Genomic DNA, 57,671 nt, shown 5'->3' with positions numbered 1-57,671 from the left:
CCGTCGCGGTGGCGATTAGTTTATTTGGTTTAAATTCAGGCGCGGCTTTAGCCACCGTGGTGGGCGTATTGGTGGAAGTGCCAGTGATGCTATTATTAGTCGCCGTGGTGAATCGCAGTCGGCAACGATTGGCGTGGCCACCGATGTCTTCTGCGACTTCGTCTTGAGTGGTTGAATCTGCTGAATCTGAATGTCCTCAACATTCAGATTCACATTGACTTATTATTTCGCCAAAGCAAATAACAGCAAGGTAAAAATAATAATTAACCAACTCACGCGATCCTGAATCACGAATTGCACCGGATCATCATGAATATTTTGGCGATGCGCTAAGAACCAGAAACGAGTCAAACCATATAACCATAACGGACACAATAACCATAACCAAAACGGGTCTTGATAATGCGCCATTTTATCTTGGCTATAAATATATAAAGCAAAAACTAAAACCGATAAGTAAGCACTCACCGTTCCAAAATTCATTACCATCGGTAAATCATCGGCTTGATAACCGCGCCGACTGACTTTTGATTTTTTTGGTAATTGCGCTAATTCAATATAACGTTTTAAAAACGCCAAACTCATAAATAAAAATAAAGAAAAAGCCAATAACCACGATGTAGTGGCAATTCCCACAGCCACCCCGCCTGCAAATAAGCGATGCGTATATAATCCTGCCAAGACAATCACATCTAAGACTAAACGCCGTTTTAAATAAAACGAATAAAACAACGTTAAACTTAAATAAAGCCACAAAATCCCTAAAAATTCCCAAGCAAGAAAAACAGCAGAAATGCCACTGCTAATAAGCACTAATCCCAGAAAAATAGGCAAACCATATTGAATCGGTAATGCACCCGACGCAAAAGGACGATATTTTTTAGTGGTATGTTGTCGATCTGCGGTTAAATCTAACAAATCATTCACCACATAACCCGCTGAAGCCATAAGAGAAAAACAAAACGCCGCTAATAACACGATCAACCATTTTTCTAATGATCCATTATGATCGGACAATAATAATGGCACAAAGACCAATACATTTTTTAGCCATTGATGCGGGCGTAATAGCTTAATGATTTGCATTTTTTCTAAAGGAATTGCGGCAAATTCTCCCGCTACCGTGCCTTGACAACGTTGGCGCAATGCAGGAGAAGGCGCAACAAGAAAACAGCGTGTTGCCGCCGCCAAGACCGGTAAATCAGACAGGGAATCGCCCATATAATCAAATTCCCCGTATAATAATTGCAAGCGATCTCGTTTTATTATTCCTTTCAAATTAGTATTTTTATCGCTGCCTAATACCTCATCAAATAAGCCCAAATGCTTGGCCACCGTTTCAGCAATGCGAATGTCGGCCGCTGTCGCTAAAACAAGGTAACGCCCCTGCGCTTTTTGCTGGCGTAAAAAGGCCAAAACATCCGGCCGATAAGGCAAGGTTTCTACCGCTAATTTAACATGATGCGTCACTTTACTTTTAAGAAAAGATCGCCCGCGCATTAACCAAATCGGTAATAAAAAACACAGCCAAGGAGAACGACGCAACAAAACTAAAACACTTTCCCATAAAGTATCACTGGCAATTAACGTTCCGTCTAAATCAACACATAACGGGGGAATTCTCTTGTTCATTTAACGCGATAAACCTCATGTAATGTTTCAGCAATTCTATCAATTCCTGCCTCAACAACTGCCGTTTCTTGAGTGTAACTTAAACGGATACATTGCTGGCGATGCGGCATTAATTCATCCGCAGCAAGGCCAGGGAAAAAATAATGTCCCGGTACAATTAACACGCCTTTATTTTTTAAACGCCAATATAATTCTTGACTGGAAATCGGTAACTCTTGAAACCAAATCCAAAGAAAAAACGCACCTTCAGGTTTATGCACCCAATAATTAAGTCCTTGAAAAACTTGACGTAAATAATTCAAAGTCCGTTCTGCTTTGGCGTGATAAAAAGGACGAATCACATCTTGACTTAATGTCATTATATCATCGTGTTTTACCATATCCAAAGCCAACACTGCACCTAAATTATTAGGCGCAAGATTAAGAATGGCATTAATACTGGACATGGCTTTAATGACCGTTTCATGCGCCACCACAATTCCCGTTCTTACCCCAGGCAAACCTAATTTGGATAAACTCAAAGATAAGATAATATTCTCATTCCATATTAAATGCGCAGGCGTAAAAATAATGTGCGGAAATGGCATTCCATACGCGCCATCAATCATCAAAGGAATCTGATGTTTTTGCGCCAATTGATCCAATTGCATTAATTCTTCATCACTCAACACATTTCCCGTTGGATTCGTGGGGCGAGACACACAAATAGCACCAATTTCCTCAAAATCAATGTCCCGATTCAATCGTTCAAAATCCAAGTGATATTTAAACAATTGATCAGGCAGCCATTCAATTTTCGGCGCGCAGGCTATAAAAAAATCATCGTTTAATCCCGAATCACCATAACCAATATATTCAGGAGACAAAGGCAATAAAATTTTTTTACGCTTGCCATTCTCCATCTCGCCTGCAAATAAATTAAATAAAGAAAAAAATGCGGCTTGACTGCCATTGGTAATGGCAATATTTTTAGCAGTTATTGGCCAACCAAATTGTCGCGTGAAAAATTCCGCTAAGGCCTCAATAAAAATATGATGGCCTTGTGGATTACCATAATGACCAATTAAACGCTCAAATTGATCACCGTCGCGTAAAATATGTTCCATTCGCGCTCGAAAACGGTGATCAATTTCTGGAATTTGGCTGGGATTGCCGCCGCCTAAACTTAACATCGGAATTGCACCTGATAAGGCTGAACCTAAATCGTCCATTAAGTGCAAAATTCCAGAAGAAATCGTGGTAAATTTATGTCCGAATTTAGAAAATTGCATCGTTACTTCCTACAGTTTATTCAACAAAGCGGCTATTGTAGCTTAAACAGAAAACACCATCACCATAAAAAAAAACTAGCCTGTCACTACAGCGACGTTTAAAATAAAATCTACCAGCAACCCATTCAAAGGAGTTTAGAAAAATGACGCAAACCGCTTTTTACAACGATCACGCCCATGATATTACCACCATTGACACGGGTTTTATGCGCCCGCGATTGGCGGCCAGCCATTTATTGTTAGCACAACGGCACGCGGCTTTTATCGACGTGGGGACAACGTGGTCAGTGCCACGTTTACTGCAAGTTTTACAAGAAAAACAGATCGCACCCGAACAAGTCGATTACGTTATTGTCACACATGTGCATTTGGATCACGCGGGAGGTGCAGGCGCATTGATGCAGCAATTGCCGAATGCCCGCTGTGTAGTGCATCCGCGAGGGGCGCGGCATTTAATCGATCCCACCCAATTAATTAACGCGGCCATTGCTGTTTATGGAGAAGAAGCCATTCGCAAAAACTATGGCGATATTATTCCTATTCCTAGCGAGCGAATTTTAATGGCTGAAGATAATTTTACGTTAGATTTTCGTCAACGAACATTACGCTTTTTAGATACGGCTGGTCATGCGCGCCATCATTTCTGCATTTTTGATGAAATGTCACAAAGTTTCTTTACAGGCGATACTTTTGGCATTTCTTATCGGGAATTTGATACGCCTCGCGGTGCGTTTATTTTCGCCACGACTACGCCCACGCAATTCGATCCCAAAGCCTTGCATGAAAGCATTGATCGGCTGCTTAGTTATCAGCCGCAAAAAATCTATTTAACCCATTATGGTGAAGTGCAAAATATTGCGGCATTAGCCGAAAACTTACACGCTTCTATAGACACTTTAATTTCACTCACAGAAATAGCCGTGACAAAAACCACGAATCCCACTGAGCAATTGCAAATTCTAACCCATTTAATTTTAGAACATTTCCATTTTCAATTGCAGCAACAGTGTTGTCATGTAGAAAAATCTTACGCAGATGATTTATTGACAATGGACGCGGAGTTAAATGCACAAGGTTTATTATACTGGCAATCGCGTCGTTAATAGACCAAAATGACGTGATTTATAAAGTCTTTATTTTGTCTGAATCAGAATTTACAGAATTTCAGGATTTTCAGAATTAAAGAATAAAAAATCTGCTGAAAATAAACCACTGACAAGAATCAATTTTGCAAATTCTTTTGTCTGTAAATTCTGATTCTGACAAAATTCATAAAATCTTATCTTCTTGATCTAAATCAATGGGTATTTTATCCCCAAAAAATCGCGGTTGCGTGTCTAATACGTACAAATCCAATACCGCTTTTACACGCGCTAAATATTCCCGTAATAGTGTTTTAAAGTGGATTTGATGGGTCACTCCCTGCGCATTAAATGCAATCGCATTTAAGCCGTAAAATTGGCTGATAAATAAAGCGCGACGATTATGAAAATCTTGAGAAATAATCATAAAATCAGCTTGAGAAAAAACCGCCTCAGCACGCACAATTGAATCCAACGTGCGAAATCCCGCATAATCTAAAGTAATCGCATGACGCGGAACACCTCTGGCCATCAGGGCTTCCAACATGTCTAATGGCTCATTATAATTACGTCGGCGATTATCACCGCTGGCAATAATATGTTGAATTTTTCCCGCTTGATACAAAGTCACCGCCGCTTCAATGCGATATAAAAAATATAAATTAATGCGTCCATTCGCCACCCATTTACTCGTGCCTAATAATAAACCCACTGAACGCACTGGCACCGTTTCTACCGACGAATAAATGCGATCTTCATGTGCATATTCAATCCACACATAAGCCGCAATCACTAATAATAAACTCAGAATAATCAGAAAAGTCATTAATGCAAACAAACGCATCCCCCAACGCCAAAAGACAATAAACCCCGCTTGGCAACGCGCTAAACTTCTTTGTCGCATCATTTGCCATTGTTGGTAATAACGGACAATCATTGACCCTATTCGTTGCCAAAAGGGTTTTAAATTACACCGTGGCCACCGAGTTTTTTTGTTCATGCAATAACTGTTTAATGGCTTGTGCCAATCGTTTAATACCTTCTTCGATTTTTGCCTCACTGGCATTGGAAAAATTGAGCCGCAAGGTATTGTGGCCGCCGCCATCGACGTAAAACGCCTGCCCCGGTACAAACGCCACTTGATGCTTCGTCGCCAATTCAAATAAATCCATCGCCGATAAATGACTCGGCAATGTCACCCATAAAAACATTCCACCCTCTGGACGAGTATATTCCACTTCGGGCGGAAAATACTGTTCGATCAACGACACCATCAAGCGACGTTGTTGACCATAGGCGGCACGAATTTTTTGCAAATGCGCTTCTAAATCATAGTGTTGTAAATAACGATGTACCACCCGCTGCGCCAGATAATTGGAATGTAAATCAGCCGCTTGTTTGGCAATGATCAATTTTTCCAAGATCGGTTTCGCCGCACACAACCAACCTAAACGTAAACCCGGTGCCACCATTTTAGAAAAAGAACCCAATAAAATTGTATTATTAGGACGATAATAACGCAAAGGCAGCAAATCTTCACCCATAAATCGTAATTCATTATAAGGATCATCCTCAACTAAAATCGTCGGATGATCGCCCAATAACTCAGCCACACGATGGCGTTTTTCGGCACTGTAAGTAATTCCCGAAGGATTTTGAAAGGTGGGGACAGTATAAAATAACTTAGGATTGTGCGCTAAACCCGCTTTTAATGCAGCGATATCAACGCCATCCTGCTCCAACGGTACACCCACAAACCGCGGTTGATAAAAAGAAAATGCCTGAATCGCGCCCAAATAACCCGGCCGCTCCACCAACGCCACATCTTGCGGGTTAAGAAAAACTTTACCAATTAAGTCTAAACCTTGCTGAGAACCATTTAAAATCAAGATGTCATCGGCATGAATGTCCAGACCATCGCGTTGTTGATAATGCTGCGCAATCCACTCGCGCAAAGGCAAATAACCTTCTGAGGTGCTGTATTGTAAGACTTGTGCGCCTTCGCGTTGCAACAGTTCATGCGTCACTTCAGCCATTTCCGCCGCAGGGAAAAAATCAGGATTGGGCAAACCCCCTGCAAAAGAAATCACGTGTTGATTTTCCGTGACTTTTAAAATTTCACGAATAAACGATTTTTGTAAGCTATTCATGCGTTGCGCAAAGGGCGCGTGCGTTGTACTCATTATAAAAAACTCCTCCCAATAACGGGCAACAAAGGCGATTCGCTTAAACCAAGCCCATTCCAAAAGCAAAAATTAAACCGAATGACCACCCTGATGATTCTTAACTATTTTTCTATTCCATTCCTACTCAACGCGGTGAGAAACAAGAAAAAACCAGTAGGCTATTGTATCTATCTCGCTACAATGCGCTATAATAGCGCGTGACAGGATTAAACGAACAATTGGCCATGTAAATGCCACTGTCAATATCTCTCACGCTTTTTATTTCAAACAATTTAGAGTAACTCGTTGATCGTAAAAGTTATTTTGACGCATAACGAGCTTTCTCTAACAGACACAGAAGTGCGCCATAATGACTATGAACATTCAAGACTTGATGAAATTTTCGCGGTATGACGATGGTAAAAACCGCAGTAAGCAACCCATTCCTGTCCGTTTGCCGGAAGATATTTTACGCAATATTGAAGATATTACGGCAACCACAGAGAAAAAAAATCGCTCTGACGTGATTATTGCCTTGTTGTGCTTCGCTTTAGAACGTTACAAAGAAGCTGAAGATGCTAAAATGGAAGAAATTTTTGTCATGATGCGGCAAATCGTCGAATTGTACAAAGACATCGCCAAGCATGATGAACTCGAAATTCGCCGCAATCTGGAGCGGTTGAATCACCTTATTTTGGAAAAATACGTGACGCACTAAGTCATTATTTTTCTTAATCTGACTGAATCCTCTCACGAGACAGGTCATGTTTTCCACAAGGAACATTCCTGTCGCGTGCTGGGGCGCACAAAGACCACTCTTCCCGTCGCCTTTTTTTCTCTCCTTCTCAACAAAACTGACACCGTTCTGTAGCCATTTGGCGCGGCAAGCGCAAACCGAAGTGTAGCAATTGCTGTCGGCTGCGCATCAGTTGCTGCATGGGATAGCCCTTATGGCCGTAACGCCCCCAGTAGGCATGATCGTTGTCGAATCGATGAATTCGCTTTAACAAACGATTGCGACCTTGACGCACACCAATTGACGCATCTCGAAACGATCCCGCTGTCACCGTGGGTAAAATAGGTTTTAATTCGCCTTTTCTCATGGAGTGAACACCCTGCCGAGCTGTTGAATTTATAGGAACTTTGCAGTGTACGGAGGCAAATCAGCCATTGCCTTAAAAAATGTTAAAATCTCCATCAGAATTAATTCTATGTCGCTGGCTATTTTCTTTTAGCGCGCTTTCAGATAACCTCATAGCAGAGCGTAAAACTATCAGGAAACTCAATATGAAATATCGCGTCATTCACAAAACCCACTATGGCTATAGCGATGCGGTTTCTTTGTGTCAAAACGAAGCGCATTTATTGCCACGCCACTGTGTTTACCAGCAGTGTTTACAAGCGACGTTTACCGTTGATCCCACGCCCGCCATTCAACAACAACACACTGATTTTTTCGGGAATCAGGTCAATTATTTTGCCATTCAATCCCCTCACGAAACCCTGACCATTACCGCTGACAGTGAAGTTGAAATTCAATATCCCGGCTTTAGTAAATTGCCCATTGATTCTCCCGCCTGGGAAAAAGTCCGCGAGACTTTAGAAACCAGTTTAGATAATGACGTGTTAGAAGCCAAAGAATTTGTGTTAGATTCGCCTTTTGTGGGGGTGGATGCGGCTTTGACCCACTATGCCTTGCCTTCTTTTACGCCCAATCGGCCAATTTTGGATGCGGTGCGTGATTTAATGAAACGCATTTTTACTGAATTCAGTTATGATCCGCATTTCACCACGATTGTGACACCACTGTCTGAGGTGTTGGCGCATAAACGCGGCGTATGTCAGGATTTTGCGCATTTAATGATTGCTTGTATTCGCTCTCAAGGATTAGCGGCGCGTTATGTCAGCGGTTATTTGGAAACGTTACCGCCACCGGGACAAGAAAAATTACAAGGCAGTGATGCGTCTCATGCGTGGATCGCGGTATTTGTTCCCGAACAAGGTTGGGTGGATTTTGATCCGACCAATTATCAAATTCCTACTTATCAACATATTACGACTGCATGGGGACGTGATTACAGTGATGTCACGCCCTTAAAAGGCGTTATTTTTGGCGGTGGAACGCATACCCTCATGGTTTCCGTCGATGTCAATCGCTTGGATTAATCGCCACGGATTTTTTATCAAGGATTTTTTTTAAAAAGGAGATAGGTTATGCTTGTCGATTGGAAGAATTACGACGCACAAAAAACGTATGATGAATTATTGGCGCAGGTTGATACCCCGCGTCCTGCGGCCGCAGAATTATGTCATTATCTCGGCGCATTAAATGACGAGGAATTAAAAGCCCGTAAAGATGCGGCTGAATTGGCCATTATGGTGATGGGCATTACTTTTACGGTTTATTTTGAAGGCAGTACCATTGATCGGGCATGGCCGATGGATATTATTCCGCGCATTATTCCCAAAAAAGAATGGGATCATACTGAAGCGGGTTTGACTCAACGTGTGACTGCATTAAACTTGTTTATTAACGATTTATATCATGAGCAAAAAATCGTTAAAGATGGCCAATTCCCCAGAGAATTATTAAAAAGTTCTAAAAATTTTCGTGAACAATGTATTGGGATTAAACCCCCTTTGGATGTTTGGGCGCATATTTGTGGCAGTGATTTAGTGCGTGATAAAGATGGGACTCTTTATGTATTAGAAGATAATTTGCGTGTGCCTTCTGGCGTTTCTTATATGTTAGAAAATCGTTCGGTAATGAAACGGGTTTGGCCAGAGTTATTTGAAAATCAATATATTCAGCCCGTCGATGAATATCCTTCACGTTTATACGACATGTTGGCTTCGATTTCACCGCGACCATTGGATTATCCGCAAGTGGTGGTTTTAACGCCCGGTATTTATAATTCGGCTTATTTTGAACATTCTTATTTGGCGCAAAATATGGGCGCGGAATTGGTCGAAGGATCGGATTTAGTCGTGGGAGATGATGATTGTGTTTATATGCGCAATATTGACGGCTTAAAACGAGTGGATGTGATTTATCGTCGCATTGATGATTCTTTCTTAGACCCAGAAGCCTTTAATCCTGATTCCATGTTAGGGGTAAAAGGGTTAATGCGGGCATGGCGTAAAGGCAATGTGGCATTAGCCAATGCACCGGGAGCAGGGGTGGCTGATGATAAAGTGGTTTATTCTTTTGTGCCGGATATTATTAAATATTATTTGGGCGAAGACCCGATTATTCCCAATGTAGAAACCTATCGTTGTATGGATGAGAAACAATGCAATTATGTGTTAGCGAATTTGGATAAATTGGTGGTGAAACCGGCCAACGAATCGGGTGGATATGGCATGTTGGTTGGCCCGCATTCTAGCAGTCAAGAACGCGAACAATTTGCCGAATTCATTAAAAAAGACCCCCGCAATTATATTGCACAACCCACCTTATCCCTTTCTACCACGCCCACGTTATGCAGTGATTCGCGTGTTGAGCCGCGCCACGTCGATTTACGTCCTTTTATTTTGCAAAGCGACACCACGTATGTCACTAATGGTGGCTTAACGCGGGTGGCCATGCGTAAAGGATCGTTGGTGGTGAATTCGTCTCAAGGCGGCGGCAGTAAAGACACCTGGATTATCGACACAGAAGGAAAATAAGAATGTTATCGAGAGTCGCTAGTAATATTTATTGGATGGCGCGTTATATTGAACGTGCTGAAAATACGGCGCGTTTGATTAATGTCAATACGCATTTATTATTAGATTTGCCTAAACAAATGACATTTGGTTGGCAGCCATTGATTGCCATTACTGGCGGGGAAGACCTATTCTATCGCACGTCTCAAGAAGCCAATGAATATAACATTACGCGCTTTTTATTGGTGGATATAGAAAATCCCAGTTCTGTTCTCAGTGCATTGTCGATGGCGCGAGAAAATATGCGTACTACTCGTGACATTGTGCCATCCGGTGCTTGGGAACAATTGAACGATCTTTATTTGTACGTAAAAAGTAATGTGAATAATGCGTTAAATAAACGCACTCGTTACGATTTTTTAAAACATGTCATTGAAAGTAGCCAACTAATCACAGGCTTAATTGCCGGCACCATGAGCCGTGGCGATGGGTATAATTTTATGCGCATGGGCAGTTATTTGGAACGAGCGGATATGACCACGCGCATTTTAGACGTGCGTTCTGCCAATTTATTGCCAAAATTAGAGCAAGGCGAAGAGGCAAGTATTAATTTAACGCCTTTTGATAATATTCAATGGATGAGTGTTTTAAAATCATTGAGTGCCTATCAAATGTATCGCCATCATGTGCGTTCGCGGGTGCGAGGGCCAGATGTCTTGCATTTTCTGTTGCAAAATCAACAATTTCCGCGGGCATTTAGTTTTTGTTTGGGGACGGTGGAGCATTGTTTGAACAGTTTGCCAAAAAATGATTTACCTTTGCGACAATTGGCGCGTTTGCGGCGACAAGTTCAGGGGGCGGATATGCAGAAATTGGCTTATACGGGATTGCATGAATTTATGGATGAATTGCAATTGGGTTTAATTAACGTTCACAGTCAAATTGAGAGTGTTTATTTCAGCAGTAGTCAAACAAGCCCAAGTCAAACGCAAACACAAACACAAGGACAAGTCGCATAAGGGCAGGTATGGGAATAAACGATTATGCCATTAAGCCAACGTCAAAAGTTATCCGCCCGTCGTACTGCAATACAGCAGGCACGGGAAATATTGGCACAACAGCCCATTTTCTTGGATACCGAAACGACAGGCATCGATCAGCACGCAGAAGTGATTGAAATTGCAGTGTTAGATCGAGAAGGCACGCCTTTATTAGACACCTTAATTCGTCCGCAATCGCCAATCCCATGGCAAGCAGAATCAGTACACGGCATTGCCAATGAAATGGTACGCGACGCGCCCACTTTTGCCGAAGTGTGGCCGTCGCTGAATGCGCTATTACAACAACATCCGGTGGTGATTTATAACCGTGCTTTTGATTTGCGTTTGATCGCGCAGACGGCGCGTCGTTATCAAATTGTGGCGATGCAACCGTTGGTGGTGCATTGTGCGATGGTGATGTATGCGGCGTTTTATGGGCAGTGGGATGAGGATTATGAGGCGTTTATTTGGCAACGATTGGGCGAGGCGGCGGCGCAAATTGGTTTAAAATTCCCTGATACGCTTACCCCTCACCGTGCCTATGCCGATGCTGACATGTGTCGTCAAGTGGTGTTGTATTTGGCTAAAAAGTATCATCGACGAGTCAAGCGGTGAGAGAATTTTGCGTGTTTTTTGTAGAACATAAAAGAACGACCAATGGGTCTACTTTTCATTTGAATTATTCTGCGGCGATTTGTATTGACTATGAAAATTATAATTTTAGGTGCGGGACAAGTGGGCAGTTCGTTGGCGAGTAACTTATCCGTCGAAGCCAATGACATCACCGTGATTGATCAAAATTCCCTGCTATTACAAACCCTACAAGATCACCTCGACTTGCGTACCGTCGTCGGCCACGCCGCACATCCTAATGTTCTACGTAAAGCAGGGGCTGAAGATGCCGACATGATCATCGCCGTCACCAACAGCGATGAAACCAACATGATCGCCTGTCAAATCGCCCATACCCTGTATCAAACCCCCACCAAAATTGCCAGAGTACGCGAAGCCAACTACTTGTTGCATCGAGAAATATTTGCCCCAGGTTCGCTGGCGATTGACATGATCATCAGCCCCGAACAATTGGTGACACACCATATTCAACGCCTAATCAATTATCCTGATGCCTTACAAGTGCTTGATTTTGCAGAAGGAAAAGTGCAATTGGTGGCGGTCAAAGCATTTTATGGCGGGCCGTTGATTGGTCACGCTTTGCGTACCCTAGAGGATTACATTCCCAATGTGAAAACACGGATTGCGGCTTTATTTCGGCGGGGTCGGGCGATCATTCCCGAAGGCGACACCGTGATCGAAGCGGATGACGAAGTATTTTTCATTGCCGCCACGAAAGACATTTTAACGGTCATGTCAGCATTGCGAGAGTTGGATCGTCCGATAAAACGCATCATGATTGCGGGGGGCGGTAACATTGGGATGCGGTTAGCGGAGGCTTTGGAAAAAAATAAATACCTGATCAAGTTAATCGAATCGCGGCGCAGTCGCACTGAAGAAATCTCCGAAGTGCTGCATAAAACCATTATTTTACAAGGCAGTGCCGCCGATGAAGATTTATTGCGCGAAGAAAATATTGAAGAAACAGACATTTTTTGTGCCGTGACCAATGACGACCAAGTCAATATTCTCTCCGCCATGCTGGCCAAACGCATGGGCGCACGCAAAGTCATGGCCTTGATCAATCGTGCCGCTTACGTTGACTTAGTGCAAAGTAGCACCATCGATGTGGCCATTTCTCCCCAACAAGCCACCATTGGCACACTGCTGGCGCACGTAAGACGTGGGGACGTGGTCGTCGTGCATTCCTTGCGGCGCGGCGCGGCTGAAGCCATCGAAGCCATCGCACACGGCGACAAACGCTCTTCTAAAGTCGTCGGCCGTCGTATTGATCAAATTCGCCTCCCCCCCGGCACCACCATCAGTGCCATTGTGCGCGGTGATCACGTCTTAATGGCACACCATGATACCGTGATCGAAGCCGAAGACCACGTGATTTTATTTCTAGTCGATAAACGCCGCATAAACGCCGTCGAGCGATTATTCCAAGTGGGCGTGACTTTTCTTTAATTCAGGTTATTTTTGAACTTATGTTAGTCAAGAAAATATTTTTATTGAGTGCGTTTATTTTCCTCTTCATTTCGCAAAAAATAGTCTGGGCGCAATTAGAACAACAAATTCATTTCGCCACTCCCACTCCTTATGAGAATAATAGCCAATTAAGCCGAGTGCTGCACATTGATGGTGCGGAAGAATTAACGGTAAAAATCAGTGGAGAAACTGAGGAATGTTGTGATTATTTGCGCATTTTTGACAGTGCAGGAAGACGAGTGAAAGAATTTCGCGGAAACTTTGAAGAACAATTGACGGTTTCAGGCAGTTCTATACGGGTTTTTTTCTTTTCTGACGGCCGTACGGTGGGCAAAGGCGCGACGGTTAGCATTGAGCAACGCGGCTTACCCAATATTTTTCAAGAGATTAAAGACGATTTACTTAATGCCATTCGCGTGGTTATGGAACATGGGACACAACCCGCATTGACAGATGTGCAAACCCGCTTATTTGAATTGAAAAAATTGCACACCGAAACCACCGCATCCAGCGCACACCGCATTGAACCGCAAACACTGACCATGCGCACGTTAAGCCAATTAAAGTTAATTGCTTTGGCGTATCAAAACATGGCCAGTTACCGTCTCAGCCTGTTACAAAAACATCAAGAACAATGGGAAAAATTGCAAAATCTACAAGCAAATACTCAACGACAAGTCGATAAATTAGAACAAAATCGACAACGCCATTTAAGTCTATTAGACCAATCCCAATCCCAATTAGAAACGGATGTGGAAGCGGTAGAGAAACAGAAATTGCAATTCGCCATTGACGGCTATCGCAATATTGCGCGCTCGATTGAAGCGCAAATTCGCATTTGGAAAAATTTCCACAACCACCAAATCGAGATAGAAAAACAGTTAAAACACCATTCTAATCAAATTAATATTTTACTTTATCTCATCGAAATGAACGGTAAAGTCTATGAACAAGTGGCTAATACGGCATCTTTGCGACAAAGCAGCATGATTGAATTAAATCAGATGATTAATGTCAGCGAATTGCAAAAAATGATGACCGCCATTGAACACAGTGAGCAGCAGTTGCAACAATGGATCACGCGCATCGAACAGACGAATTTTCAGTAGTGGGACAAAACATGGGCTTATTTACCCGACCTTTGATGATTGGCGTGATTTTAGTGGCGTTGGCGATGAGTTTGGCGGTGGCTTTTTTTCTCAAAAGAGACCCCCCCGAATCCACCGAACCCACTGGCGTATCGCCAGAAGTTTTACCGACTCCGCCCGTTGCGCCGCTGCCACCTTTGACAGTGACCACAATGGAGACATCGTCTAATCCAATGCCTGTGGATAAATACACTACACCAAAGCCTGTGCCTGAAACACCACCGCCTGCTGAGGTGTCTTGGAGCCAATTAAATGAGCAGATTCGCTTGTTAGAAGCATCCAGAGTGGCCTTAATGCAGGCCATTATGCCGCATTTGCCCGAAACGCCCCCCACAGATGCAGAAGAAGAAACGGAAAATATGCCCCACAGTGCGTCTGAAAATCAACCGATCACCCCATTGGATTCGCCAACCCGCACCGAATTAACCCCAGAAAAACCAACATGGTTAGACTTGGCAAAACAAATGGTGTCATTAGAACAACAACGTCAAGCATTAATTCAACTCACGCAATCTCATTTAGTTCAACCATCAAATGACACGTTTCCGCCTCCCGTCCCTTCAAATGCCTCTGCGGGACAATTGACTTTACATGCCCTGACAGACAATGAGATAAGCTTTATCTTAGATGAATTTAAATTAAACCCAATGGACACCGCAGAATCGTTAAACAGTCATGTGGCTGAAATGGGATATGTTTTTATTTTAAAAGATGTGGTTTTCTCCAGCGGCAGCGCGGAATTAAAACGCGGACATTTAAAAGTATTAAAACGTCTGGCCAGAGCATTTAATCATTACGCGAATTATCCCATTTTAATCGAAGGCCACACCGATAACCGCGGCCAAGCCGATTATAATCAAGATTTATCACAACGACGGGCTTTAGCGGTGCGAGAAGCCTTGTTAAATGAAGGTGTGGATGGGTCTCGCATTCAAGTAAAAGCCCACGGCGATCTGTTTCCCATTGATGATAACAGTACAGAAATCGGCCGCGCTAATAATCGTCGGGTTGAAATAACACTATTAACCCATGTCTCTATGTCAGAATTAAAAACAATGGAATAATTAGCGATACAATTGATATTGTTCAATCAAATCTAATACGCTAGAAGGTAATAAATAACGGGGATTTTTTCCCTCAGCCAATAAGGCGCGAATTTGGGTAGAAGAAATCATTAAGCCGGGTATATCTATGGATAAAATAGTCCCTGTCGCACAATGGGCTTTGGCTTCGTCGGGGTGGGCTTGATGGGCGCGAAACCATTCTTGTAGCTCATGTGAAAGCGGTTGCAAAGCCCCCGGCCGTCGCACCACCAATAAGTGCGCAAAATCTAACAATTCTCGCCAACGATGCCATGTGTTAAGATTCATGAACGCATCCATTCCCATCATCAAATACAAGGCTTGTTCGGTGCCGATTTCGTTTCGCACATCGATCAAGGTGTCAATGGTGTAGGAACGCCCTGTGCGCTTCAGTTCTCGCCCATCGGCCACCAAACCTGTCACACCTGCCACCGCCGCTTGTACCATTGCTAAACGCAATTGACCATCGGCCATGGGTTGATTTTTATGCGGCGGGCTGGCTGCTGGCAATAAACGCACTTCCGCCAATTCCAATCGTTCGTACAGTTCCAACGCCAGCCGCAAATGCCCATGATGAATGGGGTCAAATGTGCCTCCTAATAAGCCAATCGGTTTAACGTTTGAAGGGTTGTTTTGCATGATGGATGGTTTTACGTAGAAGCTGGTGGATACAAGAATGGGCAATGATGTCCCTGTCAAGGGTTGAGTCTGTGAAATCTGTGAAAGAAGGCCAATTTTGCCGTATTTGACCATGAAGAATCAATAAACACCGTTTTCTTTCCGCTGTATACATTTCGTGCGGATACGGTTAGGATTTCCTGTCACTTTTTCGCGGTCATTTTGTTATCATTCCCTACCCGTAGCAAAAAACGCCCTATGAAAATCAACGTGACGTAACCATAAAACCCCATGAGCCAAGAAAAATAACGCGCCCCACCACGCATTCATTCCATTCATTTTTGACCAATACGCAAAATTCTCATGACTGAAATATATCCTATTTTAACGCCCGCACAACATGCCTTATTGTCAGCACGTCATCACAATCCATTTGAAGTGCTTGGACGGCAGCTTGAAAATGGAGAAAATCTGTTGCGAGTGCATTTACCTCATGCGGTGGCGGTGTGGTTGTCGCCCGATGCGCCTTTGCAACGGCTTGGTGACACGGCTTTGTTTGAATGGCGCGGAGAGATGCCGTCGTTGCCTTATCAGCTTCAGTGGCAAGCGCAAGATGGCACGCTGCATACCACTTATGATCCGTATAGTTTTCCGTCGCCGTTACTGACTGATTTTGATCTGCATTTATTTGCGCAAGGACAACATTTTTATGCGCAACGTTTCCTTGGTGCGCACCCGTGCGAAGTGGCAGGGATTGAAGGCGTGCGTTTTGCGGTGTGGGCTCCGAATGCGCAGCGGGTCAGTGTTGTTGGGGATTTTAACCAATGGGATGGACGAATACATCAAATGCGGGTGCGCGAAGGTGTGGGAATTTGGGAATTGTTTATTCCCCAATTGCCGACTGGCACGGTGTATAAATACGAAATTTCTCATCGGGAAACGCAGTCTGTCTTTTTAAAAGCAGACCCTTATGCACAAGGTGCGGAAAAACGTCCCAATACCGCCAGTTATGTCGTCCCCATAACCCAACATCAGTGGGACGATCAAGCATGGCTAGAACAACGCGCCCAGCCTAACGCTTGGTTACGTCAACCCATGAGCATTTATGAAGTCCATCTCGGCTCATGGCAACGTCATGCCGATGGTGAATTTCTCAGCTATCGAGAATTGGCTGAACAACTGATTCCTTATGTGAAAAAATTAGGTTTTACGCATTTGGAATTACTTCCCGTATCGGAACATCCCTTAGATGCGTCTTGGGGTTATCAGACGGTGGGATTTTTCGCGCCGACCAGTCGCTATGGTTCGCCGGATGATTTGCGTTATTTTATCGATCAGTGTCATCAGAATGATTTAGGCGTTTTACTCGATTGGGTGCCGGGACATTTTCCCAAAGATGCCCATGGTTTGGCTTGGTTTGATGGAACGGCTTTATACGAATACGCTGACCCGCGTCAAGGAGAGCATCGAGATTGGGGAACATTGATTTTTAATTATGGCCGCAATGAAGTGCGTAGTTTTCTGATTTCTAACGCTTTATATTGGTTAAGCGAATTTCATATTGATGGTTTGCGCGTGGATGCGGTGGCTTCTATTTTATACTTGGATTACTCCCGCCAAGCGGGCGAGTGGATTCCTAACCAGTACGGTGGTAATGAAAATTTAGAAGCCATTGATTTTCTAAGACAATTAAATACCATCGTGCATCAAGAATGTCCGGGCGTATTGATGATTGCCGAGGAATCGACCAGTTGGCCGCAAGTGACACGTCCTACATGGGTAGGTGGCTTGGGCTTTAATATGAAGTGGAATATGGGTTGGATGCACGACACCTTGACTTACATGTCACAAGACCCTATTTTTCGCGCCTATCACCATCAACATTTGACCTTTGGCATGTTGTATGCGTTTAGTGAAAATTTCGTGTTGCCGTTTTCGCACGACGAAGTGGTGCATGGTAAACGTTCGCTGTTGGATAAAATGCCCGGTGACTCATGGCAACGTTTTGCGAATTTGCGTTTATTATTCACTTATCAGTGGACTTATCCGGGTAAAAAATTGTTGTTTATGGGGGGAGAATTCGCGCATGGTTTAGAATGGAATGAGGCGCGGGCTTTGGAATGGTCATTGTTAGACTATCCCCATCACAGCGGAATGCAATTGTTAGTCTCTGATTTAAATCAACTTTATCGTCAATACGATGCTTTACATCGTTATGATTTTGAGGGAGCTGGATTTAGTTGGGTGGATTGTCACGATGCGGGGCAATCGGTGATTGCGTATATGCGTCGTTGTGAGGATGACGAATTGGTGGTGATCTTGAATTTTACTCCTGTGCCACGTCATGGTTATCGTATTGGTGTGTATCATCCGGGGTTATATCGAGAAATTTTTAACTCCGACGCGCAACAATACGGCGGCAGTCATGTCACCAATTCAGAATTGTTAAGCGAAGAATTGCCTTGGATGAATCAACGCCATTCGATAACGGTCACTTTACCGCCCTTAGCGGGGATTGTGTTGCAGCGGGTTATTTAACTGGGTGTAGTAAAATGGAGTGATTTATTATGCTGATCAAAATATCGACATTTTTATCCCTATTTTTTCCTGTAAAAAGAGAAGATAGAAATGTTCATATTCTGAATCGCTATATAAATCACGTCATTTTCCCACCACTTTTACAAACACAAATAGATGATTTCAACGAGAATCAGACCTCACTAAAAATAAGGAAAGTAATATGAATATTCAACCTGTTAGACAATATGCCACCGTTGAAAATGGTTTTATCCATATTCAATTACCCAAAGATTTCGTTGCCAAACGTGTCGAGTTGATTATTGTCCCTTTGGAAGATGAACCTAATCAGTTATCTAGTTTTCAGCAGTTTTTACTGGATAGTCCAGAAATGTCAGATGAAGAATTTGAGACCATTCAAGAAAAAAGATCGCATTTAAACCAATGGAAATAATTTGTCTTGATAGCAATGTATTGATTGCTCATAAACGCGCTAAAAAAGCAGATAAAGACAAAACTTTTTTATATCGTTTAACTAAAAAATCTTACCAATTTGCAATTTCTAGCATTACGGTGTATGAGTTATTGCGTGGTGATAATAACGATGAAGATGTATATTGGAAAACCATGTTTAATAATATGATTCTGTTGAGTTTCAATACTGATTGTGCTGAACAAGCCGCATTAATTTATCAAAATTTAAAACAGCGCGGTATGTTAATTGAAACAGAAGATTTGCTCATTGCTGCAACTGCTTTAGCTCATCAAATGAAACTGGCAACAGGTAATGTGAGACATTTTAATCGAATTGCACAATTGGAATTAATAACAGATACAGAACCCATTTGAAGTCTAAAACGGTATTAAATTTATTGTTGTAATAGCGAATAGTTAGCTTTAGCATTACTTTGGCTTTAATCCTATTTTATGAATGACATCATTTTGCTGAGGAAATGATATTGAAAATCCCCGGCGTTCGCCTGTTACCAATCGATGGGGCTTTGTCTTTGCACTCCTCGGTGCGGGTTTTATTATCGGCTTATCAATGCGCACCGAACAGTGAGTCTGTCTCACAAATTGGTTGGCAGTGGTACAGTCGTTTGGCAGTGCAAGTTCCTTTGACCTTAGTCACCCATATTCGCAATCGCCCTGCGCTGATTGCGGCGGGTGCGCCGTTGGGTCATTCTGAAATTATTTATATTGATACGGAATGGTTTGCAGGCCCGTTGTATCGTTTGGCAACGCGCTTGTTTCCCCAAAGTGAACATGCCACGTTTATGCTATCGTCGATGGATGCGTATCTTTATGACAGTTATGCGGTGCGTTTGCTGCGTCAACGGCAACAGCAAGGGCAGCAATGGGATGTTTTACATGTAGTGACTCCAGTTACCCCTAAACTAGCCACCCGTTTGTATCATTTACACGCGCCCTTAGTTTTAGGGCCGTTAAATGGTAACGTCCCCAATCCCAGCCAATTCCCAGAAATTATGCGTAAAGATTCGGCGTGGCTTTATCCTTTGCGCAGTGTGGCGCGTTTGCCGCAATGGTGGTGGAATACTTTAGAGCATACACAAGCGATTTTAGTGGCCACACGAGCGACTTTGGCGGGTATTCCAGAAAAATATCATACACGCTGTTTTGCGCTGTTAGAAAATGGGGTGGACATTCACCGTTTTCATCCTGCGCCTTATCCGCCGCCGCCGAGTGGGGATTATCCGTTGCGAATTGTTTACATTGGGCGATTGATTCCGTTAAAAGCGGTGAATTTGTTGTTAGACGCGGTGGCGCGTATTGCCTCACACGTGCCATTACATCTGGATATTATCGGAGTCGGGGCGCAAAAAGACACATGGATGGATATGGCCGCACAACTGGGTATTGCAGAAAAAATCGCGTGGCATGGTATTTGTACTCCAGAACAGATGGTGGCGTATTTGCACCAAGCTCATGTTTTATGTTTGCCTTCGGTGCGGGAATCGGGGGGCGGGGTATTATTGGAAGCAATGGCTTGTGCGCGGCCGGTGATTGCCTTGAATGCAGGTGGCCCTGCGGAATTGGTCGATGATCATGTCGGGCAATTGCTGCCGACCGATAACGCCGAAACGGTAATTACCCATTTGGCAGTGGCGTTAAAAGACATTGTCGCACATCCCGAAGCGTGGGCGCAACGCGGCCGTGTGGGACGAGAGCGCGTTGAAAAAGAGTACAGTTGGGAGGCGAAAGTAAAACAAGGCATCACACTTTATGGTCAACTTATTTCATCATGGCAGAAATCATCATTATGAATTTTCCCTCTTCCGTTCGTTTGGCCTATCTGGTCAGTCGTTATCCGTCGATTTCGCACACTTTTATTTTGCGAGAAGTGCAGTTTTTGCGGGCGCAAGGTTTTGAAATTCAAGTGATTTCGGTCAATGCACCCGACCGCTCCGCCGCACAATTAACCGCGGATGAACAAGATGAAATGGCGCAAACTTTATACATTAAGCCTGCGGGATTACGTGGGGCATTGGCTGCGCATTGGCATACATTGCGTACTCGTCCGCGCCATTATTTTCGGGGTCTGTGGTGTGGATTGCGCACGGGAAAAACCGATTTAAAACGAATTGCTTATGGTTTTTTTTATTTTGTCGAAGCGGTCATGTTAGGTTATTGGATGCAACAGCGGCAATTGACGCATGTACACGTTCATTTTGCCAATGCGGCCGCGACGGTGGCCTTGATTGCGGCGCGAATTTTTCCTGTTAATTACTCGATCACCGTGCATGGGCCAGATGAGTTTTACAATACGCATGAATTTTTATTAACAGAAAAAATTAAAAACGCCACATTTATTTGTTGCATTAGCCAATTTGCCCGCAGCCAATTAATGGCGGTGTCTTCACCTGATCATTGGGATAAATTTGAAATTTCGCCATTAGGCGTTCATTCAGCGCATTTTATTCCTTTTAATCCTAGAGAAAAAAATGCGGTATTTACGGCGTTATGTGTGGGGCGATTAGTTCCCGTAAAAGGGCAGGCGATTTTAATTCAAGCCGTGTCCCATTTACATCAAATGGGCGAATCGATTCGTTTATATATTGTGGGCGATGGTCCTGATAAAGATGACTTAAAACAACTCGTTGCTGCGCAGCAATTAACCGAATCTGTTTTTTTTACGGGGGCGGTGAATCAAGATAAAATCTTAGATTACTACCGTCAAGCGGATGTCTTTGTATTAGCCAGTTTTGCAGAGGGTGTTCCCGTCGTACTTATGGAGGCCATGTCTATGGCGATTCCTTGCGTCACCACGCATATCACGGGCATTCCCGAATTAATCGGCGCAGGACAAGGGTTACTGGTCGCGCCTTCGGACAGCGTGGCTTTAGCCAATGCCATTAAATTCCTCATGCACAATCCCGAATTGGCACAAAACATGGGCATTGCTGCACGAGAAAAAGTTAAGCAACACTATGAATTAGCGACCAATACGGCTTATTTAGGTGAGATTTTTACGCGACGTTTGGGACATGACGTAGAATTGAATTAAAAATCAATACATCGCCCCGCCTTCTCCCAATCGCCATAACGAACAGGATTTAAACCCACAGGGCCACCGAATTCTGGAGCTAATTCAAGGGCTTGCTGGGTTATTTTAGCGCGCATTTCTTGGCGCAATTGAATCATCACCGGTTCAGTTTGAGGGCGTACTCCGCGCCAGAGATAAAACGACTCCGCAGCCTGTTCCACCAACATGCCCAAACCATCCAAAGCCCGCGCCGCGCCCTGTTGCAAGGCCCATTGCATAAAAGCAGTGGGAAGCGCACCATACATCATGTCATAAGCCCAACCGTTCGCAGAAAATAAATGAGGCGGTAATGGCGGCAATTCTCCTTGCAAACTGGCTGAAGTTCCATTAATAATTAAATCGAATTTCTGCCCTGTTAAATCTTCATAACGCATCGCTTCTACGGTGCCATAATTTTTAAATAAATCGGCTAATAACTGGGCTTTTTCTACAGTGCGATTCGCAATAACACAACGCCCTAATTGTTGCGCTAATAAAATGCCTAATACGCCGCGCACCGCGCCTCCCGCACCTAAAATGAGTAGCGATTTATCGGCCAGCGTGCGCTGATAATTGACCGTGATGTCCCGTAATAAACCGACACCATCCGTATTATCACCCACCCATTGCCCTTGCGAATCAAACCATAAGGTATTGACTGCGCCTGCATTTTCTGCGCGAGAACTGCGTTGTTGTGCCAATTGCCATGCGTCTGTTTTAAAAGGTAAAGTGATATTTAAACCGCGCCCACCTTCTTCTTGAAAATGCTTAATGGCTTGAAACAACCCTCTTTCCGCCACCCAATGCGCTTCATACGTCATAATTTGTTGCGTTTGCTGGGCAAATAAAGTATGAATGTGTGGTGATTTACTGTGCGCAATAGGGTTGCCCATTACCACATAACGATCTGGAATTAAAGTCATGAAATAGCCACTCTTTTAAACTAAGAAAAAATCTGATTAACTATATTTTTATGATGCGGTGGATTAATGACGGATTGAAAAACAGTTTCTTCCACATTTGCAAAATCCAAACACACATCTGTTAAATCCGTGCGGCATAAAATCGCTTGCGACAAATTCGCATGACTTAAATTCGCGCCCGTTAAATCCGCGCCACTTAAATCCACCCCGCGCAAATCGGCCGCGCTCAAATCCGCTTTATACAAATCCACCCAACGCAAATCCGCCCCTTGCAAATTGGCTTCGCTGAGATTGGCCTCGCTTAAATCCGCCTCGCTTAAATCCGCTTGACGCAAATCTGCGGCAATTAATTGTGCCGTGTGCAAATCGGCATTATTTAAATCCGCTTCTCGCAAATCCGCGCCATTTAAATCCACCGCACACAATCGCGCTCGAAATAAAGAAGTGCGAAATAAAGTCGCTACTTGCAAGGTGGCATTTTCTAAAAACGCATAACTTAAATCACTCTCGCTTAAATCAGCCCCATTCAAATTACAACCCTGCAAATTCACTCGATTTAAATCCTGTTCCGTTAAATCTACATTGGTTAAATCTGCATTTTTACATTCACGGGTTAATTTAAGGGTTTTAATTAATTCCAATTTTTGCTTATCTTCAATAGACAATAATTTTGCCTCATATAAACGAGTGTTAAAACGCAAACTCTGCGCTAAAGCAGACTCAATACTGTCCCAACTTTTTACGCGGCTAAAAAAAGCCCGAATATCATAAAAGAAACGCATAAATCTAAACTCAAATAACAGAATGAAAAAAACACAAAAATAACTAAGATTTTTCCTCCATCAACCTAAAAGCGATAACGAATTTCGCTAAACCATTCGCGCCCTGCTTTGGGATAATCACCGAATAAACGCACATCACCGGGTTCGCGGCGTTCTTCATCAAGTGCATTACGCAATCCCGCCACAAAATGCCATGAATAAGTGTCTGCCCATTCTGCATAACGCAAGGAAAAATTAAGCGTGGCATAATCCGCTAAAGGAGGCTGCATACTGCTCACTGGCCGATCTCGGTCTAATATCCAATTCAATGAACTGTTTAAAAACCAATTCTTTCCCAATAACCAATCATAGCGCAAATACACTTGATGATGCGGATAATTGCCTGCTTCTCCTTGATCATTTTCCACACGAGCATAAGCATAATTCGCAGCAACACTCATTCGTGAATTCATACGCCAACGCCCTTCCCATTCCAAACCATTTCCCTGTAGCGTCTCAATATTATTATAAGAAAAAATTCGCGTCACGCCCGCGTTTGGATTGGGGATTAATTGTTGTTGAATTTTATCTTTTACCCGATAATCAAATAAAGTCAATGTGGTATTCATATCTGAAGTCATTCGATAATCAAAACCGATTTCCCATGTTTTGCTTTTTTCGGCTTTCAAATTAGGATTACCGACAATCGCCTGATTTTCTCCCGCATACATTTCAATAAAAGAAGGCGCACGAAAAGATGTGCCGTATAATATTTTAGCAGTCAAAGACGGGTTCATTTCCCACACCAAGCCCAGACGTGGATTGGTTTCCCCCTCAAAATCAGAATACCAATCATGACGCACCCCCAAAGTCAATTCCCATTCTGGATGAAAACGCCACGTATCTTGCGCAAAAAGATAACGATTTTGTCGAATATTTTCAGGAATTAATGTCATTCCCAAGCGGCGCACATCCACCATGACAGGGACTGTTTTGTCTAACAAAAACTGCCACGGCGTATCATACAAATCCAAGTAAGCATAACCCAACCCCAAGCGCATTGTATGCTGTTCAAAGCCACGATAAATCGCACTGAGATTAAAATGCGCCTGATGTTGATAAGAACCTATCTCGTTGGGCGCACCATAGGGAAGCCATTGGCCGCCGCGTACTGTTTCAGGGCGTGCGCTGTACACACTATTTAAATCTTCTACAAAATGACGATAACCTGCCTGTGCCAAAATATCCCAATTCGGTTTCCATTCTGAGCGATGGTAAGTCAAATTAATTTGGGTATCTTTAACGTTAAAATGTTCTTCAGGGCTGATAATCGTGGCCATCCCCAAGCCCGCGCCCAAATTGCGACTGGACACATGGCGCACATCCAACCGCCACTCATCTTTAATCACATTGGCGTGAAGATTAAGATGCTCTGCTTGCAAATAAGCCCGACTGGGAGCTTCACTGGCTGATGTTCCCGTTGCCTGATCCAACAGCGTTTGTAAGTCATCATGAATCGTTTCTTCATGCCCGTCAGTTTTCATGTAATCCATACTAAACGCCACTTGAAAACCATTAAAACGCCCACCGTACAACAACCAAGGGTTATACGTATTAAAACGACCCGCTCGCAATCCCACTTCAGTCCCTGCGACTTCGTTAAATGTCTTGGTAATAATATTCACCACCCCAGAAAGCGCATCCGCACCATACAAAGCAGAACCAGGTGTGCGCATCACTTCAATACGGCTAATCGATTGCACAGGCGGCGGTTGCCACAATCCTCGTCCTCCATTCACCACATTTCTCACTGGGACACCATCAACCATTATCAAAATTTCATAATTTCGATCTGAAACCACACCCCGCACATTATATTTTGGCGAAAAATGAGGCTCTGACAAACTCAAATGCAACCCTGGCACCGTTTCCAAAATATCTTGTAAACTGCGCGCTCCAATGGCTTCAATGTCCCGATCTGTAATAACCGTCGTAGAAGCAGGCGCGGAAAAAGTCGGTTGTTGAAACCCAGAAGCCAAACCAATCAACTGCACTTCCAACAAATCGGCCAAAGGCAAAGCCATTAATGCCCTGACTCGTGCTTGTTCTTGATATTCGTTGCTTTTTTCTTCATAGACGTTATCCACGGCATAACAAACCCAAGAAGCCAACACGCCCAACAAAATAAAAAATACGCTTGTCAAGCACGAAAACACGGGTCTCCTGTTACATAAACAGATAGAAAAAGAAGCGGTTAAAAAATTCATTATTTTACCTAAATTTTAATGCAGAGAAAGTGATTATTTAGCAATAATTAAGAGCGTAAACCCATTCCTTTTTCTAACAAATATATGGCGTAATAATAACCCAAAATATTAAACAAAATAACCAATAAAAATGCCCATTCTACAGCAATATCTGAAGCGCCAAGAATACCGTAACGAAAGCCATTGACCATATAAAGAATAGGATTAAATAAAGACATCCATTGCCAAAATTCGGGCAATAATTCAATCGAATAAAACACCCCACCCAAATAAGTCAACGGCGTTAAAATAAAGGTGGGAACAATCGAAATATCATCAAAGTTTTTAGCAAAAATTGCATTAATAAATCCCGCCAAAGAAAATAACGAAGCCGTTAAAATAAAAATCCCCATCACCACTGCAATATGATGCACAGGCACGGGCGTAAAAAACCGAGCCACCCCCATGACAATACTCCCCACCAATAACCCCCGCATCACCCCCCCCATCACATAAGCCAGTAATAACACTTGGCTGGGAACTGGTGCCACTAAAACTTCCTCAATTTGCCGTTGAAAACGCGCACTAAAAAACGAAGACACCACATTACCATAAGCATTTGTGATCACTGACATCATCACCAAACCCGGCACCAGATAAGTAATGTAAGGAACGCCATTAATTTCCCCAATGCGCTGACCTATCAATTGTCCAAAAATAACAAAATATAAAGACATTGTCACGACAGGTGGCACTAAAGTTTGTGGCCAAATCCAAAAAATGCGATAAGTTTCTCGCCGCAAAATGGTGATAAAAGCCACCCAATAAATCCGATTTAAATTATCCGACATCATCATTTTTCTCAATTTTACGCAGAAATAATTCTTCCAAACGATTGGCTTGATTGCGCATACTGACCACTTCAACATGTTGCGCCGATAAATGAGTAAACAGCCTATTTAAACTTAACGATTTGTCTAATTCGACCACTAAGGTATGTTCATCAACAGACCGCCAATTAAAGACTTCAGGCAGCGTAAAATGCGGTGGTAAAGCGGTGCGTAAATCTAACACAAAAGATTCTAAATGAAGTTGAGATAATAATTGTTTCATCGTGGTATTTTCCACAATCACACCGCGATCAATAATAGCCACATAAGGACATAAACTTTCCGCTTCTTCTAAATAATGCGTGGTAAGAATAATGGTTTTGCCTTGTGCATTTAAGTTTTTTAGAAAAGCCCACATCGAACGACGTAACTCAATATCCACGCCCGCAGTGGGTTCATCCAAAATCAACAAATCAGGCTCATGCGCCAAAGCCCGCGCCACCATCAGTCGTCGCTTCATACCGCCCGACAAAGATCGGGTTTCCTGATCTCTTTTGTCCCACAATCCCAATGTTTTCAAGTAAAAAGTAGCGCGTTCGCGTGCCAAACGGCGTGGAACGCCATAATAACCCGCTTGATTCATCACCACTTTTAAGACAGGTTCAAATTGATTAAAATTAAACTCTTGCGGCACCAAACCCACTTTAGCCCGCGCCCATTCTGGGGCAGAATCGATGGTGTGATCGAAAATACTGACTTCCCCTTTTGTTTTACGAACCAAACCACTTATAATACCAATTGTGGTGGATTTTCCCGCCCCATTAGGACCCAATAAGGCGAAAAAATCCCCCTGTTTTACCGTCAAATCAATGCCTTTTAACGCGGTAAAACCATTTTTATACGTTTTCCATAAATCAGTTATTGTCAAAGCCGACATGGTTTTTTATCACCTGAATTAAAAATATAATCCGTCAATATTAACATGCTTACCCGCAGTTGCTCTATTCAAACGGGGATTGTTGCCTTATTTTACGCCTATTCTTTCCACCTCAATGATTTTAATACTCGCTTATGCCTCACCGTCATACCTACTTTATCACTGGCACAGACACTGAAATTGGTAAAACCACGTGTACCGTGGCTTTATTACATCATTTCAAACAGTTAAGACACCGTACTGCGGCCATGAAACCCATTGCCTCTGGATGTGAATGGTCTCCAGAAGGCTGGCGTAATGCAGATGCCATCGCTTTGCAACACGCCATGACCGAACCCTTGAGTTATCACGAGGTAAATCCCATTACATTGCCAGAACCCATTGCACCCCATTTAGCCGCACAATTAGTAAAAAAATCGCTTGATGTAGCCACTCTCACCGCGCATTATCAACAAATCAAAACCAATGCGAATATTGTCTTAATAGAAGGCGTTGGCGGATGGCGCGTTCCCTTAAATGATAAAGAAACATTAGCCGATTTAGTACGTTCATTAACGATTCCTGTTATCCTCGTGGTCGGCATGCGATTAGGCTGCATTAATCACGCCCTATTAACGGCTGAAGTGATTGCAAAAGATGGTTGTTTATTACAAGGTTGGATAGCCAATTATTTATCGCCACCTCAAGCGCATGATGCTGCGGTTTTAATGACTTTACAACAACGTTTAAATGCTCCCCTATGGGCAACTTTAAATTATCAAGCCCAACATTTATCTATTCATCCTGATTTCCCGCCGCTTTCTCATGAAAGAATGGATACTCTATGAACACTGAAAATGAGCCACAAAGTGTTATCATCGATGACACGCCAAAACGCCGTCATTTATCCACCCCCGCGTGGTTTTCGTCCAGCTTTTTAGACTTAGCTGAAGATGTAAAACTGGCAAAACAGCAAGGAAAAATCGGATTAATTCTTTATTTTGGACAAGATAATTGTGTTTATTGCGAATATTTATTAGAAGTGAATTGGAAAGAACATGAAAATTTAGCCCATTACACGGCTCATTATTTTTCCGTCGTGGCAATCGATATTTGGGGCAGTTTAACCGTCACTGATTTTGCAGGAAAAACGCTCAGTGAACATGATTTTTCTAATCGAGAAAAAACCTTATTTACCCCAACATTATTATTTTACGATTTAACGGGAAAAGAGGTGTTTCGTTTGCGGGGATATTATCCGCCTTATCAATTTCGAGCGGCGTTAGATTATGTGGTGGGGGCGCATTATCACCGCTTATCTTTTCGGGATTATTTAGAACAAGCCAATCCGCCTTTAGTCTTCGATTTAAATGAATTAAATCCTCATGCTATTTTTGCCAAACCGCCCTATTTATTAGATCGCCGCCATCAAGCCAGTGAGCATTTTTTAGTTGTATTTTTTGAGGAAGGCTCTTGTCATGCCTGTGATGTACTGCATACGCATCCCTTGCAAGATGCTGCCGTGTTGGCGCGTTTGCAGCAAATGGAAGTGATTCAACTCGATCACCGTGCAGATACACCACTGATTACGCCACAAGGCGACATGATGACCGCTCAACAATGGGCAGCACAATTAAAGATTTTCTTCGCGCCCACACTGGTGTTTTTTGACAAAAAAGGAAAAGAAATCATACGCATCGATGCGGTGATTGGCAGTTATCGTTTAGCGCGAGTCTTAGATTATATTTTAACAGGGGCGTATCAACACACGCCCCAATTTCAACGTTGGCACGCTCAACATTATTCAAATGGATGACCCGCTAAAATCGTCACCTTTTACTTGTTGATAAAGCGAGAGATATTCAGCGGCTCGCCCTGTCCATGTTAAATCGCGTTGCATTCCGTGACGTTGCAAAGTGTGCCACAATTCAGGACAGCGGTATAAGACTAATGCGCGTCGCACCGTTTGTAATAAAGCTTCAGGCGTTTCTTCGGCAAAAACAAAACCGTTTGCGCTGCCTGCATCCAAATGGCACGGTGTGACATCGGTGACCGTATCGGCTAAACCACCCGTATGTCTCACAATCGGCAGCGTACCATAGCGCATACTGTATAACTGATTCAGACCGCACGGCTCAAAACGCGACGGCATTAAAAATAAATCCGCACCCGCTTCAATCTGATGCGCCAACGATTCGTCATAACCTAATGTCACCCTTAATTGCTGAGGATAACGGCTGGCTAAAGCCTGTAACTGCTGCTCCATGCCTTTATCCCCGCTGCCTAATAAAACCACTTGGACTTTTTCGGCTAAAATTTGGTCTAATACGGGCAATATTAAATCAATACCTTTCTGATAGGTTAAGCGACCAATTAAGCCAATTAATGGCGTGTTAATTTCTGCACTTAATCCCACCCGATCACACAAGGCTTTTTTATTAGCGAATTTGTCTTGTTTTAACTGATCGCTAAAGTCGTAATTTTGGGCTAAATAAGGGTCAGTATGCGGATTCCAATGATCATCAATGCCATTTAAAATCCCCGTGAGCTGTTGTTTTCTCCCTGCCAACAAACCCGCCAAACCATAACCAAAAGTGGGCGTTTGAATTTCCAACGCGTACGTGGGACTGACTGTAGTAATCCAATTAGAATAATAAATCCCTGCTTTTAAGAAAGAAACCAAGCCATAGTATTCTAAACCGTACATGCCAAAACTGGCCGGCGGCAATTCTAACAAGCCCATTACTTCTGAACCGAATACACCTTGATAAGCCACATTATGTAAACTGATCAGTGTTTTCGCCTGACTGCGCGGTGAATAATGCAAATAAGCGGGCGTTAGTCCCGTTTGCCAATCGTTACAATGGATAATATCAGGTTTAAAATCAAACTGATGCTCACCAAACAGCGCGGCCGCTTTCGACAATAAACCAAAACGCAAGGCATTATCCGCCCAATCGTTACCCATGCCATCTTGATACGGCCCGCCTTCGCGTTGGTATAACATTGGGCAGTCCAACAAGTAAAGCGGCACATCAGAATCAGGTAAACGCGCTTCTAAAATGGTGGCAGGTGCTTGATGTAAAAAGGAAAAAAGAGGAATTTTAATGTCTGTCTTTACCCAAGACAATTGTGCCTTGACGCTGGAATAAGCGGGCAGTAACACCCGCACATCAAGCCCCAGCGCGTGCAGTGCTTTGGGCAAGGCGTAGCTGACATCGGCCAATCCCCCAGTCTTAATCAAAGGGAATACTTCAGAACTGGCGAATAAGACACGTATCGCAGGCTGGGCAGACATTTTAGTAACCTCTTGTTATTTAAGATAAAAATTCAGCGCATAGACGGGTTCAAACCGCGGCGTGCTTCACTGAGAAGCGATGGCGGCTTGCATTCGCGTGATTACGCGATGAATCGCTTGATGCTTTATTTTCATGGCGGCTTTATTGACGATGAGACGAGAACTGATGTCGGCGATGGTTTCCAACGGTTCTAAGCCATTGGCGCGTAAAGTATTTCCTGTGTCCACGACATCAACAATGCGATCCGCCAATCCCACCAAAGGAGCTAATTCCATTGAGCCATATAACTTGATAATTTCGACTTGTTGCGCCCGATCCGCGTAAAAGCGTTGGGTGCTGTTGACGTATTTTGTGGCGATACGTAAGCGGCGGTGCGGGGGTTCATGTCCTACTTTTCCCGCCACCATGAGACGACAACGCGCAATACGTAAATCTAAGGGTTCATATAAGCCATCGCCGCCGTGTTCCATTAAGACATCTTTACCTGCAACGCCCAAATGTGCCGCGCCTTGTTCGACATAGGTGGGAACATCGGTGGCGCGAATGATCACCAATTGGATGTCGGGGTGATTGGTGTCCAAGATTAATTTGCGTGACGTGTCGGGGTCGTCTTGGGGGAAAATGTCAGCGGCAGCGAGTAAGGGCAGGGTTTCTTGGAAAATTCGGCCTTTAGACAAGGCTATTCTTAACATGGCAACCTCAATGGATTAATACGTGACGCAGGCTTGGTCAACTTGATGAATAATGGGCTTTAGGTTACACAAGTTTTGGGGTTTAGGCAAACGGGGGAGATAAAGCCCGTTTCTTACGCCCGCACTTCAGACTGAAAAAACGAGGTTATTTTACAGTCTCGCCACTGAGAAGTGCCATATTGACTGAGATACGGATAATGTTGTATGTTAGATACCAGAAGTGGCGCGAGCAATTAAACCAAAACCAGTGATGGAGTAAGTGTTTTGGGTTTAAAACAGCTTATATCCTACCTACTAAATACAACCAAACCAAATAAAATTGGAAGCGTTATGGACAAACTTAAAGTCAATCTCAAGAACTGCTACGGAATTCAATCTTTAGATAAAGAATTCGACTTTACCTCTTCTAAGGTTAAAGCCTATGCTGTTTACGCACCTAATGGATTGATGAAGACTTCTTTTTCAAAGACTTTTGAAGCAATTTCTAAAGGAGATTCACCGAAAGAAGAACGCTATAACCGACCATCAAGCTGTGTTGTTAAATCTGACAATAAAGCTATACAAAAAGAGATGATTTATGTTCTTAAGTCGGAAATTGATATTAACTCGGACAGTCCTGCTATTTCAAATATTCTGGTCAATCCTGAAAATAAGGCTAGATATGATGCTCTTCATTTTGAGCTTGATAAACTGAAAAAGCAACTTATTACTTCACTTCAAAAAGCATCAGGCATCAGAAAAGATGATGTTGAAAAAACCATTCTAACCGATTGGAAAGAGACAGATTTTCCGACTTGCATTGAGAAAATCAAAGCAACTTCTGATTTCGATGACTTTGGCTTTTACCAATACGCAAAAATACAATACGCAACAATATTTAACCCTGAAACCATAGAAGTTCTTCAAAGCCCAGAATTTATACCAAAAGTACGGGAGTTTATTGAACACTATCAAATTATTGAACACTATCAAAGGTTTTTGAATCAGGGTGGAACTCTTTGCCAAAAGGGAGTATTTAATCTTGCAAAAGCAGACACACCTCCTAGAACATTACAACAGAGACTCAAAGCTATCTATTATGAAAAAATAGACACTAACCCAAAACTCAAAAAACTTCGGGATAATCTTGCTAAAAATGCTCAGACTCAAGCATTAATCGATCTTATTGTAACTCGTTCAGCAGGCAGAATTGAAAATCTTCTGCGTAACCTAGAACCGAATAATCAAGCTCAGTTTCGTAGAAATCTTTGGGGAGTCTATCTTAAATATAAGGCTGATTCAAAAGCTTACATGGAGCTATATTATGAAAGTAAACACGAAATTAAACAGATTGAAACAGATGCCGCACAAGCTACTCCTCGTTGGGTTAAAGCAATAGAGCGTTTCAATAATCGTTTTGTAGATATGCCCTTTCAACTCGCTATAGCAAATCAAGCTCAAGCGGGATTAGGCAAAGAACCAGCTAAACTTAAATTTATTTTCACAGATGGCTCTGATACGGTTGAATGCTCACGGTCTGAAACTAACACGTTAAGCACTTTAAGCCAAGGTGAAAAACGATCTCTCTACCTTCTCAACTTTATTTTTGAAGTGGAAGCGCGAAAGTTAGCAAATCAGGAGACACTATTTATCATTGATGATATTGCCGATTCATTTGACTATAAAAACAAACATGCAATAGTCCAGTATTTGAAAGACATTACAAATATCCCAAATTTCCACCAGATTATTCTCACTCATAATTTTGATTTTTTTCGGACGCTAGCGAACAGCTTTGTTCATCGAGATAGATGTCTTATGGCTAACCGTAGTATCACATCAATTACCCTTACAAAAGCGGAAGGAGTAAAAAATTACTTTATTAATGTATGGAAAAACAAAGTAAATACTGATGATACTGTTCTTTGTGCCACTATTCCATTTACTCGCAATTTAATTGAATACATTAAGGGTGATGAAGATGGGGATTATCTATTACTTACAAGCTTGCTGCATTGGAAAAGAAATACAGAGCAGATTACTGTCGGAGACTATATGGGGGTTTATAATCGCCTTTTTAGTACACATTACGAAACAGAGAATTCCACTCGATTAACGGATTTGCTTTTTACTAAGTCGAATGAAATCTGCAATGACCCCGTACGTGATGGATTGAAGTTGGAAGACAAAGTTCTTCTATCTATGTCGATACGTATGAAAGCAGAAATTTTCTTAATCAAAGAGCTAAGAAGAATTAAGAACGATACAAGTTACTGGTGCGACGATACAAATCAGTTTGGCCGTCTAATGAAAGAATTTTCATCCTCAGACCCATTAGCACCCGCTATTCCCACACTAGAAAAGATCAGTATCACAGTCAGTTCGAACATACACCTTAACTCGTTTATGTATGAGCCGATTATTGACCTAACTATTGAGCATCTCATAGAGCTTTATAAGGACGTGTGTAATCTTTTATAACCGTGTTTTTTCTCGCTCCCATGATCCCGTATATCTAGTTGCTCCAGCGGCGGTGGTATCTCGAAAGCCATACTGCTAGAGCGGCTGTAAAAGAACTCCCCAAACGCCCTTTTTTTTTTGTTCGTATCAATAATGATTCTTACATGAAATAATGCGCAACACGTCTTCTTCAACGACATACACTAAACGATGCACGTCATCAATGCGCCGTGACCAGCAACCGCTTAATTCATGCTTTAACGGTTCGGGTTTTCCAATGCCGTTGAACGGATCACGTGTAATTTCTATTATCAGCTTTGATATACGCTGAAAAACTTTCTTATCAATGCGCGCCCAATCATGATATTCTTCAAACGCCTTGACTTCAAAGAGAATTTGCATTTTTTTCTATCGTTGCCAGATCGACTTCAACCCAATCTTGACTATTGAGTCCGGTTAATAATTTCGCTCGATTATCAGAATGGCGTAACAAAAACTCCGTTTCATCTTGTGTTTCTTCAGTATCTTGAATAATAATGTTGATGGTTAAATTTCCATGCAGTTGTTTTAATTTATCTACAAAGTCGTATGTTAATTCACTGGGTTTTAAATGGTAAATAGCTTTCATTGAGAAATTCCCCTTTAAGTGCTAATGCAACCGATGGGCTACGCTTGCCAAGGTTTTGCTTTGGTATGGTAGCGCAAAAAACGCGCCTTTGCCATTGAATGAATCGCGTGTAATTTCCATTATCAACTTTGATATAAGTACCGAAACAAAAATAATCTGGATTATCCACATTTCTACTAAATTTATTAGCTGCCTAGATGTTTTAACATTATCCAATACATAAATAAAACTTTTAACATTTAGAACATTGTAATAAATGTTTTCTAAAGTCTTCTAATGAAGAATTTTTATTAATTGCAGCCTTATCAAGTTTTATAAATTCTGCTAGTTCAGGAGTTTTATTTTCTCGGTATTTTGCTTCTTTATCAGGTCTATCGCCTTTATGCAGTGCCTTATAAATTTCTTCAGAAAATCTTGTTAAATATTCTTTTGGCCCATTACCGCCTGATTGAGCCTCTTCAATGTTAGTCGTGTCGCCACAACTAAATTTTCCGATTAGTGATTTATTATTTTCAAGTAATATCTTCCTACAAACTTCTGAGAAAATATCTGCTTTACACTCTTTTGGTAATCTGGATTGAGCAAAATAGCAAAAAATACCGACACAATCGACTAATAGCCATGCTTCTATTTCATTAATTATTTCAACTATACCAAAATTAAGTCATTCATAAAATTTTTCTGTCAGAATCAGAATTTACAGAATTTTAGGATTTTCAGAATTAAAGAATAAAAAATCTGTTTAAAATAAACGACTTGTAAGAATAAATTTTGAAAATTCTTGTGTCTGCAAATTTTGATTCTGACAAAATAAGGATTCTACGAACCCTATCTTTTTGGTATAGATAGACTCTATTAGCAAAATCTTCTACTTGTAAAACTTCTTTAACTTGATTAATGAGCGAGTTGTCTTGTTTTCGTCTTTCAGCTTGAGACATCGGCCCATCTCGATCAATAATAAAAATAACACATTGGCTCTGCATTAGATAATTTTTAACCGCTTTTTTTAAGCCTTCAGCACCTTGTTTAATGACAGCACGTTGTGGTTTACCTAACGGTTGAATTTCAGCCAGTTTGTTTTCAATTGCTAAAATCTTTTCAGCAAAAACTTTTATAGTCTTGGCATCATAATCAGATTCTAATGCCCATAAGGTAATGTGTGGCACACTATTGTTCATAATTAAATCAACTTGCTGTCAAATATTGCGCTGCCAATACCAAAATCTTCTATCCAACCTTGAAAAGCGGGTTGTTTTTCTCTTGCTTGATTCAAATCAAGCACAGTTGTCCCTTCTCCTTTTTTATTTTGTAATAAAACAACTTCAATATCTTGATCTAAGTCTTCAGCATTAAGGGTAAGCGCATCTAGTAACTGTGAGCTATGGGTAGTAATAACAACTTGGGTGCGTCGGGAGAGTTTTTGTAATAAATTTGCAACTCCCTCTAATGCAGCGGGATGTAAATTACGCTCTGGTTCTTCAATAGCAACTAACTTAGGTAATTCATCTTGGTTTAATAAGGTATAATAAGCCAGTAGTCTTAAAGTACCGTCAGAAGCTCTTTTTAGTGGAATTAGTTTTTCATAACCCTCTTGTAACCCAACCTCTTCATTACTTGGCAAACGTTCAAGCTTACAATGCAACACACTTTCTAATATACCAAAATTATGTGAGATATAAAAACAAATTAAGTTTTAATATCTACCTAGATATTAGGTATAAGATACTGTTTAATTTTATTAAACTTAAACACTTTACCTGACAAAAAGGTCTCAAACATACTAGTGACTTCTTTAAAGCTTGATAGACGGTGAAAATTCTTTCTGACCCAATTCTTACCTTGAAGCCAAATATCCTCGACTGGATTTTGCTCTGGGGCATTGGGCGCAAATCTTAATAAACGAACTTTCCATTCTGATTCTGGAAGTCCCCCATTTAATTTCTCTAAATAAGTTCTTAAACCTTCAGAACGATGATAACTTGCACCATCCCAAATAATCACATGACGGGCTTCTTTATATCTGTAAATGAGCCAGTTAATAAAGTCTATCGTATATTTTGTATCAGCTTTCTTTGCCCTATCTAAAATAAATTCTCCCGTATAAATATTCACCGCTCCATACCACGTTTGAGAAGTGCGATAATTACTCATCTTTATTGACGTTCTTTCTCCTTTTTTCGACCAAACATAACCACAAATATCTCCCCACAACTGATGGCTTTCGTCTTGCATCCAGTACATTACCTCTCCACTTTCTATCTGTTCACGCTCCTTATCTATTAAATCCTTAATCTCTTTTTTTTTAGCTTCTACTTTTACCTCATCTTTTGCCGAATTCTCTTTGTGTGTCTTCTTATAACTTAAATTCGCTTCTTCTAATAATTTAGTATAAGAAGTATTTGAAGAATAGAAAACATCATACTCCTCTTTTAAGTATCTCTTTAGTTCCTCTATTGTTATTGTCTTCTTTTCTTGTATCCAATTAATCACATCTTCTCGTTCACGCGGCTTTAAATACCCTGGTGAGCCTTTATACGCTAACTTTAATCCTTCAACCCCTGACGCTAAATAAATGGCTTTCCATTTATCCACAAATTGCACACTGACACAACACGCTAAAGCCGCTTCCGCACGCACAAAACCAAGCAAAGACATTCTTACTGCCATCGCTCGCTTCACTTCTCTCGCCTCACCTGTTGACATTAACTCTTCTAAATCTTCATATCTTTTGTTCATTATTCTCTCCTATTTGAAAAGTATTATTATACGACTCTGAAAAAATTGGTATAGCTCACTTACGGATTCAAATTTACCTTTGTAGTTTTCATGCCAATTAAGCAAAATTCCGCGTAAAACAGAACCATCATCATCTAAAATAGAAGGTAAAGGACTTTTTTTACCCATTATAGAAGCCATACTGTCACTTCTAATTATCTCAGGCATAAAATTATAAAATTTAAAGTCTTTAAGAAATTCAGAAAATTTTCTAGTAATAGGTTTTTCGCCATAGGAACCAGCCGATCTTAAAGCCATTTTCTCATCACTATAACTGGTTTTATTACCCCCTTTTTCATCAAAAACAATACCACTGTTTTCTTTTATATCAATTATTTTTTGATCTTCTATGAAAAACTGTTCAAGATATATTCTTTTATTAGCAGCTTGCAAAGATAATATATATTCCATCTTATTACCTTCAATTTCTGCTTCAATTTCAAATTGTAAATGTTTTTCTGAATTATTACATCCCGCCCAAAGCTGTCTGTTTATGTATTCTTCTGAAGGCAACCCCTCACTTAACATTAACTTATTTAATAATTCTAAGGCACTTAAAACATTAGTTTTACCGCTCGCATTTGCACCCACAATAATGGTCAAACGCTTAAAGCTTACAGTAATATCTTTAAGACTTAAAAATTTTTCAACGTGTAATTTTTTAATTAACATATGATTATTCCTTAGAGGTTAAAAATTTTTGTTTACTTTGACCATCTTATCCATGCGCACCCAATCATTATATTCTTCAAACGCCTTGACTTCAAAGAGAATTTGCATTTTTTTCTATCGTTGCCAGATCGACTTCAACCCAATCTTGACTATTGAGTCCGGTTAATAATTTCGCTCGATTATCAGAATGGCGTAACAAAAACTCCGTTTCATCTTGTGTTTCTTCAGTATCTTGAATAATGACGTGGCACGTCGGAACGGCATTCCCACAAACTTGTGGGAACGAGATAACGCGCCACGCCCACAAGTCCCTACAAACAAAATATCCTATATCCAATTGTAAGCGTGTCTTATGGGCGCGATCCCTCGTTGGCTAAAAATCTTAACGGAAACGAATACTAGCAAGGTCTAACTCAAAACTCAAAGTCCCGGGTTGTTGTTGCATTTCCAGATAATAAGTGCCGACATTGCCAGAACCATCGGGAACATCAAGACAAGGTATAATAACTCGTGATAACACGGGATTGTATTTGGCTTTGCAATCTTCTGCACCGAGTATTCCCTCCGGACAAGCCCCATGACAACCTTTCACGGTAATAAATCCATTCCCTGCTGATCCTGAATTCTGACATATCGCAGATGCCGTTGTGGTTAATACGTAATCACCTGCGGGGAATGAACGACGCACATCGAATACGCCTTCACACCATTGACTTTGATAGGGATCGCAGCCTTCATTTTGGGTTGTTCCCTGCATAGAAACTGGCCCCGACAATTGGTAACTGAGCGAAGCCCCGCCTTCTCTGGTGTTATACCAAACGCCTATGGTATTGACTATTGAGGGTTTTTCTAAATTAAATCGTACCGTATTGGTCAAACCACAACTAGAGGTATTCCAGTTGTGAACTAATTTCTGTTCTGTTTCTGAGGTACAAGCCGTACATTGACCGCTTTGAGTGGCTTGCGGATTGTGTGGAGAAAATTCGACAGAAACCACATTGATTCCAGCCAGCAATGGCCCACAAGATGCGCCCATGATCAGGTCAGCGGTCTGTTTAATTTGAAGTTCAAGTGGATATTGCGCTTGTTCTTCACCGATCTCATAGATGATCATGGATAATCTTTCAGACTGGGTGGGATTGGGGTCGGGAAGTGTGACATACCATTTTCTCATGCAGCCTGAACAATTCCCAAAATAATAGAAAGGGTCTCGCCAGTAATCCCACTGTCCTCTGACATGGTAATCGCCTTGCTTGCCCGGCGTGGCATAGTGGGTTATTTTCACCAAACCTGCTGTTCCTAACGTGGCTGATCTTGAAGGTAGCGGAGGACGCGGCGTTGTGTCACAGGTGTTGCCCTCATTAAACGCAGCCGTGACCGTAAAAACATGACTCCACGAACGGCCGCTTAAATCTCGGCGTTCTGTCGCAGCGTGGTTTAAATGCTCCTGCGCCTGAGACAGGAGCGATTCCATATCTGCCTTGAGTTCGCGTGGCAGCAACAACACCATCAAACCTAGAATCATAACAACGCTTATCAATACATTTTGATGTTCCTTTAACCTGTAAATTTTCATGATCATTCCCCAGTTTGATAAATACAGCAAGAACCAGCTCTTGCGTTGGCTAATCCATTGGTAGATGGATTGCGGTTTAGAAAACAGGAAAATCTGATTTAAAGAAATACGTTATATTTTAAGTATAGGCAGAAAAATTTATTCTTACAAGAGATTTAATAGGGATAATTAATCATTAATTTTTACCTCAATTAAAATTTTTTAATGAGCAAATTAAAGAATATATACCAATTTTTTCAGAGTCGTATAATAATACTTTTCAAATAGGAGAGAATAATGAACAAAAGATATGAAGATTTAGAAGAATTAATGTCAACAGGTGAAGCGAGAGAAGTGAAGCGAGCGATGGCAGTAAGAATGTCTTTGCTTGGTTTTGTGCGTGCGGAAGCGGCTTTAGCGTGTTGTGTCAGTGTGCAATTTGTGGATAAATGGAAAGCCATTTATTTAGCGTCAGGGGTTGAAGGATTAAAGTTAGCGTATAAAGGCTCACCAGGGTATTTAAAGCCGCGTGAACGAGAAGATGTGATTAATTGGATACAAGAAAAGAAGACAATAACAATAGAGGAACTAAAGAGATACTTAAAAGAGGAGTATGATGTTTTCTATTCTTCAAATACTTCTTATACTAAATTATTAGAAGAAGCGAATTTAAGTTATAAGAAGACACACAAAGAGAATTCGGCAAAAGATGAGGTAAAAGTGGAAGCTAAAAAAAAAGAGATTAAGGATTTAATAGATAAGGAGCGTGAACAGATAGAAAGTGGAGAGGTAATGTACTGGATGCAAGACGAAAGCCATCAGTTGTGGGGAGATATTTGTGGTTATGTTTGGTCGAAAAAAGGAGAAAGAACGTCAATAAAGATGAGTAATTATCGCACTTCTCAAACGTGGTATGGAGCGGTGAATATTTATACGGGAGAATTTATTTTAGATAGGGCAAAGAAAGCTGATACAAAATATACGATAGACTTTATTAACTGGCTCATTTACAGATATAAAGAAGCCCGTCATGTGATTATTTGGGATGGTGCAAGTTATCATCGTTCTGAAGGTTTAAGAACTTATTTAGAGAAATTAAATGGGGGACTTCCAGAATCAGAATGGAAAGTTCGTTTATTAAGATTTGCACCTAATGCCCCAGAGCAAAATCCAGTCGAGGATATTTGGCTTCAAGGTAAGAATTGGGTCAGAAAGAATTTTCATCGCCTATCAAGCTTTAAAGAAGTCACTAGTATGTTTGAGACCTTTTTGTCAGGTAAAGTGTTTAAGTTTAATAAAATTAAACAGTATCTTATACCTAATATCTAGGTAGATATTAAAACTTAATTTGTTTTTATATCTCACATAATTTTGGTATAGTGCTGATTCCCAATACTAAGTGTTACGCAACCATTCCGTCATGTAACACTCAGCCACCTACTTAGTCGTAAACGTATAAACCCCATCCCAATCCTCACCGGGGGGATTATGACTGAAATAATCAATACGTTCTAAATAAATACTATACAATAAACGCTCTGGAGATTGTTCGCGTAATTGTAACAGTAATTGCCGTGCTAATTCCCAATGCTGTTCTCGATAATGCGTTAATGCGGTTTCATATAAAACTAACTCGGAAATAACAGACTCCGTTAAATGATCCCGTGCGCCTAATGGCTCATAAATCACCACAGGTAAATCTTTACCTTTAACCCGCACCCGATCCAATTCTCTAAACGCATATTCAGGCACCGCCGCGACCGTGGTTTCACTGGCAATAATCTGCACGCCATATTGCTTGGTTAAGCCTTCTAAACGCGATCCAAGATTAACCGCATCACCCATCACCGTATAAGCAATCCGAAATTGTGAACCCATATTGCCCACATTCATTGGACCCGAATTTAAACCCACACCCACTTTAATTTCTGGCCAGCCGCGGGCTTTAAATTGCGGTTGCATTGCTTCTAAAGTTTGCACCATTCCCATTGCCGCATCTAAAGCATGACGCGCATGTTTTTCATCTCTTAATGGTGCGCCCCAAAATGCCATAATGGCATCACCCATATATTTATCAATTGTGCCGCGTTGTTCATGAATAATGCGCGTCATTGGCGTTAAAAATTCATTCATTAATTCAGACAATTCTTGTGGCTCTAATCCTTCCGAAATGGTCGTAAATCCGCGCACATCAGAAAATAACACCGTCATATCCCGATTTTCTCCGCGCATATTAAAAGAACTGGGATCGCGGCTCATTTCATCGACCAATTCAGGTGGAACATACTGCCCAAATAAATGCGCCATTGCCCGTTTATGACTGGATTCAATAAAATAACCATAGGACATAGAAAATAAAAATAAACTAAGGATCATTAATAAAGTGGCCGCCAAAGGCAAGACTAAATTAAGCTGTTCCCAGACCATTACATTAAACCACACAATACCTGTTACCAATAAAACCGTATTTACCGTTGCCCACAATGGTGAAAGCAAAGACAATAAAAATAACAATAACACACCCGATAACACCAAAATAATCCATTCCATTCCCACAATATAAGCGGGTTGATCCATCAATTGATGATCTAAAATACCCGCTAACAAATTCGCATGAATTTCCACCCCAGGATAAACCGTGGCCACAGGCGTGGTTCTCAAATCCAATAAACCTTGTGCGGTCGTGCCTAATAACACGATTTTATCTTTTAATAATTGGGGATCAGATACCCGTTGTTTTAACACATCACTGGCAGAAAGATAAGGAAAACTGCCTTGTGGGCCACGAAAAGGAATTAATGTCCGCAAATAAGCATCGACAGGAATTTTTCTTGCACCCAATTGTAAGAATTCTAAACGATGATAACCGCCCGATCCTTTTTCTAAACCCAATTCAATTGTGGGTTCTCCTAAAATAACTCGTGCCATCGCCAAACTTAATGATTCATATAAATCACCTTGATAGGCTTGCAACATGGGAACGCGCCGCACCACGCCATCCACATCAGGACTGACATTAAAATGTCCCGCGCCCAACGCATTGGCTTGCAATAACGGCAAATTCGCAATATAACCATTAGCCGATTCATATTTTAACGGTAATAAACGCACTTCCTCCGCAGTTAATAAAGGTTCAGGCAATAAGCCTGCTTGCACATTTTCCATACGCGATTCTAAAGTGGCAAAAGAAAACCCTAATACCACTCGCCGATGATGCAAACTATCTGCGAATTGTTGATCATAATCTAATTGCTTTTTAATCTCTGGTAATTGCGCTAAAAAACCATCTTGATCTTTCAATAAAGTATTGGCTAATACCTCCAATTGCGACCAACCAGAACTATTATCTGCTTCTGGAAAAGCAATATCTAATCCTAACAAATCAATTTCATAATCAATAAATAAACGATCCACCAATTGAGATAAAATTTGTCGATTCCACGGCCAACGTCCAATTTCTGCTAAACTTTTCTCATCAATATCCACAATAATAACGCGATCATCCACAACAGAAGCAGCCGCCACATTTAACCGTAAATCATATAAATCCCGTTCCAAATTATGAATAAATTGCCATGAAAATAAAGACGATGGCGGCGACATGACATGCAACATAAAAAAAACAATAATACTACTGCCCAAAAACCAACGCATCAAATAACGACGCAATTGTAACCATAAAACAGACATTAATCATTCTCCTATCAGTAGAAATTGACAAAACCCCATTATATCGGTTAAGTTAGCCCCTAATCGAGAGGCTTTTTTTCATGACATCATACCGCAAAAAAGGAAAGCAACATGAGCGGAATTAAAGACAGTTACGTTAAATTAAATGCCGATAAACGACAACGCTTACTGGCTCATTGTGAGCAGGTGAATGATTTTGAGTCTGATTTAGCCCAACGTTTGGCAGAATCGGCGCAGCGATTTCGCCAATTTTTAGAACGCCACTTGCCCCAATTACAAGAAAATAATTTACAAGAAAATTCGTCCCATCATTCGCCATTAGATTCCCACTCAAATCACGCCACAGAAAGCCTAGATAATTTAGAACAGCAACAACGCCAAACACTGCAAGAATTATTGCAGCAAGAACAAACCCAATTAACCGATTTAACCACTTATCCTGTAAATCAACAAGCCCATCGCTTACAACAAATTGAACAACAATTAACCTGCCGATTAGCTGAACAACAACGCCATTTTCAACAACAATATCGTCGTTTATATCAAAGCCAATTAGAACGGCGACAAACCGAAGATACCTTAGCCGAATTATGGTTAAATCGCCTGCGTCGTTTAGGCTTACAATTAGCTGCCCATTCTGGGTTAGATTATCAACCCGTGGGCTTTTTAAATAGTTTAGATGAAACCCTCACCCAATGCGATCAATATTATCAACGCGGCTATTATCAAGCGGCTTTAGCCACCAGTCACGAAGCCTATTTACGCGCACAACAGCATTTTTTTGAATTAGAACAAGGGCAGTTTATCCACACGGCATGGCAGGGATTAATACAACATCATGTAGACCAATTACGCGCTAAAATTGATGTGCAGAAACAAGCCCAATTTCGTATCCGTTCGGGACAACAAGAAGTTTTAATTGCAGCCGATATTGACTATTGGACAGAGGGAAAATTAAGCCAATTAGAACAAAAATTAAATGATTTAACTCAATATTTCTCCACTTCACAATTACCCTTAGCAGAATTAAAAAATATGGTTGCGCAATTAGAGCAACAGCAACAACAATTATCCCAATTAACTCACGATGCCCAAGCCGCTCTCATTGCCTCCCAATTACGTCACAATATGGGACAAATCATTAGCCATTCTTTAGCCAATGCGGGATGGGAAGTGATTGATGCCACTTATGCCCAAGAAGATTATCGTCGGGCAATGCACCTTAAATTGCGCAATTATCAAGGGGATGAAATTGTCACGATTATTCAACCTGAAACCCGTCGAGAAAATACTTTAGCGGCGCATTTAAATATCGGCTTTTTTGAACAAACCATTGACGAAACCGCCCGCCAGCGACGTTTACAACAAATCATTCGCGCATTACAACAACAAGGCTTATCGCCCACGCCACCGACCTGTCGCCCCGGCACCGAACAACAACGCGCTACAGAACGGCAATGGCTGGATTTTGAACGGGCGCGTCGTCGTCGAACCGATTCGCATTAAAAATATAAATTCTCTGCAAAAACAAGCCTATGCCAATTCTTCAAGTGGCCATTCCCGTGCCATTATTCAATCCATTATTTGATTACCATCCGCCGCTCCATGCGTCTGAAACACAGTTACAAGCGGGCATTCGGGTGCGCGTGCCATTTGGTACACAGGAATGTGTGGGCATGATTGTGGCGATAAAAACCCATTCTGACTACCCAGAGTTAAAAACGGCTTACGAATGCTTAGATACTGTGCCACTGATTCCTAAACCGCTATTAGAAATGTATGCGTGGGCGAGTCAATATTACTGCTATCCGTTGGGACAAGTGATCGCGGCCACTTTACCACCAAAAATGATGGCAGGGGCATCGACCCATATTGAATTACCACCCGATGTGTTATGGTGTCTGACAGAAGAAGGGCGAAAACACGCCAATAACACTTTTCCCGCGCATCAACAACGTTTCGCTATTTTATTGGATTTATTAAAAAATATTCCCATAGGATATGATGAATCGACGCTGGCTTTAGCCTTATCGAATCCACGCCCCACGTTGCGCGCATTACAAAAACGCGGCTGGATTGCGCCCTTACCCAAACAATCCCCCTCAGAAATTCACCCCCCTTTGCCACTGAATCACGCCCAACAACACGTTGTCCATACGGTGTGCGCCCATGCGCAGCAGTTTTATCCCTGTTTGTTAGACGGTGTAACGGGAAGTGGTAAAACGGAAGTGTATTTGCAATTACTACAAATCGTGTTGCACAGTGGACGACAAGCTCTGGTGTTAGTGCCAGAAATTAATTTAACACCGCAAATGGTGGCGCGATTTCAGCAACGTTTACCGCTGGCTCTTGTTGTTTTACATTCGCAACTCCCTGATACCACACGACTTCATGCGTGGTTAGCGGCACGCGATGGACAAGCGACGGTGATTATTGGTACTCGATCTGCCGTGTGGATTCCTCTCGCCAAACCCGCGTTAATTATTGTCGATGAAGAGCATGATCCTGCGTATAAACAACAAGATAGCTTCCGTTATTCCGCGAGAGATGTCGCGGTGTGGCGGGCGCGTCAAGCGGGAATTCCTGTGATACTAGGCAGTGCCACGCCGTCATTAGACAGTTTGTATAATACAAAACAGCAGCGTTACCATTATTTTCACCTGCCCGAACGCGCAGGAAACGCATTACATCCCAGCTATCGCGTCATCGATATGCGACAGCAACCGCGTCACTCTCCTTTCTCACCAGAATTACAAAAAAATATACAATACTGCTTACAAGAAAAGCAACAAGTACTTTTATTTTACAACAGACGCGGCTATGCGCCCACTTTTATGTGTTACTCTTGTGGCTGGATTGCGGATTGTCCACGCTGCGATGCGCATTTAGTGTATCACGATAATGTGCGAGAATTGCGCTGCCATCATTGTAATTATGTACAGAATGTACCGATTCATTGCCCACAATGCCAGTCGCATTCCCTGCATCCTATCGGACAAGGGACGGAGAAATTAGCCGAACAATTACAACAATTATTTCCCCATGCTCGCATTGCGCGTATTGACAGTGATACCACGCCTTCTTATCAGGAAATGAATGATTTATTAACCAAAATTCATGCGCAAGAAATTGATATTTTATTAGGCACGCAAATGTTGGCTAAAGGGCATCATTTTCCTGCGGTGACTTTAGTGGGCATTATTAATGCTGATGCAGGATTATTTAGCATCGATTTTCGCGCCACTGAACGCATGGCACAATTGCTGATACAAGTCGCAGGACGCGCAGGACGTGAGGCGTTACCCGGAATGGTGTTGATTCAAACTTATCACCCTGAGCATCCTTTATTACACTGTTTAATTCAACAAGGCTATGGTGCTTTTGCCGAATCTGCATTAACAGAGCGATTGAATGCCCAATTACCACCCTATTGTCGTTTGGCTTTATTGCGTGTAGGGGCGAAAACATTAGAGCTTGCCATAGAGTTTTTAAATCAGGCTAAATATACCGCTGAACAATTGCCTGATTTTAATTCACAGATTCGTTTATTAGGTCCCGTTCCTGCGCCGATGATAAAGCGCAAAAATCGTTATCATGCGCAATTATTAATTCAATCGTCACAGCGGAATTTATTACAACGTTTTCTACCGCAATGGTTATCTGCATTACAGCAAAAGCAAAGAAGTGTAAGCACACGTTGGTCGTTGGATGTTGATCCGTTGGATTTAATGTAGTGAATTCAGATCGACTTCATACTTTTGTTAAATTTAAATTAACGCGATTTTTTTAAAAAACTGCTGCTTTTATCGCTCATTTTTGCTAAAGTTCAGTTCATCCCTTCATGAAAAAGCCCATCTGCTTGCTCGTCTATTTCGATTATGTAGTAGCAATAATGATGGCACACGCCAAATTATTATGAAACCTTAACACAGGTTTAACCCTTTCTTAATATTAATCCATTGATTTAAAAGAATTTTTTCTGGAATATTTTTTGCATTCAATTTTATCAATCGCTGAATTGTTACGATTTTTATGGCGTGATTTTATCTCATAGAATTTAAAATGGGCTATTGAATCTATTGTTTTACAGATAAATCATGAATGGCTATGAATTTGGTTATTATCTCTAAGGATTTCAATAAGATGAATTTTTTAAAACCATTAACAGGCAGTATTGCGGCTGTTTTAACGTTAAGCGGCTGTGCCAGTACGGCACATTGGGAAGAGCGTTATGAACGTTTGAGCGATCCATTGATTCAAGAATATCAAGAAAAAGCCCTGAAATTAGACAATGAATTGCTCAATTATCAGGTGAATTTACACGCTCAATCTTCGCCTGCGGTTTCTCGTGACATCACTGAAACTTCAGAAAATTCTGGCACGGCATTAACGCCCACATTAACAGAAAATTCTGGTGACGTGAGCGCGCCCATTCCTACAAGTTATCAAGCATGGTGGCAGGATTTATTAAAGCAATCTTTTAATAAAAATACCAAGCCGACTTATGCGACTTTATCGGATTTATTTATTGCGGCGGCCAATCATTCGCATCAAATTAGAGTATTTAGCGATTTGCCTTTGATTCGCCGCACGTCAATTGACGAGGCTGAAGGGCGTTTTGATTTACACGCATTTGCTGAAGCGGTTTATCGAGAAGAAGATGAACCCATCGGCAGCACTTTACAAACGGGCCGCAGTCAAGGCCGTTTTAAAGAAGAAGAATGGTTTGTGAAAGCAGGTGTTCGTAAACCATTGATTACTGGGGGAGAAATCGAATTATCGCAACGGCTTGGCGTATTGGATAATAATTCAGAATTTTTAATTCCCCACGATCAAGGTCATGCGCGTTTGGCGTTAAGTTTTCGTCAACCGTTATTAAATGGCAGCGGAATTACTTATAACGACAGCACGATTGCTGTGGCGAAAGTGGATCATGAGATTGCTTTAGATGAATTTGTGCGGCAAACGGAAGCGCATTTGTTAGAAATTCACCGTTCTTATTGGGGTTTATATTTAGAGCGGGCGAATTTGTTACAAAAGAAAAAATTAGTGGCCGAAACGCAAACGTTAGTCGATGAATTAGCCGCTCGATTAGGCATTGATACCCTCGCCAGTGATTTGCAAATGGCACGCGCCACATTAGCCGTGCGTCAAACGGATAGCATTCGCGCTGAACAAGCCGTGCGCAATGCCGAAGGGAAATTGTTAGCTTTAATTAATAGCCCTGATTTGCCTTTAACGCGAGAATTAGAATTAATTCCTAATGATAATCCTGTTTTAACCGCTCATGCGGTGGAATTAAGCCACGCCGTACAACGCGCTTTACAGCATCGTCCCGAAATTAAACAGGCGTTTAAACAGTTAAAAGCGGGCGTGATTCGTTTGCAAATGGCAGAAAAGGAAATATTGCCGATTTTAGATTTTATCTTAACAGGTTATTTGGCAGGATTAGAAGGCGACCGAGATTATAACCAAGCTTTTAAAAATGAATTTGATATTGGCGGGCCAGGTTATTCCGTCGGTTTGTTATTTGATATGCCTTTGGATAATCAAGTGGCAAAAGCCAGAGAACGCCGCCGTCAATTAGAAGTGCGTCAATTGGTTTCGCAATTAAGAACCACGATTGATACGGTGTTATTAGAAGTGCAAGTGGCAGCGCGGGAAGTCGATACGGCATTTCGAGAATTTAACAGTGCTTATGCCGCGATGCAAGCCAGTGAAGCCCATTTAAACACCTTATCGGATCGGCGTAAATTAAGCCAAAATCAACAAACCGATTTACAACGTTTATTAGATGCACAAGCCAATTTAACGCAACGCGAACACGCGTTTTTAATGAGCTATATTGCTTATAATGTTTCATTAATGAATTTACAACGCGCACAAGGTCAATTGCTCACGGTTAATAAATTAGAAATTGTGGAAGAAACAGAGGAAGATTCTTTAGAAGGGCTTGATTTACCCATTCTGAAAATTAGACCCGTTTCACATCGTGAATAGTTTTATGATTTAAGCGCATCTCTGCACGGCGATAGTTTTTATTTTGGGGATTAATGTGATGGGTAAGAAACACACCAATTTATTATTTGAACGTTTAGAAGAACGGGTTTTATTAAGCGCGAATCCGTTAATGGCCATGGCCATGGTGGATGCAGAAATGATTGCACCGCCCGATGATGTATTGGTGGATGCGGCGGCGCAGGCTTTGGCAAGCCTGGATGCCGCGACGGCACGCGAAGCCCGCACTGATCCCACGCTATCCCGTGATAATGCCACAGAGGCGATTGATTCTACGCAAGAAACCGTCGCAGTGACGGCTGATCCGCCTGCGATAAGTACTTGGTTATTTGTGGACAGTCAGGTGGATTACCAGCCTTTGTTAGAACAAGCGGGCGTGTCTTTGGCGACGCTGCATGTTGTGGTTTTGGACAACGATCAGTCAGGTTTACAGCAGATACAAAGCGAATTCGCCCAGCAAACCCAAGCGATGAATGTTTACGTTTTGGGGAAAATAACGGAAAATGGGCTACAATTGGGTGGGGATTATTTGACCGCCGACACCTTGCACGCTTATCAACAAACGGATTTTGCTACAAATCACAGTGACAGCACGATTCAAGTTTTTGCGGTGCAAGGCAGCGGATTATCGACCCAAATCAAGGCAATTCAATCACTTGATGATTTACCATTGAGTCCTTCTGAGACGGGAACAGAGAGCGTATTGAACGACACGGAGTCGAAAGGAACTACATTAGTATTTGTGGATTCTCGTTTAAACGGTTATGAGGTTTTGTTGCAAGATTTAATGCAACACAATGATATAGAAGTGATTTTATTAAGCGCGGATCAAAACGGGGTCAGTCAAATCAACGCGGCAGTGTTGGCGCACAATGAAATTGCGGCAATCCATATTTTATCCCACGCCAGCGACGGCCGTTTGAGTGTGGGGAATAGCACCTTGACGCAAGACAGTTTGTTGCAACAAGCGGATATTTTTCGCCATTGGCAATCGGTTTTGCAACCCAATGCAGATATTTTGTTGTACGGCTGTCGTGTAGCAGAGTCGTCTATTGGGATAGAATTTGTCCAAACTTTAGGCTTTTTAACGGGCGCAGACATCGCCGCGTCTATCGACGACACAGGACACGCGAATTTAGGCGGCAATTGGATTTTAGAATATGAAACAGCCGCAATTGAATCGCCATTGTTGATTAGTTATGACGTGCAGGAGATGTGGGAGGGGGTGTTTGCGGATACGATTTCAGGACGAATTGTATTTGATAAAGAAGGGGATGCGAATATTTCAGGCCTTGGGGATGCGGGAATTGATAAGGTCAGGGTTTATTTGTACCAAGATGATGGCGATGGCGTTTTAGACAATGGTGATACATTAATTGACGACACAATGACCAATGGCACAGGACATTATAGTTTTAGTGTTACAGGAACTGGCACACATTGGGTAGTGGTCAATGCAGATGATATTACTGCTTTGGGCGGAACAGTCGATCAAACCTATGGCGGTATGGGGATTTTAATCGATGATGACGGCAATGCAATCACTCCAGCGATACCTTTAACGGCGGCAGGTTCAGCTTATGGTGGCCGTACCATGCAGAATTTTGACGGTTTTACGCCCGACGATGCCAATAAACATTTGGATCAAGCAGAACACGTCGCGTTGGTGAACTTAACAGGCAGTAGTTCGCATACAAATGTCGATTTTGGGTTTACCTATTTAAAAGGCATTATGGCAGGTTATACGGAATATTACGTGCCTGCCCCGTCTAATGCCGCCTGGGCAGTGATGGAATCGTTGGATAATGATCCAAATTTGCATGAAGCCAGTGGCTTAAACATGTTGCTTTCTATCACCAGTTCGGTGGGGGAGGCGACGGTTTATTATTACCATTGGGAAGATGGTTATATAACACCAGAAGTTTTTACTATTCCCAAAGGGAGTTATCAATCTTTTGAGAATCTTGTTTCTGTACAACCCAGAGGAACAGATACTAAATACGACGGAGGCGACTATTTCCGTGTTGTCGGCGCGCCTGTGACGGTCAGCCAAGCGTTTTGGCCAGCGCAGAGAACCGATCCGATTGGCGCAATGGGTTCAATCTATGGGAATGCGTGGGAAATTTTCCCTGCCAAACCGTTTCAAACCACTTATGTCATGCCGGGTCAGGGTTTAGCAACGAATCATGGTTTTCTCCCTTTTACTAAAGTTTATGGTTTTATTCAGGCGGTTGAAAATGGTACCGTTGTTTCTGTAGTGGATAAACTTGGCAATAAATTAACTTTAAGTGCTACAAATTCTACAACAGGTATTCCTGTTGCACTGACAGAAACTTCACCGGGCAGTAAAGAATACATCCTTGATCGTGGTCAAACGGCGATTATTGGTCGGCTAACTAATGCTGTTGGTAGTAGCGGAGGGAGCGATAATGATGCAACCACAGCTGGAGTCAATTATTATAATACATCCTATAACGTAGGGAATGCAGTCACCACTGATTTTGCCATTATTAATGCCAATAAGCCCGTTCAAGCCCAAGTGATTGCGGGTAAACAACATGCAACTGCCCATTCTGAATCTCGCGGCTATTCATTAACTCCGCAAAATCTTTGGGATAATGAGTATTATATGCCTGTTAGTGGATTTAGTAAGACAGATAAAAAAGCAGATAGCGATAGTGTCTCTCATACTATTGACACGGATGTTTACATGTTTTCTCCTGTAGAAACAACGATCAGCTATCAATATCGGAATGATTTGGGTGTTATCGTATCTGGAACTTTTGATGTGGCGGCTAATGAGTTTGCTTCGTTTTTACAGAAAATAGGTTTATCAGATATTCCCGTCAAATCGGCCTTACACCTAAAAAGTGATGGGCCTAATTTTTGGGCATTAGCAGCGATTGATAAAGGAGGGATTACCAGTGGCATTAACTACGGCAGTAACTACGATTGGGGTTTTGGTTTAGTTCCCAAATATTTATTGCGTGATGAATATTTTTTAGGTTTGGCTCCGGGTAACAGTAACACTCCGCCTAGTTCAAGTGGAGTGAATGGTTCTCCCGCTTTCGTGACTGTAGTGGAAGATGGGACACGGATTTTTGTTGATTTTAATCGAGATGGAGAACCCGATCTTTATGATTTTAATGGCGATGGTATTCAAACTATCAGTCACGTCGCTAATCGCCTAGAATCCATCAAAATTTTTGGTCCCAATAACAACAATACAGGAATGCACGTCTGGGCAACAGGTCCCATTTCTGCGGCATGGGGACAAGACCCTGATCAGCCAGGGGTGGTTCGACAATCTCCCTACTTAGATTTTGGTTATGCGACTCTTCCCTTGCCTGCGGAATGGATGGATGTGGGTTTGGGGATTATTAAAACCGTGGATGTCACCACGTCCCTTCCTGCAACCAATCAAGTGGCTACATTTACTCTAGCCATTCCCGCTTACCAATTGATGAGCGATCCCACAGTTCGAGATAAATTGCCGATTGGTTGGCAGTATGTGCCTAATTCCGCAACGTTTACGCACAATGGCATTCCACAAGGCGTGTTTAATCCAACCACGATTTCTAACGATGGTCAAGCAGCACCACAAGATTTGCAGTGGGATTTAAAAGCGGGAAAAGGGATTAGCGAACTAAAGCTGAATGAATATGTCGTACTCAAATTCCAAGCTGAAACCAACGCCAGCGTCAAAGGCGGCGCAAACAATAACGAATCTTTTGTAACAGGGAAAGACATCAATAGTCACCTGATGACGGCAAAAGATACGGCCAGCCTTTATTTGTATCCGCTCATCATCGACAAAGACACCACCACGCCTAATGTTCCTGTGAATGGCGAAGCTGAGTATGTCATTAAACTGAAAAATATCGACCCTTCAGAATTAATTACAAATTTATCAGTGACCGATTCGCTGCCGAGTAGTTTTAGCTATGTGACAAACAGTGCAACCATTACCAAACCAGATGGCACTACCGTCACAATAAATCCAACCATTACAGGTAGTGATCTTGAGTGGGATTTATCCAGTATCAGTTTCCCTTCAGGCGGCGAAATCACCATTACCTTTAAAGCCAATGTCGGTACAACAACAGGCGCATTTAACAGTAATGTTTCAGCCACAGCGAAAACGCCGACAATGTCCACTCCGTTTACCTTGACGGATACGGGAGCGGCTGAAAATGAACCAGGGACTTATCATGGTCAAGATATTTTGCATGATGAACGGGTTAGTGTGGGAGCGATTATTGGCGACTTCATTTGGAACGATACCGACGGCGACGGCGCACAAGATGCGGGAGAATTGGGTTTAGAAGGAGTGACGGTTAATTTATACATAGATGTTAATGAGGACGGCATTTTAGATGCGGGTGATACGCTTGTCACCACACAAACCACAGGTACGGATGGAAAATATCTGTTTGCAGGCTTGCCTCCCGCAAAATATTTGGTCATGGTGACAGACACGGCTGCTGTATTAGCCAATTACGCGCCCACCACGAATAATCAAGCGCATCCTGTTGATTTATCGGGAGGAGGTCATGAATATCTCAATGCTGATTTTGGCTATCGTCAAGGCGCGAGTGTGGGAGATTTCATTTGGTCGGACACGGACGGCGATGGTGTACAAGACGCGGGAGAATTGGGCATTGCAGGAGTGACTGTCACCTTATACAACTACACAGACAGCAATAGCAATGGCGTTTGGGATACAGGCGAATCTCATACACTCAATCAAAGCAAAGTCACCGACAGCACAGGTTGGTACAATTTCACCGGTTTAACGGCGGGTAATTACGTCATTGAAGTCACGGATGGTGCGGGAACTCCCTTAGACAATCAATCCAGTACCACAGGTAATTTACCGTTTTCTGCGACTCTGACAGCCAATGAACACCGCACAGATGCTGATTTTGGCTATCGAACAGGCGGCAGTATTGGTGATTTGGTGTGGGAAGACAGCAATCAAGATGGCGTACAAAATACAGGAGAATTGGGGATTGCTGGGGTAACGGTACGATTATATTCAGATACCAATGGTGACGGTCTTTTAGATGCAGGCGATACTTTGGTAGAAACCAAAACCACCAGCGCGACAGGGCAATACAACTTTACGGGTTTAAGCGATGGAAACTACTTAGTGGTTATTCCAGACACCAATCCATTGTTAGACAATTTCACCTTTGTACCAAACGCCAATACGCTGACAACAGCCGTTGCAGTCAGTTTGAACACCGCTGTACAAGCCCAACACACTGATATTGACTTCGGCTACTTCCAACCCGCCAGTATCGGCGACACCATTTGGTTAGACTTAGACGGGGATGGGGTAAAAGATGGGGACGAAGTGGGATTGGAGGACATTAAGGTTTTAATCGACCTCAATAACGACGGCGATTATACCAATGATGGCACTGATAATTTTGTCACCACCAATGCCAACGGCAATTACCGTTTTACTGACTTACTCGCAGGAACGTATCGCGTTAAAGTTGACCCCGACACATTGCCCGCAGGCGTGGCCGCAACCACAGCCACAGAATTCACCGTCACCCTAACCACGGGTCAACAATTCAATGATGCCGACTTCGGCTACCGCGGCACGGGCAGTATTGGCGATTTTGTTTGGTTAGATGAAAATGGCGACGGTCAACAAGATGGCGAAAGTGGCATGTCAGGCGTAACGGTACAATTAAAAAACAGTGCCGGTACAGTGATTGCCACCACCACAACAGATGCAGATGGTAAATACCAATTTACCCATCTCCTTTTCCAAACCTATTCTGTCGATTTAGTCACGCCCGCAGGTCATACCTTAACCACGAATAATGATCCAAAATCCGTTATGTTGAATTCGGGGACACCCAGTGTTGACAATGTCGATTTCGGATTACAAGTCACCATCACACCGCCGCCTCCCCCACCGCCACCCCCAGACCCACCCGCACTAGGCAGCATCGGTGACCGAATCTGGCAAGATGACAACGGCAATGGCGCGCCCAATACGGGAGAATCCGGCATTCGTGATGTTCGGGTGTTCATTGATGCCAATGGCGACGGGGTTTTTAACACGGGAGAAACCTTTGTTCTTACTGATCCCGACGGCGATTATTTATTTGAAAATCTCCCCGCGGGAACGTATCAAATTGTTGTCGATACCAGCACCTTACCGTCTAACGTCCGCATTAATACCTACGACCGCGATGGCAATGAAGACAGTCAAGTTAGTGTAACACTCAACGCCGGCGAAAACCGCACCGACATCGATTTTGGCTACCAAGCCAGTGCCAGCATTGGGGATCGAATTTGGCACGATGCCAATGGCGACGGCATTCAAGACGACGACAGCACAGAAAAAGGCATTGCTAATGTGACCGTCTTCTTAGACCTGGACAAAGACGGTAAATACATCGCAGGCGAACCCACCGCCACCACAGACAGCAACGGCAATTACGCATTCACCGGACTCACGCCCGGAGAATATACCGTCATTGTCGATACCAACACCTTACCGGCCGATCTGCGCATTAACACTTATGACCGTGACAACGACAAAAATAACCGCGTCACCTTAACCGTGACCGCCGGCCAAACCGTTGACACCGTTGATTTTGGCTATCGCGGCGACACGACTCCTCCCGACACGGCACGAATCGGCCACTTACTTTGGAACGATACCGACGGCGACGGCGTACAAGACGAAGGCGAATTAGGTCTACATGGCGTGACTGTATTTTTAGATTTAAACAATGATGGCAAACGCGATCCCGGCGAACCGTCTGTAGTCACCAATATGAATGGTCACTACGAATTCCCCGATTTATTACCCGGTACTTATACCGTGCGCGTCGATACGGCAACCCTACCCAGTAACCTACTGCCCAGTTATGAACGTGATGGCACGCTCAACAACGGAGTCACGCTCACCGTCAACGCGGGCGATAATATCGACGATGTCAATTTTGGCTACAAACCCAATACCGGCAGCATTGGCGATCAACTGTGGCGCGATACCAATGGCGACGGAATTTATAACACAGGCGAACCCGGCCTTGGGGGAGTCACCGTCTATTTAGACAGCAATAACAATGGCGTTTGGGATTCGGGTGAACCGTCTACCGTGACCGGTTCTGATGGGATTTATTTATTTGATAATTTACCGCCGGGCGATTATTGGGTAGCCGTACACACGCCCACTTTACCCAGCGATGCCGGCACAAATATCGCGGATCGAGATGGCAACAACGACAACCGCACCCTAGTCCAACTGCTACCCAATCAAGCCGTGCGCGATGCTGATTTTGGTTATCGTAGTGGGGGCAGTATTGGGGATCGCGTCTGGTTAGACTCAAACGAAAATGGTTTACAAGACGGTGGAGAAAGCGGAATCAGTGACGTTCGCGTCTATATCGACAGCAATAACAACGGCCAATACGATCCCGGTGAACCGCACACCCTCACCGGTGACAACGGCATTTATACTTTGGGCGGATTAGCCGCCGGCACTTACCGCGTCAACATCGACACCAGCACTTTACCGGCGGGAGTCTCGCTCAACACTTACGACTTAGACGGCAATCAAGACCACGGCACCACCGTCACGCTCACCACGGGACAAGATCGGGTTGATGTTGATTTTGGTTATGCGCAACGCGCCTCAGCCGCTCAAGGCGTGATTGGCGATAAAGTCTTTTATGACACCAATGGCGACGGCGAATATAATCCCGGTGAACCCGTCTATGCTGGACAACGTATTAGTTTACACGGTGCGGGGCCTGATGATATTTTTGGCACGGAAGACGACATTTTCCGCGCCATTGTCACCAATCACTTAGGCGAATACGCTTTTGGTAACTTAGACGCGGGCGCGTATCGTATCTCTATTGACGACGATCCCACGCCCGGCCTCACCAGCACCACCGGCCGCAGTCATGTGGTGGTTCTCGCAGAAAATCAACGTATTATGACGGCTGATTTTGGTTTTCGTGGTACAGGCAGTATTGGTGACACTATTTGGCACGACAGCAATAACGACGGGATTCAAGACGGCGGAGAAACGCCATTAGCGAGTGTTCCCGTACAATTGCGTTGGGAGGGAACGGATGGAATTCTTGGCACGGCCGACGATCTCATTTTCAACACCACCACCAATGAAAACGGCCATTATCAATTTGATCATCTTCCCCCTGGCGATTATCGCGTATCTGTCACGCCGCCCGCCGGTTATCATCCCACCACGGGCGCGCAAAGCATGGGCGGAAATACCGTTGATCTCACCTTAGCCGCTAACCAACAACGTGATGACATTGATTTTGGTTATGCGCGAGGATCGGGATCGATAGGAGACACGGTCTGGCTCGACTTA

At 42.6% G+C, this 57,671-nt stretch carries 45 protein-coding genes (2 of these 45 cut by a window edge); 23 read left to right on the top strand and 22 right to left on the bottom strand.

Annotation, left to right across the window (positions count from 1 at the left end; genetic code table 11):
• Positions 1-167: the 3' end of an ACR3 family arsenite efflux transporter gene (arsB, locus tag TPSD3_RS10130; protein WP_086488387.1), read on the top strand. It extends 907 nt beyond the left edge of the window; the window shows 167 of its 1,074 coding nt (coding positions 908-1,074); its start codon lies off the left edge, out of view; the stop codon is at positions 165-167.
• A gap of 55 nt (positions 168-222) precedes the next feature.
• On the opposite strand, the gene TPSD3_RS10125 is transcribed toward arsB, so the two are convergent.
• Together TPSD3_RS10125 and TPSD3_RS10120 are read right to left on the bottom strand one after the other, a co-directional pair.
• Positions 223-1,632, bottom strand: coding sequence for a UbiA family prenyltransferase (locus tag TPSD3_RS10125; RefSeq protein WP_086488386.1), 1,410 nt, complete (start codon positions 1,630-1,632; stop codon positions 223-225).
• The gene (locus TPSD3_RS10120) at positions 1,629-2,903 is read right to left on the bottom strand and encodes a valine--pyruvate transaminase (RefSeq protein ID WP_086488385.1); all 1,275 of its coding nucleotides are present in this window, start codon (positions 2,901-2,903) and stop codon (positions 1,629-1,631) included. Before TPSD3_RS10120 ends, TPSD3_RS10125 begins: the two co-directional genes overlap by 4 nt.
• A 143-nt stretch (positions 2,904-3,046) precedes the next feature.
• On the opposite strand from TPSD3_RS10120, the gene TPSD3_RS10115 reads away from it, so the two are divergent.
• Complete coding sequence (locus tag TPSD3_RS10115; protein ID WP_086488384.1) at positions 3,047-4,006, top strand: MBL fold metallo-hydrolase; 960 nt, start codon at positions 3,047-3,049, stop codon at positions 4,004-4,006.
• Positions 4,007-4,172: 166 nt separating this feature from the next.
• On the opposite strand, the gene TPSD3_RS10110 is transcribed toward TPSD3_RS10115, so the two are convergent.
• Together TPSD3_RS10110 and TPSD3_RS10105 are read right to left on the bottom strand one after the other, a co-directional pair.
• Positions 4,173-4,922 (bottom strand): SanA/YdcF family protein, encoded by a 750-nt coding sequence (locus TPSD3_RS10110; RefSeq protein WP_245391559.1) that lies wholly within the window; start codon positions 4,920-4,922, stop codon positions 4,173-4,175.
• A gap of 31 nt (positions 4,923-4,953) precedes the next feature.
• A complete protein-coding gene (locus TPSD3_RS10105; RefSeq protein WP_086488383.1) occupies positions 4,954-6,168 on the bottom strand; it encodes an aminotransferase-like domain-containing protein in 1,215 nt (404 codons plus the stop codon).
• Between the two features lie 352 nt (positions 6,169-6,520).
• Between TPSD3_RS10105 and TPSD3_RS10100 the strand changes: the two genes are divergently transcribed.
• Positions 6,521-6,868, top strand: a complete 348-nt coding sequence (locus tag TPSD3_RS10100; protein WP_086488382.1) for a hypothetical protein — start codon at positions 6,521-6,523, stop codon at positions 6,866-6,868.
• 127 nt (positions 6,869-6,995) lie between these two features.
• On the opposite strand, the gene TPSD3_RS10095 is transcribed toward TPSD3_RS10100, so the two are convergent.
• The gene (locus TPSD3_RS10095) at positions 6,996-7,253 is read right to left on the bottom strand and encodes a hypothetical protein (protein WP_086488381.1); all 258 of its coding nucleotides are present in this window, start codon (positions 7,251-7,253) and stop codon (positions 6,996-6,998) included.
• A 184-nt stretch (positions 7,254-7,437) separates the two neighbouring features.
• Here TPSD3_RS10095 and TPSD3_RS10090 point away from each other — a divergent pair, with 184 nt between their 5' ends.
• The 7 genes from TPSD3_RS10090 to TPSD3_RS10060 all read left to right on the top strand — a co-directional run bounded on the left by TPSD3_RS10090 (position 7,438) and on the right by TPSD3_RS10060 (position 15,153).
• Entirely contained in the window at positions 7,438-8,316 is an 879-nt protein-coding gene (locus tag TPSD3_RS10090) for a transglutaminase family protein (RefSeq protein WP_086488380.1), read from the top strand.
• 48 nt (positions 8,317-8,364) lie between these two features.
• On the top strand, positions 8,365-9,819 hold the full coding sequence (locus tag TPSD3_RS10085) for a circularly permuted type 2 ATP-grasp protein (RefSeq protein ID WP_086488379.1): 1,455 nt from the start codon (positions 8,365-8,367) through the stop codon (positions 9,817-9,819).
• 2 nt (positions 9,820-9,821) lie between these two features.
• Positions 9,822-10,817: an alpha-E domain-containing protein gene (locus TPSD3_RS10080; RefSeq protein ID WP_086488378.1), complete on the top strand. Its 996-nt coding sequence runs from the start codon at positions 9,822-9,824 to the stop codon at positions 10,815-10,817.
• 24 nt (positions 10,818-10,841) lie between these two features.
• The gene (locus TPSD3_RS10075) at positions 10,842-11,453 is read left to right on the top strand and encodes a 3'-5' exonuclease (protein ID WP_086488377.1); all 612 of its coding nucleotides are present in this window, start codon (positions 10,842-10,844) and stop codon (positions 11,451-11,453) included.
• 90 nt (positions 11,454-11,543) lie between these two features.
• Positions 11,544-12,920, top strand: coding sequence for a Trk system potassium transporter TrkA (gene trkA, locus TPSD3_RS10070; protein ID WP_086488376.1), 1,377 nt, complete (start codon positions 11,544-11,546; stop codon positions 12,918-12,920).
• 20 nt (positions 12,921-12,940) lie between these two features.
• Entirely contained in the window at positions 12,941-14,050 is a 1,110-nt protein-coding gene (locus TPSD3_RS10065) for a hypothetical protein (RefSeq protein WP_086488375.1), read from the top strand.
• Positions 14,014-15,153, top strand: coding sequence for an OmpA family protein (locus tag TPSD3_RS10060; RefSeq protein ID WP_086488374.1), 1,140 nt, complete (start codon positions 14,014-14,016; stop codon positions 15,151-15,153). The genes TPSD3_RS10065 and TPSD3_RS10060 overlap by 37 nt, the downstream gene beginning before the upstream one ends.
• Here TPSD3_RS10060 and nadD read toward each other — a convergent pair whose 3' ends face one another.
• Positions 15,154-15,810 (bottom strand): nicotinate-nucleotide adenylyltransferase, encoded by a 657-nt coding sequence (nadD, locus tag TPSD3_RS10055; protein WP_086488373.1) that lies wholly within the window; start codon positions 15,808-15,810, stop codon positions 15,154-15,156.
• 342 nt (positions 15,811-16,152) lie between these two features.
• Here nadD and glgB point away from each other — a divergent pair, with 342 nt between their 5' ends.
• The 5 genes from glgB (at position 16,153) to TPSD3_RS10030 (ending at position 21,832) form a co-directional block, all read left to right on the top strand.
• The gene (glgB, locus tag TPSD3_RS10050) at positions 16,153-18,327 is read left to right on the top strand and encodes a 1,4-alpha-glucan branching protein GlgB (protein ID WP_086488372.1); all 2,175 of its coding nucleotides are present in this window, start codon (positions 16,153-16,155) and stop codon (positions 18,325-18,327) included.
• A gap of 202 nt (positions 18,328-18,529) precedes the next feature.
• On the top strand, positions 18,530-18,760 hold the full coding sequence (locus TPSD3_RS10045) for a hypothetical protein (protein WP_086488371.1): 231 nt from the start codon (positions 18,530-18,532) through the stop codon (positions 18,758-18,760).
• On the top strand, positions 18,751-19,155 hold the full coding sequence (locus tag TPSD3_RS10040) for a type II toxin-antitoxin system VapC family toxin (protein WP_086488370.1): 405 nt from the start codon (positions 18,751-18,753) through the stop codon (positions 19,153-19,155). Before TPSD3_RS10045 ends, TPSD3_RS10040 begins: the two co-directional genes overlap by 10 nt.
• Before the next feature lie 110 nt (positions 19,156-19,265).
• Positions 19,266-20,591: a glycosyltransferase family 4 protein gene (locus TPSD3_RS10035; protein WP_217884420.1), complete on the top strand. Its 1,326-nt coding sequence runs from the start codon at positions 19,266-19,268 to the stop codon at positions 20,589-20,591.
• Entirely contained in the window at positions 20,570-21,832 is a 1,263-nt protein-coding gene (locus tag TPSD3_RS10030; RefSeq protein WP_217884419.1) for a glycosyltransferase family 4 protein, read from the top strand. The genes TPSD3_RS10035 and TPSD3_RS10030 overlap by 22 nt, the downstream gene beginning before the upstream one ends.
• On the opposite strand, the gene aroE is transcribed toward TPSD3_RS10030, so the two are convergent.
• The 5 genes from aroE to TPSD3_RS10005 form a co-directional block, all read right to left on the bottom strand.
• Positions 21,829-22,773 (bottom strand): shikimate dehydrogenase, encoded by a 945-nt coding sequence (gene aroE / locus TPSD3_RS10025; RefSeq protein WP_176329823.1) that lies wholly within the window; start codon positions 22,771-22,773, stop codon positions 21,829-21,831. The genes TPSD3_RS10030 and aroE overlap by 4 nt on opposite strands.
• Before the next feature lie 20 nt (positions 22,774-22,793).
• The gene (locus TPSD3_RS10020; RefSeq protein WP_086488368.1) at positions 22,794-23,555 is read right to left on the bottom strand and encodes a pentapeptide repeat-containing protein; all 762 of its coding nucleotides are present in this window, start codon (positions 23,553-23,555) and stop codon (positions 22,794-22,796) included.
• Between the two features lie 65 nt (positions 23,556-23,620).
• Positions 23,621-25,750, bottom strand: a complete 2,130-nt coding sequence (locus tag TPSD3_RS10015; protein WP_176329822.1) for a TonB-dependent receptor plug domain-containing protein — start codon at positions 25,748-25,750, stop codon at positions 23,621-23,623.
• A gap of 98 nt (positions 25,751-25,848) precedes the next feature.
• The gene (locus TPSD3_RS10010) at positions 25,849-26,631 is read right to left on the bottom strand and encodes an ABC transporter permease (RefSeq protein ID WP_217884436.1); all 783 of its coding nucleotides are present in this window, start codon (positions 26,629-26,631) and stop codon (positions 25,849-25,851) included.
• Positions 26,621-27,547, bottom strand: a complete 927-nt coding sequence (locus TPSD3_RS10005) for an ABC transporter ATP-binding protein (protein ID WP_086488365.1) — start codon at positions 27,545-27,547, stop codon at positions 26,621-26,623. Before TPSD3_RS10005 ends, TPSD3_RS10010 begins: the two co-directional genes overlap by 11 nt.
• 134 nt (positions 27,548-27,681) lie before the next feature.
• Between TPSD3_RS10005 and bioD the strand changes: the two genes are divergently transcribed.
• Positions 27,682-28,374 (top strand): dethiobiotin synthase, encoded by a 693-nt coding sequence (gene bioD / locus TPSD3_RS10000; RefSeq protein WP_086488364.1) that lies wholly within the window; start codon positions 27,682-27,684, stop codon positions 28,372-28,374.
• Complete coding sequence (locus TPSD3_RS09995) at positions 28,371-29,342, top strand: thioredoxin family protein (RefSeq protein WP_086488363.1); 972 nt, start codon at positions 28,371-28,373, stop codon at positions 29,340-29,342. Before bioD ends, TPSD3_RS09995 begins: the two co-directional genes overlap by 4 nt.
• Here TPSD3_RS09995 and glgA read toward each other — a convergent pair.
• Positions 29,331-30,824: a glycogen synthase GlgA gene (gene glgA / locus TPSD3_RS09990; protein WP_086488362.1), complete on the bottom strand. Its 1,494-nt coding sequence runs from the start codon at positions 30,822-30,824 to the stop codon at positions 29,331-29,333. The genes TPSD3_RS09995 and glgA overlap by 12 nt on opposite strands.
• 66 nt (positions 30,825-30,890) lie before the next feature.
• Complete coding sequence (hisG, locus tag TPSD3_RS09985) at positions 30,891-31,517, bottom strand: ATP phosphoribosyltransferase (RefSeq protein ID WP_086488361.1); 627 nt, start codon at positions 31,515-31,517, stop codon at positions 30,891-30,893.
• Positions 31,518-31,847: 330 nt separating this feature from the next.
• Between hisG and TPSD3_RS09980 the strand changes: the two genes are divergently transcribed.
• Positions 31,848-33,977 carry an ATP-binding protein gene (locus TPSD3_RS09980; RefSeq protein WP_140048533.1) on the top strand — a complete coding sequence of 710 codons (2,130 nt, stop codon included), beginning with the start codon at positions 31,848-31,850 and terminating at the stop codon, positions 33,975-33,977.
• Between the two features lie 126 nt (positions 33,978-34,103).
• Here the strand turns inward: TPSD3_RS09980 and TPSD3_RS09975 are convergent, their stop codons facing one another.
• From TPSD3_RS09975 to TPSD3_RS09940, 8 genes are all read right to left on the bottom strand, one after another.
• A complete protein-coding gene (locus tag TPSD3_RS09975; RefSeq protein ID WP_086488359.1) occupies positions 34,104-34,358 on the bottom strand; it encodes a Txe/YoeB family addiction module toxin in 255 nt (84 codons plus the stop codon).
• Positions 34,342-34,584, bottom strand: a complete 243-nt coding sequence (locus tag TPSD3_RS09970; protein ID WP_086488358.1) for a hypothetical protein — start codon at positions 34,582-34,584, stop codon at positions 34,342-34,344. Before TPSD3_RS09970 ends, TPSD3_RS09975 begins: the two co-directional genes overlap by 17 nt.
• A gap of 722 nt (positions 34,585-35,306) precedes the next feature.
• The gene (locus TPSD3_RS09965) at positions 35,307-35,762 is read right to left on the bottom strand and encodes a hypothetical protein (protein ID WP_086488357.1); all 456 of its coding nucleotides are present in this window, start codon (positions 35,760-35,762) and stop codon (positions 35,307-35,309) included.
• Between the two features lie 2 nt (positions 35,763-35,764).
• Positions 35,765-36,205 carry an AAA family ATPase gene (locus TPSD3_RS09960; protein ID WP_176329821.1) on the bottom strand — a complete coding sequence of 147 codons (441 nt, stop codon included), beginning with the start codon at positions 36,203-36,205 and terminating at the stop codon, positions 35,765-35,767.
• 83 nt (positions 36,206-36,288) lie between these two features.
• Positions 36,289-37,320, bottom strand: coding sequence for an IS630 family transposase (locus tag TPSD3_RS09955; protein WP_086486662.1), 1,032 nt, complete (start codon positions 37,318-37,320; stop codon positions 36,289-36,291).
• 9 nt (positions 37,321-37,329) lie between these two features.
• Positions 37,330-38,031, bottom strand: coding sequence for an AAA family ATPase (locus TPSD3_RS09950; RefSeq protein ID WP_086488355.1), 702 nt, complete (start codon positions 38,029-38,031; stop codon positions 37,330-37,332).
• A 91-nt stretch (positions 38,032-38,122) separates the two neighbouring features.
• Positions 38,123-38,338 (bottom strand): hypothetical protein, encoded by a 216-nt coding sequence (locus tag TPSD3_RS09945; protein ID WP_086488354.1) that lies wholly within the window; start codon positions 38,336-38,338, stop codon positions 38,123-38,125.
• 75 nt (positions 38,339-38,413) lie between these two features.
• A complete protein-coding gene (locus tag TPSD3_RS09940) occupies positions 38,414-39,607 on the bottom strand; it encodes a hypothetical protein (RefSeq protein ID WP_086488353.1) in 1,194 nt (397 codons plus the stop codon).
• A gap of 276 nt (positions 39,608-39,883) precedes the next feature.
• On the opposite strand from TPSD3_RS09940, the gene TPSD3_RS09935 reads away from it, so the two are divergent.
• Positions 39,884-40,915, top strand: coding sequence for an IS630 family transposase (locus TPSD3_RS09935; RefSeq protein WP_086486662.1), 1,032 nt, complete (start codon positions 39,884-39,886; stop codon positions 40,913-40,915).
• A 108-nt stretch (positions 40,916-41,023) separates the two neighbouring features.
• On the opposite strand, the gene TPSD3_RS09930 is transcribed toward TPSD3_RS09935, so the two are convergent.
• Positions 41,024-43,276 (bottom strand): CHASE2 domain-containing protein, encoded by a 2,253-nt coding sequence (locus TPSD3_RS09930; protein WP_245391558.1) that lies wholly within the window; start codon positions 43,274-43,276, stop codon positions 41,024-41,026.
• 111 nt (positions 43,277-43,387) lie between these two features.
• Between TPSD3_RS09930 and TPSD3_RS09925 the strand changes: the two genes are divergently transcribed.
• From TPSD3_RS09925 to TPSD3_RS17260, 4 genes are all read left to right on the top strand, one after another.
• A complete protein-coding gene (locus TPSD3_RS09925) occupies positions 43,388-44,782 on the top strand; it encodes a hypothetical protein (RefSeq protein ID WP_086488352.1) in 1,395 nt (464 codons plus the stop codon).
• Positions 44,783-44,811: 29 nt separating this feature from the next.
• The gene (locus TPSD3_RS09920) at positions 44,812-47,010 is read left to right on the top strand and encodes a primosomal protein N' (RefSeq protein ID WP_086488351.1); all 2,199 of its coding nucleotides are present in this window, start codon (positions 44,812-44,814) and stop codon (positions 47,008-47,010) included.
• A 409-nt stretch (positions 47,011-47,419) separates the two neighbouring features.
• Positions 47,420-49,276: a TolC family protein gene (locus tag TPSD3_RS09915; protein ID WP_176329820.1), complete on the top strand. Its 1,857-nt coding sequence runs from the start codon at positions 47,420-47,422 to the stop codon at positions 49,274-49,276.
• 58 nt (positions 49,277-49,334) lie between these two features.
• Positions 49,335-57,671 carry the 5' portion of an SdrD B-like domain-containing protein gene (locus TPSD3_RS17260; RefSeq protein ID WP_140048531.1) on the top strand. Its footprint extends 5,001 nt past the window's final position, so 8,337 of the gene's 13,338 nt are visible here — the first part of the coding sequence; its start codon is at positions 49,335-49,337; its stop codon lies off the right edge, out of view.

The sequence above is a fragment of the Thioflexithrix psekupsensis genome (assembly GCF_002149925.1).
Classification (GTDB): domain Bacteria; phylum Pseudomonadota; class Gammaproteobacteria; order Beggiatoales; family Beggiatoaceae; genus Thioflexithrix; species Thioflexithrix psekupsensis.
This window is presented reverse-complemented; position numbering and strand designations above follow the sequence as displayed.

Bases quoted from the DNA above. Each gene is read 5' to 3' on its own strand.
- TPSD3_RS10060 (WP_086488374.1), top strand. From the start codon at position 14,014: ATGGATCACGCGCATCGAACAGACGAATTTTCAGTAGTGGGACAAAAC.
- TPSD3_RS10100 (WP_086488382.1), top strand. From the start codon at position 6,521: ATGACTATGAACATTCAAGACTTGATGAAATTTTCGCGGTATGACGAT.
- TPSD3_RS09950 (WP_086488355.1), bottom strand. From the start codon at position 38,031: ATGTTAATTAAAAAATTACACGTTGAAAAATTTTTAAGTCTTAAAGAT.
- TPSD3_RS10030 (WP_217884419.1), top strand. From the start codon at position 20,570: ATGGCAGAAATCATCATTATGAATTTTCCCTCTTCCGTTCGTTTGGCC.
- TPSD3_RS10045 (WP_086488371.1), top strand. From the start codon at position 18,530: ATGAATATTCAACCTGTTAGACAATATGCCACCGTTGAAAATGGTTTT.
- TPSD3_RS09955 (WP_086486662.1), bottom strand. From the start codon at position 37,320: ATGAACAAAAGATATGAAGATTTAGAAGAGTTAATGTCAACAGGTGAG.
- glgA (WP_086488362.1), bottom strand. From the start codon at position 30,824: ATGTCTGCCCAGCCTGCGATACGTGTCTTATTCGCCAGTTCTGAAGTA.
- TPSD3_RS09995 (WP_086488363.1), top strand. From the start codon at position 28,371: ATGAACACTGAAAATGAGCCACAAAGTGTTATCATCGATGACACGCCA.
- TPSD3_RS10120 (WP_086488385.1), bottom strand. From the start codon at position 2,903: ATGCAATTTTCTAAATTCGGACATAAATTTACCACGATTTCTTCTGGA.
- TPSD3_RS09970 (WP_086488358.1), bottom strand. From the start codon at position 34,584: ATGAAAGCTATTTACCATTTAAAACCCAGTGAATTAACATACGACTTT.
- TPSD3_RS09940 (WP_086488353.1), bottom strand. From the start codon at position 39,607: ATGAAAATTTACAGGTTAAAGGAACATCAAAATGTATTGATAAGCGTT.
- TPSD3_RS09925 (WP_086488352.1), top strand. From the start codon at position 43,388: ATGAGCGGAATTAAAGACAGTTACGTTAAATTAAATGCCGATAAACGA.
- hisG (WP_086488361.1), bottom strand. From the start codon at position 31,517: ATGTTAAGAATAGCCTTGTCTAAAGGCCGAATTTTCCAAGAAACCCTG.
- TPSD3_RS10075 (WP_086488377.1), top strand. From the start codon at position 10,842: ATGCCATTAAGCCAACGTCAAAAGTTATCCGCCCGTCGTACTGCAATA.
- TPSD3_RS10005 (WP_086488365.1), bottom strand. From the start codon at position 27,547: ATGTCGGCTTTGACAATAACTGATTTATGGAAAACGTATAAAAATGGT.
- TPSD3_RS09930 (WP_245391558.1), bottom strand. From the start codon at position 43,276: ATGTCTGTTTTATGGTTACAATTGCGTCGTTATTTGATGCGTTGGTTT.
- TPSD3_RS10020 (WP_086488368.1), bottom strand. From the start codon at position 23,555: ATGCGTTTCTTTTATGATATTCGGGCTTTTTTTAGCCGCGTAAAAAGT.
- trkA (WP_086488376.1), top strand. From the start codon at position 11,544: ATGAAAATTATAATTTTAGGTGCGGGACAAGTGGGCAGTTCGTTGGCG.
- TPSD3_RS10065 (WP_086488375.1), top strand. From the start codon at position 12,941: ATGTTAGTCAAGAAAATATTTTTATTGAGTGCGTTTATTTTCCTCTTC.
- TPSD3_RS10105 (WP_086488383.1), bottom strand. From the start codon at position 6,168: ATGAGTACAACGCACGCGCCCTTTGCGCAACGCATGAATAGCTTACAA.
- TPSD3_RS09915 (WP_176329820.1), top strand. From the start codon at position 47,420: ATGAATTTTTTAAAACCATTAACAGGCAGTATTGCGGCTGTTTTAACG.
- TPSD3_RS10040 (WP_086488370.1), top strand. From the start codon at position 18,751: ATGGAAATAATTTGTCTTGATAGCAATGTATTGATTGCTCATAAACGC.
- TPSD3_RS09935 (WP_086486662.1), top strand. From the start codon at position 39,884: ATGAACAAAAGATATGAAGATTTAGAAGAATTAATGTCAACAGGTGAA.
- TPSD3_RS10125 (WP_086488386.1), bottom strand. From the start codon at position 1,632: ATGAACAAGAGAATTCCCCCGTTATGTGTTGATTTAGACGGAACGTTA.
- nadD (WP_086488373.1), bottom strand. From the start codon at position 15,810: ATGCAAAACAACCCTTCAAACGTTAAACCGATTGGCTTATTAGGAGGC.
- TPSD3_RS10085 (WP_086488379.1), top strand. From the start codon at position 8,365: ATGCTTGTCGATTGGAAGAATTACGACGCACAAAAAACGTATGATGAA.
- TPSD3_RS09980 (WP_140048533.1), top strand. From the start codon at position 31,848: ATGGACAAACTTAAAGTCAATCTCAAGAACTGCTACGGAATTCAATCT.
- aroE (WP_176329823.1), bottom strand. From the start codon at position 22,773: ATGACTTTAATTCCAGATCGTTATGTGGTAATGGGCAACCCTATTGCG.
- TPSD3_RS09975 (WP_086488359.1), bottom strand. From the start codon at position 34,358: ATGCAAATTCTCTTTGAAGTCAAGGCGTTTGAAGAATATCATGATTGG.
- TPSD3_RS09920 (WP_086488351.1), top strand. From the start codon at position 44,812: ATGCCAATTCTTCAAGTGGCCATTCCCGTGCCATTATTCAATCCATTA.
- bioD (WP_086488364.1), top strand. From the start codon at position 27,682: ATGCCTCACCGTCATACCTACTTTATCACTGGCACAGACACTGAAATT.
- glgB (WP_086488372.1), top strand. From the start codon at position 16,153: ATGACTGAAATATATCCTATTTTAACGCCCGCACAACATGCCTTATTG.
- TPSD3_RS10110 (WP_245391559.1), bottom strand. From the start codon at position 4,922: ATGATTGTCCGTTATTACCAACAATGGCAAATGATGCGACAAAGAAGT.
- TPSD3_RS10115 (WP_086488384.1), top strand. From the start codon at position 3,047: ATGACGCAAACCGCTTTTTACAACGATCACGCCCATGATATTACCACC.
- TPSD3_RS10010 (WP_217884436.1), bottom strand. From the start codon at position 26,631: ATGTCGGATAATTTAAATCGGATTTATTGGGTGGCTTTTATCACCATT.
- TPSD3_RS09965 (WP_086488357.1), bottom strand. From the start codon at position 35,762: ATGAACAATAGTGTGCCACACATTACCTTATGGGCATTAGAATCTGAT.
- TPSD3_RS10095 (WP_086488381.1), bottom strand. From the start codon at position 7,253: ATGAGAAAAGGCGAATTAAAACCTATTTTACCCACGGTGACAGCGGGA.
- TPSD3_RS10090 (WP_086488380.1), top strand. From the start codon at position 7,438: ATGAAATATCGCGTCATTCACAAAACCCACTATGGCTATAGCGATGCG.
- TPSD3_RS10080 (WP_086488378.1), top strand. From the start codon at position 9,822: ATGTTATCGAGAGTCGCTAGTAATATTTATTGGATGGCGCGTTATATT.